General features: G+C 62.0%; 54 protein-coding genes and 1 pseudogene (1 of these 55 only partly in view). 30 read left to right on the top strand and 25 right to left on the bottom strand.

The features are described 5' to 3' along the window. From AC0L2V_RS29485 to AC0L2V_RS29430, 12 genes are all read left to right on the top strand, one after another. Positions 1-694, top strand: partial view of an ABC transporter permease gene (locus AC0L2V_RS29485; RefSeq protein ID WP_473521908.1) — the 3' portion only. Its footprint begins 257 nt before the window's first position; 694 of the gene's 951 nt are visible here — the last part of the coding sequence; the start codon falls outside the window, past its left edge; it ends in the stop codon at positions 692-694. Between the two features lie 35 nt (positions 695-729). Continuing rightward, positions 730-1,608: an ABC transporter permease gene (locus tag AC0L2V_RS29480; RefSeq protein WP_091593974.1), complete on the top strand. Its 879-nt coding sequence runs from the start codon at positions 730-732 to the stop codon at positions 1,606-1,608. A 115-nt stretch (positions 1,609-1,723) separates the two neighbouring features. Next, positions 1,724-2,974 (top strand): NAD(P)/FAD-dependent oxidoreductase, encoded by a 1,251-nt coding sequence (locus tag AC0L2V_RS29475; protein ID WP_413468416.1) that lies wholly within the window; start codon positions 1,724-1,726, stop codon positions 2,972-2,974. Next, entirely contained in the window at positions 2,956-4,461 is a 1,506-nt protein-coding gene (gene thrC / locus AC0L2V_RS29470; RefSeq protein ID WP_473521907.1) for a threonine synthase, read from the top strand. The genes AC0L2V_RS29475 and thrC overlap by 19 nt, the downstream gene beginning before the upstream one ends. 33 nt (positions 4,462-4,494) lie before the next feature. Beyond that, positions 4,495-5,439, top strand: a complete 945-nt coding sequence (locus AC0L2V_RS29465; protein WP_287122247.1) for a homoserine kinase — start codon at positions 4,495-4,497, stop codon at positions 5,437-5,439. 38 nt (positions 5,440-5,477) lie between these two features. Further along, positions 5,478-6,665 carry a glycine C-acetyltransferase gene (locus AC0L2V_RS29460; RefSeq protein WP_473521910.1) on the top strand — a complete coding sequence of 396 codons (1,188 nt, stop codon included), beginning with the start codon at positions 5,478-5,480 and terminating at the stop codon, positions 6,663-6,665. Then, complete coding sequence (tdh, locus tag AC0L2V_RS29455) at positions 6,665-7,699, top strand: L-threonine 3-dehydrogenase (protein ID WP_473521906.1); 1,035 nt, start codon at positions 6,665-6,667, stop codon at positions 7,697-7,699. The genes AC0L2V_RS29460 and tdh overlap by 1 nt, the downstream gene beginning before the upstream one ends. Positions 7,700-7,909: 210 nt before the next feature. Continuing rightward, entirely contained in the window at positions 7,910-9,214 is a 1,305-nt protein-coding gene (locus AC0L2V_RS29450; protein ID WP_473521905.1) for an NAD(P)/FAD-dependent oxidoreductase, read from the top strand. 301 nt (positions 9,215-9,515) lie between these two features. After that, positions 9,516-10,334 (top strand): GNAT family N-acetyltransferase, encoded by an 819-nt coding sequence (locus tag AC0L2V_RS29445; RefSeq protein ID WP_473521904.1) that lies wholly within the window; start codon positions 9,516-9,518, stop codon positions 10,332-10,334. 19 nt (positions 10,335-10,353) lie between these two features. Next, complete coding sequence (locus AC0L2V_RS29440) at positions 10,354-11,523, top strand: alanine racemase (protein ID WP_473521903.1); 1,170 nt, start codon at positions 10,354-10,356, stop codon at positions 11,521-11,523. 61 nt (positions 11,524-11,584) lie between these two features. Continuing rightward, positions 11,585-12,859: an NAD(P)/FAD-dependent oxidoreductase gene (locus AC0L2V_RS29435; protein WP_473521902.1), complete on the top strand. Its 1,275-nt coding sequence runs from the start codon at positions 11,585-11,587 to the stop codon at positions 12,857-12,859. Further along, a complete protein-coding gene (locus tag AC0L2V_RS29430; protein WP_473521901.1) occupies positions 12,856-14,310 on the top strand; it encodes an aldehyde dehydrogenase family protein in 1,455 nt (484 codons plus the stop codon). The genes AC0L2V_RS29435 and AC0L2V_RS29430 overlap by 4 nt, the downstream gene beginning before the upstream one ends. A gap of 507 nt (positions 14,311-14,817) precedes the next feature. On the opposite strand, the gene AC0L2V_RS29425 is transcribed toward AC0L2V_RS29430, so the two are convergent. From AC0L2V_RS29425 to AC0L2V_RS29415, 3 genes are read right to left on the bottom strand one after another with little or no spacing between them, the layout of a single operon-like run. Next, complete coding sequence (locus AC0L2V_RS29425; protein ID WP_473521900.1) at positions 14,818-15,510, bottom strand: beta/alpha barrel domain-containing protein; 693 nt, start codon at positions 15,508-15,510, stop codon at positions 14,818-14,820. Positions 15,511-15,528: 18 nt separating this feature from the next. Beyond that, positions 15,529-16,521: a 4-hydroxythreonine-4-phosphate dehydrogenase PdxA gene (pdxA, locus tag AC0L2V_RS29420; protein WP_473521899.1), complete on the bottom strand. Its 993-nt coding sequence runs from the start codon at positions 16,519-16,521 to the stop codon at positions 15,529-15,531. After that, positions 16,508-17,677 (bottom strand): four-carbon acid sugar kinase family protein, encoded by a 1,170-nt coding sequence (locus AC0L2V_RS29415; protein WP_473521898.1) that lies wholly within the window; start codon positions 17,675-17,677, stop codon positions 16,508-16,510. Before AC0L2V_RS29415 ends, pdxA begins: the two co-directional genes overlap by 14 nt. A 21-nt stretch (positions 17,678-17,698) precedes the next feature. Between AC0L2V_RS29415 and AC0L2V_RS29410 the strand changes: the two genes are divergently transcribed. The 4 genes from AC0L2V_RS29410 to AC0L2V_RS29395 all read left to right on the top strand — a co-directional run bounded on the left by AC0L2V_RS29410 (position 17,699) and on the right by AC0L2V_RS29395 (position 22,240). Then, on the top strand, positions 17,699-18,640 hold the full coding sequence (locus tag AC0L2V_RS29410; protein WP_473521897.1) for a LysR family transcriptional regulator: 942 nt from the start codon (positions 17,699-17,701) through the stop codon (positions 18,638-18,640). A gap of 199 nt (positions 18,641-18,839) precedes the next feature. Then, positions 18,840-19,508, top strand: a complete 669-nt coding sequence (locus tag AC0L2V_RS29405) for a haloacid dehalogenase type II (RefSeq protein ID WP_473521896.1) — start codon at positions 18,840-18,842, stop codon at positions 19,506-19,508. 169 nt (positions 19,509-19,677) lie between these two features. Next, a complete protein-coding gene (locus tag AC0L2V_RS29400; protein ID WP_473521895.1) occupies positions 19,678-20,826 on the top strand; it encodes a phosphotransferase enzyme family protein in 1,149 nt (382 codons plus the stop codon). A gap of 85 nt (positions 20,827-20,911) precedes the next feature. Beyond that, entirely contained in the window at positions 20,912-22,240 is a 1,329-nt protein-coding gene (locus tag AC0L2V_RS29395) for an aspartate aminotransferase family protein (protein WP_473521894.1), read from the top strand. Between the two features lie 157 nt (positions 22,241-22,397). Here the strand turns inward: AC0L2V_RS29395 and AC0L2V_RS29390 are convergent. Next, a pseudogene (locus AC0L2V_RS29390) lies at positions 22,398-22,532 on the bottom strand (FAD-dependent oxidoreductase); the annotation flags it as partial. Between the two features lie 245 nt (positions 22,533-22,777). After that, on the bottom strand, positions 22,778-23,314 hold the full coding sequence (locus AC0L2V_RS29385; RefSeq protein WP_473521893.1) for a phosphoribosyl-AMP cyclohydrolase: 537 nt from the start codon (positions 23,312-23,314) through the stop codon (positions 22,778-22,780). A 131-nt stretch (positions 23,315-23,445) separates the two neighbouring features. Here AC0L2V_RS29385 and AC0L2V_RS29380 point away from each other — a divergent pair, with 131 nt between their 5' ends. Then, positions 23,446-24,372, top strand: a complete 927-nt coding sequence (locus tag AC0L2V_RS29380) for a LysR family transcriptional regulator (protein WP_473521892.1) — start codon at positions 23,446-23,448, stop codon at positions 24,370-24,372. A gap of 765 nt (positions 24,373-25,137) precedes the next feature. Here AC0L2V_RS29380 and AC0L2V_RS29375 read toward each other — a convergent pair. The 6 genes from AC0L2V_RS29375 to AC0L2V_RS29350 form a co-directional block, all read right to left on the bottom strand. After that, positions 25,138-26,106, bottom strand: coding sequence for a quinone oxidoreductase family protein (locus AC0L2V_RS29375; RefSeq protein WP_473521891.1), 969 nt, complete (start codon positions 26,104-26,106; stop codon positions 25,138-25,140). Continuing rightward, positions 26,103-26,879, bottom strand: coding sequence for an alpha/beta fold hydrolase (locus AC0L2V_RS29370; protein WP_473521890.1), 777 nt, complete (start codon positions 26,877-26,879; stop codon positions 26,103-26,105). The genes AC0L2V_RS29375 and AC0L2V_RS29370 overlap by 4 nt, the downstream gene beginning before the upstream one ends. Positions 26,880-26,994: 115 nt before the next feature. After that, the gene (locus tag AC0L2V_RS29365) at positions 26,995-27,507 is read right to left on the bottom strand and encodes a cytochrome P460 family protein (RefSeq protein ID WP_473521889.1); all 513 of its coding nucleotides are present in this window, start codon (positions 27,505-27,507) and stop codon (positions 26,995-26,997) included. A 19-nt stretch (positions 27,508-27,526) separates the two neighbouring features. Then, positions 27,527-28,585, bottom strand: a complete 1,059-nt coding sequence (locus tag AC0L2V_RS29360; protein ID WP_473521888.1) for an alpha/beta fold hydrolase — start codon at positions 28,583-28,585, stop codon at positions 27,527-27,529. A 66-nt stretch (positions 28,586-28,651) separates the two neighbouring features. Next, on the bottom strand, positions 28,652-29,068 hold the full coding sequence (locus tag AC0L2V_RS29355) for an organic hydroperoxide resistance protein (protein WP_473521887.1): 417 nt from the start codon (positions 29,066-29,068) through the stop codon (positions 28,652-28,654). A 31-nt stretch (positions 29,069-29,099) separates the two neighbouring features. After that, positions 29,100-30,374, bottom strand: coding sequence for an epoxide hydrolase family protein (locus tag AC0L2V_RS29350; protein ID WP_473521886.1), 1,275 nt, complete (start codon positions 30,372-30,374; stop codon positions 29,100-29,102). Positions 30,375-30,574: 200 nt separating this feature from the next. Here AC0L2V_RS29350 and AC0L2V_RS29345 point away from each other — a divergent pair, with 200 nt between their 5' ends. The 3 genes from AC0L2V_RS29345 (at position 30,575) to dusA (ending at position 34,606) form a co-directional block, all read left to right on the top strand. Next, a complete protein-coding gene (locus AC0L2V_RS29345) occupies positions 30,575-31,807 on the top strand; it encodes a winged helix-turn-helix domain-containing protein (RefSeq protein ID WP_473521885.1) in 1,233 nt (410 codons plus the stop codon). Continuing rightward, complete coding sequence (locus AC0L2V_RS29340) at positions 31,753-33,417, top strand: winged helix-turn-helix domain-containing protein (protein WP_473521909.1); 1,665 nt, start codon at positions 31,753-31,755, stop codon at positions 33,415-33,417. The genes AC0L2V_RS29345 and AC0L2V_RS29340 overlap by 55 nt, the downstream gene beginning before the upstream one ends. A 193-nt stretch (positions 33,418-33,610) precedes the next feature. Continuing rightward, positions 33,611-34,606 carry a tRNA dihydrouridine(20/20a) synthase DusA gene (gene dusA / locus AC0L2V_RS29335; RefSeq protein WP_473513553.1) on the top strand — a complete coding sequence of 332 codons (996 nt, stop codon included), beginning with the start codon at positions 33,611-33,613 and terminating at the stop codon, positions 34,604-34,606. A 4-nt stretch (positions 34,607-34,610) separates the two neighbouring features. On the opposite strand, the gene AC0L2V_RS29330 is transcribed toward dusA, so the two are convergent. Both AC0L2V_RS29330 and AC0L2V_RS29325 read right to left on the bottom strand, forming a co-directional pair. Continuing rightward, entirely contained in the window at positions 34,611-35,315 is a 705-nt protein-coding gene (locus tag AC0L2V_RS29330; protein WP_473521884.1) for a TIGR02281 family clan AA aspartic protease, read from the bottom strand. A 7-nt stretch (positions 35,316-35,322) separates the two neighbouring features. Then, the gene (locus AC0L2V_RS29325; protein WP_027151770.1) at positions 35,323-35,556 is read right to left on the bottom strand and encodes a DUF1289 domain-containing protein; all 234 of its coding nucleotides are present in this window, start codon (positions 35,554-35,556) and stop codon (positions 35,323-35,325) included. Between the two features lie 182 nt (positions 35,557-35,738). Here AC0L2V_RS29325 and AC0L2V_RS29320 point away from each other — a divergent pair, with 182 nt between their 5' ends. Continuing rightward, a complete protein-coding gene (locus AC0L2V_RS29320) occupies positions 35,739-36,734 on the top strand; it encodes a nicotinate-nucleotide--dimethylbenzimidazole phosphoribosyltransferase (protein WP_473513557.1) in 996 nt (331 codons plus the stop codon). A gap of 72 nt (positions 36,735-36,806) precedes the next feature. Here the strand turns inward: AC0L2V_RS29320 and AC0L2V_RS29315 are convergent, their stop codons facing one another. Beyond that, positions 36,807-38,327, bottom strand: a complete 1,521-nt coding sequence (locus AC0L2V_RS29315; RefSeq protein WP_473513559.1) for a sensor histidine kinase — start codon at positions 38,325-38,327, stop codon at positions 36,807-36,809. Between the two features lie 75 nt (positions 38,328-38,402). On the opposite strand from AC0L2V_RS29315, the gene AC0L2V_RS29310 reads away from it, so the two are divergent. The 4 genes from AC0L2V_RS29310 (at position 38,403) to AC0L2V_RS29295 (ending at position 41,018) form a co-directional block, all read left to right on the top strand. After that, a complete protein-coding gene (locus tag AC0L2V_RS29310) occupies positions 38,403-39,026 on the top strand; it encodes a thermonuclease family protein (RefSeq protein ID WP_473513561.1) in 624 nt (207 codons plus the stop codon). A 137-nt stretch (positions 39,027-39,163) separates the two neighbouring features. Next, positions 39,164-39,775 carry a glutathione S-transferase gene (locus tag AC0L2V_RS29305; RefSeq protein WP_473493234.1) on the top strand — a complete coding sequence of 204 codons (612 nt, stop codon included), beginning with the start codon at positions 39,164-39,166 and terminating at the stop codon, positions 39,773-39,775. A gap of 14 nt (positions 39,776-39,789) precedes the next feature. Further along, a complete protein-coding gene (locus AC0L2V_RS29300) occupies positions 39,790-40,407 on the top strand; it encodes a uracil-DNA glycosylase family protein (protein WP_473513564.1) in 618 nt (205 codons plus the stop codon). A gap of 119 nt (positions 40,408-40,526) precedes the next feature. Continuing rightward, positions 40,527-41,018, top strand: a complete 492-nt coding sequence (locus AC0L2V_RS29295) for an Lrp/AsnC family transcriptional regulator (protein WP_006333679.1) — start codon at positions 40,527-40,529, stop codon at positions 41,016-41,018. 11 nt (positions 41,019-41,029) lie between these two features. Here AC0L2V_RS29295 and AC0L2V_RS29290 read toward each other — a convergent pair whose 3' ends face one another. Continuing rightward, positions 41,030-41,596 carry a DUF3299 domain-containing protein gene (locus tag AC0L2V_RS29290; protein WP_473513566.1) on the bottom strand — a complete coding sequence of 189 codons (567 nt, stop codon included), beginning with the start codon at positions 41,594-41,596 and terminating at the stop codon, positions 41,030-41,032. A 321-nt stretch (positions 41,597-41,917) separates the two neighbouring features. Here AC0L2V_RS29290 and AC0L2V_RS29285 point away from each other — a divergent pair, with 321 nt between their 5' ends. Further along, positions 41,918-43,273, top strand: coding sequence for a DUF7986 domain-containing protein (locus AC0L2V_RS29285; RefSeq protein ID WP_473513568.1), 1,356 nt, complete (start codon positions 41,918-41,920; stop codon positions 43,271-43,273). Here the strand turns inward: AC0L2V_RS29285 and AC0L2V_RS29280 are convergent. The 9 genes from AC0L2V_RS29280 to moaA all read right to left on the bottom strand — a co-directional run bounded on the left by AC0L2V_RS29280 (position 43,219) and on the right by moaA (position 50,782). Further along, on the bottom strand, positions 43,219-43,866 hold the full coding sequence (locus tag AC0L2V_RS29280) for a GNAT family N-acetyltransferase (RefSeq protein WP_473521883.1): 648 nt from the start codon (positions 43,864-43,866) through the stop codon (positions 43,219-43,221). The genes AC0L2V_RS29285 and AC0L2V_RS29280 overlap by 55 nt on opposite strands. After that, positions 43,829-44,530 (bottom strand): DNA alkylation repair protein, encoded by a 702-nt coding sequence (locus AC0L2V_RS29275; protein WP_473513572.1) that lies wholly within the window; start codon positions 44,528-44,530, stop codon positions 43,829-43,831. Before AC0L2V_RS29275 ends, AC0L2V_RS29280 begins: the two co-directional genes overlap by 38 nt. An 8-nt stretch (positions 44,531-44,538) precedes the next feature. Then, on the bottom strand, positions 44,539-45,408 hold the full coding sequence (locus tag AC0L2V_RS29270) for an NAD(P)-dependent oxidoreductase (RefSeq protein ID WP_473513588.1): 870 nt from the start codon (positions 45,406-45,408) through the stop codon (positions 44,539-44,541). 62 nt (positions 45,409-45,470) lie between these two features. Then, positions 45,471-46,304: an ABC transporter permease gene (locus AC0L2V_RS29265; protein WP_473521882.1), complete on the bottom strand. Its 834-nt coding sequence runs from the start codon at positions 46,302-46,304 to the stop codon at positions 45,471-45,473. Beyond that, positions 46,301-47,014, bottom strand: coding sequence for an ABC transporter permease (locus AC0L2V_RS29260; protein ID WP_287220749.1), 714 nt, complete (start codon positions 47,012-47,014; stop codon positions 46,301-46,303). Before AC0L2V_RS29260 ends, AC0L2V_RS29265 begins: the two co-directional genes overlap by 4 nt. Before the next feature lie 113 nt (positions 47,015-47,127). Beyond that, positions 47,128-47,910 (bottom strand): ABC transporter substrate-binding protein, encoded by a 783-nt coding sequence (locus AC0L2V_RS29255; RefSeq protein WP_473513575.1) that lies wholly within the window; start codon positions 47,908-47,910, stop codon positions 47,128-47,130. A gap of 234 nt (positions 47,911-48,144) precedes the next feature. Further along, positions 48,145-48,654, bottom strand: coding sequence for a molybdopterin-guanine dinucleotide biosynthesis protein B (gene mobB, locus AC0L2V_RS29250; protein ID WP_473513576.1), 510 nt, complete (start codon positions 48,652-48,654; stop codon positions 48,145-48,147). A 63-nt stretch (positions 48,655-48,717) separates the two neighbouring features. Next, complete coding sequence (locus tag AC0L2V_RS29245; protein WP_473513577.1) at positions 48,718-49,638, bottom strand: DMT family transporter; 921 nt, start codon at positions 49,636-49,638, stop codon at positions 48,718-48,720. Positions 49,639-49,786: 148 nt separating this feature from the next. Then, positions 49,787-50,782 (bottom strand): GTP 3',8-cyclase MoaA, encoded by a 996-nt coding sequence (moaA, locus tag AC0L2V_RS29240; RefSeq protein ID WP_027151755.1) that lies wholly within the window; start codon positions 50,780-50,782, stop codon positions 49,787-49,789. Positions 50,783-51,108: 326 nt separating this feature from the next. On the opposite strand from moaA, the gene AC0L2V_RS29235 reads away from it, so the two are divergent. Beyond that, positions 51,109-51,462: a gamma-butyrobetaine hydroxylase family protein gene (locus tag AC0L2V_RS29235; RefSeq protein WP_023801862.1), complete on the top strand. Its 354-nt coding sequence runs from the start codon at positions 51,109-51,111 to the stop codon at positions 51,460-51,462. Positions 51,463-51,527: 65 nt separating this feature from the next. Further along, positions 51,528-52,139 carry a pyridoxamine 5'-phosphate oxidase family protein gene (locus tag AC0L2V_RS29230; protein WP_473513579.1) on the top strand — a complete coding sequence of 204 codons (612 nt, stop codon included), beginning with the start codon at positions 51,528-51,530 and terminating at the stop codon, positions 52,137-52,139. 5 nt (positions 52,140-52,144) lie between these two features. On the opposite strand, the gene AC0L2V_RS29225 is transcribed toward AC0L2V_RS29230, so the two are convergent. Then, positions 52,145-52,597: a MarR family winged helix-turn-helix transcriptional regulator gene (locus AC0L2V_RS29225; protein ID WP_091590958.1), complete on the bottom strand. Its 453-nt coding sequence runs from the start codon at positions 52,595-52,597 to the stop codon at positions 52,145-52,147. A 47-nt stretch (positions 52,598-52,644) separates the two neighbouring features. Between AC0L2V_RS29225 and AC0L2V_RS29220 the strand changes: the two genes are divergently transcribed. Continuing rightward, positions 52,645-53,556, top strand: coding sequence for an alpha/beta hydrolase (locus AC0L2V_RS29220; RefSeq protein WP_473513581.1), 912 nt, complete (start codon positions 52,645-52,647; stop codon positions 53,554-53,556). Between the two features lie 344 nt (positions 53,557-53,900). Continuing rightward, positions 53,901-55,793, top strand: a complete 1,893-nt coding sequence (locus AC0L2V_RS29215) for a L,D-transpeptidase family protein (protein WP_473513583.1) — start codon at positions 53,901-53,903, stop codon at positions 55,791-55,793. The last annotated feature ends 82 nt before the right edge of the window (positions 55,794-55,875 follow it).

Below are 55,875 nucleotides of genomic sequence, written 5' to 3'. Positions count from 1 at the left end.
GCCTGTGCTGGCAGTGATTGGCCGGCACGTCCCTGCGACGCTGCTGCTGATGGGGACGTCCACCGCGATTGCGATCGCCATCGGCACCTGGATCGGCATTCGTGGCGCCACGCACCGCTATTCGCTGTTCGACCATATGGCGACGGTCGGAGCCATGGTCGCGCTGTCGATCCCGACCTTCTGGTTCGGGCTCGTCGGCATCTACATCTTCTCCTTGCAGCTGGGCTGGCTGCCTGCAGGCAACATGTACACGATCGGCGACGGTTCGGTCCTGAACTACCTGCATCACCTGATCATGCCAAGCATCGTGCTGTCGCTGGTGCATGTCGCGATCTGGAGCCGCTACATGCGATCGGCGACGCTCGACGCCATCGGCCAGGATTTTGTCAAGACCGCCCGCGCCAAGGGCCTGAGCGAGCGCCGAGTCATCATGAAGCACGTCGTCGGCAATGCGCTTTTGCCGATGATCACACTGGCCGGGGTGCAGCTTCCCAGCATCCTGACCGGCGCGCTGGTGACGGAGACAGTGTTTACCTGGCCGGGGATGGGTCGACTGTTCCTGGACAGCCTCGGCTACAGCGACTACCCGGTCGTGATGGGACTGCTGATGTTCTCGGCCATTCTCGTCATTCTGGGCAACCTGATCGCAGATATTGCCGTGGCGATCGTCGACCCGCGTATTCGTCTGGGTTGAGCGCGTAACCTCACACCCAACAGGAGGCACCCGAAATGACCGCTCTCGCCGCAAATGCAGGACCAAGCCGCTGGTGGCGCAGCCGCACCGTGCGCCGTTTCACCAGCCATCATCTGGCGTTGCTGGGAGTCACGATGATCACCCTTCTCACGCTGGCATGCGTCTTCGGCCCGCATCTCCTGCCCTATGATTCCCTATACATCGATTTGCGCGCCCGCTTTGCACCGCCGCTGACGGGCGACCACTATCTTGGGACCGATCCTTTGGGGCGGGACGTGGCGGCGCGACTGTTCATGGCGGGGAGGACCTCACTGCTGGTGGCTTTCTTTGCCATGCTGCTGTCGACGATGATCGGAACGCTCGTCGGCGTGATCGCGGGCTACCGCGGCGGCTGGATCGGCGCAGCGCTGATGCGCACGGTCGATGGCTTCCTGTCATTCCCCTCCATATTCCTGCTGCTTGCCTTGGCCGCGGCACTGAAGCCGAGCCCGGCCATGGTCACCGTGATCGTCGCTGTCACCAGCTGGATGGAGGTCGCTCGAATTGTCGAGGCCGAGGTGCGGTCATTGCGCGAGCGCGAGTTTGTGCTGGCCGGGCGCATGCTGGGGCTTAGCGGCGCGCATATCATGTTTCGCGAGATCCTGCCCAACGCCATGGGCCCGATCATCGTGGCCGCTACTTTGACGGTTGCCCACGCGATCCTCCTGGAAGCCTATATCAGCTTCCTGGGGTATGGCATTCAGCCGCCGCTGCCGAGCTGGGGCAACATGCTCGAGGGCGCCCAGCAGTATCTGGACAGTGCGCCCTGGCTGGCGATCATTCCCGGCGCCGCCATCACCATTGCCGTGACAAGCTTCAATTTCATCGGCGACGGGTTGCGCGATGCGCTCGACGTGCGGGACGACCGTGTCTGACCTCGCCGGCATGGACCGACCCAGCCTCCTGAAACCGCAACGAGAAGTCCCTCACGTGCACGAGCCCAAAGTCGCCAACAAGAGCACACCCTACTGGTGGGAGGCGGCGCCCGTCATGCCGCTGCCGCCGCAGCCCCTGGCGAGGACAGTCGATGTGGCGATCGTCGGCGCCGGTTATGCCGGGCTTTCGGCCGGGCTTGCGCTGGCGCGCGAGGGGCGCTCGGTTGCAGCTTTTGATGCGATGAATCCGGGCGAGGGGGCCTCGTCGCGCAATGGCGGAATTACCAGCGGGAGCATCCGGCTGGACTACGCCACGATCACCCGGCGCTTCGGCGAAGAAAAAGCCATGGCGATCGAGGCCGAGGGCAAGGTCGCGCGCGAATTCCTTTACGATTTCATCAAGTCGGAAAAGCTCGACTGCGACTTTCAACTGGTTGGCCTGTTCAAGGGCGCCATCGGATATGAACAGTACGAGAAGATGGCCCGCGGCGCCGAGGCGTTGGCAAGGAAACTGGGGATCGAATCCTACGCTGTTCCATATGCAAAGCAGCGCGACTATGTCGGCACCGACTTCTATCGCGGCGGCATGGTCAGGATGGACATCGGCGGGCTGCACCCGGCCAAGTTCCACGCGGAGCTCCTGCGGGTGGCGCTCGCTTCGGGACTGGCGGTGCATTCGAACACGCCCGTGACCTCGATTGAAAGGGATAGCTCGGGGTTCCGCGTCGCCACTTCGGCCGGAACGGTGCAGGCGCGGCAGGTGCTGGTCTGCACAAATGGCTATACCGACGGCGCCAATCCCTTCCTGCGCCGCCGGCTGGTGCCGGTTCGCAGCCGGATCATTGCCACCGAGGAACTCGCGCCTGAGCTGATGGCGCGCCTGATGCCGAAGCGGATGATGATGGGTGAGGGCCGCGAGCTTGGCTTCTATTATCGCCCTTCGCCGGACGGCAGACGCATTCTGCTCGGCGGGCGCGACAGCTCGCGTGCAGGCGATCCGGCAGCCCCGACGCTGCGTTTGCGCAACGGGCTCGGCGAAATTTTCCCAGAACTGGAGAACGTTCGTCTTTCGCATAGCTGGTTCGGCAATGTGGCGATGCACCGTGACATGCTGCCCAGGATCTTCGAGAAGGACGGCGTGGTCTATGCCACCGGATTCTGCGGTTCGGGCGTGGTCTGGGCGCCATGGGTCGGCACACGTGCGGCTCACAAGCTGATGGGACACGGCGAGCAGGCGCGCACCGCGTTCGACTTTCGGCCGCCCGCGGCCGTCCCGTTCTATCGCGGCAATCCGTGGTTCATCCCGGCCGTTATCAAGGGCTACGCCCTGCAGGACCGTATCGCCTGGTGGCGCGCCAGCCGCTGAAGGCCGAACGGTTGGCGGTCACTCGACCCTTGCCGAACGATAGCGGCAACAAGGAACAGCATCACATGCACTACATCTCCACGCGCGGCCATCCCGAACGCAGGAAGTTTTGCGAGATTCTGCTTGAAGGCCTTGCCCCGGATGGCGGCCTCTATGTGCCTGAGGTCTACCCTCGGCTGGATGATGCCACGCTGGATCGGTGGCGGGGCTTGTCCTACCCGGTGCTCGCCTTTGAAATCCTGTCGCTCTACATCGACGATATTCCGCCCGCTGACCTGAAGGCCATCTGTGCAAAGATCTACAGGCCCGAGGTTTTTGGGACCGCCAGGATCGCGCCCGTGCGAACGCTTGAAAGCGGTCTCCATGTGGCGGAACTGTCGAACGGTCCCACCCTGGCGTTCAAGGACATGGCGATGCAGTTGCTCGGCAATTTGCTCGAGTATGAACTGGCGCGGCGGGGTGTGGAGCTGAATATCCTCGGGGCAACCAGTGGCGACACGGGCAGCGCGGCGGAATATGCCATGCGCGGCAAGAAGGGCATCCGCGTCTTCATGATGTCGCCCCACGGACGCATGAGCGCCTTCCAGCAAGCCCAGATGTTCAGCCTGCAGGACGACAACATTCATAACATTGCCATCGAAGGGGTGTTCGACGATTGCCAGGACATCGTGAAAGCCGTGTCCGGCGATGCTGACTTCAAGAGGCGCCACCGGATCGGCGCCGTCAATTCGATCAACTGGGCCCGGCTGGTCGCTCAGGTGGTGTATTACTTCTCTGCCTATTTTCAGGTGACGGAAGAGAATTCGTCAGAGGTCGACTTCGCCGTTCCCTCGGGCAATTTCGGCAACGTCTGCGCCGGTCATGTTGCGCGCATGATGGGACTTCCCATCTCCCGTCTCGTCATTGCGACCAATGAGAACGACGTGCTCGATGAGTTCTTCCGCACCGGTGTGTATCGCGTGCGGGGCCGGGCGGATACGTATGAAACCTCGAGCCCATCCATGGACATTTCCAAGGCCTCCAATCTCGAGCGTTTCGTGTTCGACCTGCTCGGTCGCGACGCCAGCCGGACGAGATCGCTGTTCGACGATCAACTGCGCGAAAGCGGGTCGTTCGATCTCAGCGGGGATCCGGCCTTCGGGAAGGCGGCGGACCATTTTGGTTTCCGCAGCGGGAAGAGCACCCACGCCGACCGGTTGCAGACGATCCGTGACACGTGGCACCGCTTCAACGCGGTGATCGATCCACACACTGCAGACGGCGTGAAGGTCGCGCGCGAGCATTCGGTTTCGGATGTGCCGATGATCGTGCTCGAGACGGCCCTGCCGGTCAAGTTTGCGGGGACCATCAGGGAGGCTTTGGGCCGCGAGCCGGATCGTCCACAAAGGTTCGATGGCATAGAGGATTTGCCGAGACGGTTCAAACTGCTTTCCGCCGATGCACAGACCGTGAAGACCTACATCGCTGAAACGCTGCAGGCTTGCTGAAAGGCTGCTTCCACGACCGGGACCTCTTTCGCCATGGCCGTATATACCGAGTTGTCACCTAACGAAGTCGCAACTTTCTTTCAGGCTCTGGGCCTGGGACAGCCGAACTCCGTTCGCGGCAGCGCGAGCGGAATTGAGAACACGAACTACTTTGTCGACACCGAGGCAGGCGAATATGTGCTGACCCTGTTCGAGCGGCTCACATTCGAGCAATTGCCCTTCTACCTTCACCTGATGAAGCACCTTGCGGCGCGGCGAATGCCGGTCCCGGATCCGGTTGCCAACGTCAGAGGCGAAATCCTTCACACACTAAAAGGCCGGCCTGCCGTGATCGTCAACAGGCTTCCTGGCGAGAGCGTGACGGCGTCGACAGAGTCGCATTGTCGCGCTGTCGGGGAGATTCTGGCGCGAATGCACGTGACCGGGAGCGATTACCCACGGCGGCAGGCCAATCCGCGCGGCCTCGAATGGTGGAACGAGGTGGTGCCGGTGGTCGGCCGCTGCGTATCTGAGGGACAGCGCTCGCTGCTCACGAGCGAACTGGCCTTTCAGAACCAGATCGCCGTGTCCTCCACCTACGAGGAACTCCCAAGCGGGCCGGTGCACGCTGATCTCTTTCGCGACAACGTGTTGTTTGAAGGTGGTCACCTGACCGGCGTCTTCGATTTCTACTTCGCCGGATGCGACACCTTTCTTTTCGATATAGCCGTGTGCCTCAATGACTGGTGCGTCGATAGTGGCACCGGCCGCCAAGACACTAAGCAAGTTGCCGCCTTTCTCGGCGCGTATGAGTCAGTTCGCGCGCTCACTGGACCCGAACGCCTATTGCTTCCTGCGATGCAGCGCGCTGGAGCATTTCGTTTTTGGTTATCGCGTCTCTGGGATCTGTACCAGCCCCGGGAAGCTGCGCTCCTCAAAGCACACGATCCAAGCCACTTCGAGCGCATGTTGCGCGTGCTCCGGGGAGAAGTCGCATGAGCAAGACCGCGAAGATCACCAATGGAAATGGAAGCACGATGGCACCGACTCTCAAAGACCACGTTGGCGAGCTGCTTTCGCAGATCGAGTCGGAGGGCCTGTACAAGCGCGAGCGAGTCATCACCTCGCCCCAGTCGTCCGAAATCGAGGTTGGCGGTCGCAAGCTGCTCAATTTCTGCGCCAACAACTATCTCGGCCTCGCCGACAGCGAAGAGCTGCGCGATGCGGCCAAGCAGGCACTCGACCGCTATGGCTACGGTATGGCCTCGGTGCGCTTCATTTGCGGCACACAAGAGGAACACAAGCAGCTCGAGGCAAAGATATCGAGCTTCCTCGGTATGGAGGACACAATCCTCTACGGTTCCTGCTTCGACGCCAATGGCGGTCTGTTCGAGACGCTGCTTTCCGAGGAGGACGCGGTCATTTCCGACGCGCTGAACCACGCCTCGATCATCGACGGCGTCAGGCTCTCCAAAGCAAAACGCTTTCGCTATGCCAACAACGACATGGCGGCGCTCGAGGAGGAATTGAAGAAGTCCGAAGGCAGCCGCTTCAAGCTGATCGCCACCGATGGTGTATTTTCCATGGACGGCATCATCGCCAATCTGAAGGGCGTCTGCGATCTCGCCGACAAGTACAATGCCATGGTGATGGTCGACGACAGCCATGCCGTCGGCTTCGTCGGCAAGAACGGGCGCGGCTCGGCCGAGCATTGCGGCGTCGAGGGCAGGGTGGATATCATCACCGGCACGCTCGGCAAGGCATTGGGCGGCGCCTCGGGCGGCTACACGGCGGCGAGCAGGCCGGTGGTCGAATGGCTGCGCCAGCGCTCGCGTCCCTATCTGTTTTCCAACACGCTGATGCCTGCTATCGCCGGGGCCTCGCTGAAGGTGCTGGATATGATCGAGCAGGGCGGCGGCTTGCGCCGCCGGCTCTACGACAACGCCTCGCGCTTCCGCGCCAACATGGAAAAAGCGGGCTTCACGCTGGCGGGAGCCGACCACCCGATCATTCCGGTGATGATCGGCGATGCCGCGCTGGCTTCGCAAATGGCCGACATGCTGCTTGAGCGCGGCATCTACGTGATCGGCTTTTCCTTCCCCGTCGTGCCCAAGGGCCAGGCCCGCATCAGGACGCAGATGTCGGCCGCCCATTCGACCGCCGATATCGACCGGGCTGTGGCTGCGTTCGGTGAGGTAGGCCGCGAACTTGGAGTGATTGGCTGATGTCCAACATGATGCGCGCACTCGTTAAATCTTGCGCCGAGCCGGGCATCTGGATGGAAGAAGTGCCGGTGCCGGAGATTGGCCCGAACGACGTTCTGATCAAGATCAAGAAGACCGCGATCTGCGGTACCGACGTCCACATCTACAATTGGGACCAGTGGGCGCAGAAGACCGTGCCGGTGCCGATGGTGACCGGCCACGAATTCGTCGGCACCGTCGCCGACTTCGGCGCGGCGGTCACCGAATACAAGATCGGCCAGCGTGTTTCGGGCGAAGGCCACATCGTCTGCGGCCATTGCCGCAATTGCCGGGCGGGCAGGGGGCATCTGTGCCGCAACACGCTCGGCGTCGGCGTCAACCGGCCGGGCGCCTTCGGTGAATATCTGGCGATCCCGCAGCACAACGTCGTGCCGATCCCCGACGACGTGCCCGACGAGATCGCCGCAATCTTCGATCCGCTGGGCAATGCGGTCCACACCGCACTGTCCTTTGATCTGGTCGGCGAGGACGTGCTGGTCACCGGCGCCGGGCCGATCGGCATCATGGCTGCGCTGGTGGCGCAGTGCGTCGGCGCGCGAAAGGTGGTCATCACCGACATCAACCCGCTGCGGCTGGCGCTGGCGAAAAAACTCGGCGTCCAGCATGTCGTCGACGCGTCGAAGGAAAAGCTGCACGATGTCATGCCGGCGCTCGGCATGACCGAAGGTTTTGACGTCGGCCTCGAAATGTCGGGTGCGGCACCCGCCTTCCGCGACATGATCGACGCCATGAACAATGGCGGCAAGATCGCCATTCTGGGCATTGCGCCGACCGGCTTCGAGATCGACTGGAACAAGGTCATCTTCAAGATGCTGCATCTCAAGGGCATCTATGGCCGCGAGATATTCGAGACCTGGTACAAGATGATCGCGCTGGTGCAGGGTCCGCTCGATGTCAGTGGGCTGATCACCCACCGCATCGGCGTGGACGACTTCCAGACCGGGTTCGATGCGATGAAGAGCGGCAATTCCGGCAAGGTTGTCATGGATTGGTGAGGGCGGCCTTGGGGCTGGACTACAGGGCTCGCCATTCGCGGCGTGAACGCCCGGGAATAGCGCGATTTTTGAGTTCGTGAGGGCGATGATGACGCTTCTTTATCATTCAGGGCTATCGAATCCAGGACTTGATTGCCATCCGGCGCACCAGCCGTTGACAGGCGGTTGGTCATGTCGAGAAGCATTCCGCTACGGACCGGGCAAGCACGAATGAAGACCCAAATTGTCGTCGTTGGCGGTGGGGCTGGAGGTCTTGGACTCGTGCGCCGGCTCGGAGCACGTCTCGGCCGCAAGGATTTCGATATCATTCTTGTCGAGCGGAACCACACCCATGTCTGGAAGCCGCTGCTCCATGAGGTTGCGGCCGGATCACTCGACGCAAATCTTGACGAAGTGGGCTACCGCGGCCACGGGCACCGTTGGGGCTACCGCTTCTTCTACGGGTCGCTGGAGGCCATCGATCGCACCGCGCGGCAGGTCACAGTGGCGCCGATATTCGACGATGACGGGTCGGAACTGGTCGGTCGACATCGGCTCCGATACGACTACCTCGTTATCGCAATCGGGTCGGTTTCAAACGACTTCGGCACTCCCGGAGTCAAGGATCATTGCCTTTTCCTCGAAGACCGTCACCAAGCGGATCGCTTTCGATTGAAGTTGTTGAATCATTGTCTTCGAGTTTCCAGGACAATGTCAGCTGATTCAACCGACGACGCCTTTGTTGATATAGCTATCGTCGGTGGCGGCGCGACAGGCGTCGAACTCGCTGAACTCTACAATGCTGCATCATCGCTCAGACATTATGGCCTGGAAGTCTTCGACGAGACCCGGCTGAGGGTCACTTTGATAGAGGCCGGGCCGCGGATTCTTCCGGCTCTCCCAGAAGCTTTGGCAAAGGCCGCGCATCAGGAACTTGAGGCCCTCGGCGTCCGGGTGCTCGCAAACACGGCTGTATCCGAAGCAACGGAACAGGGACTGCGGTGTGCTACCGGGGAGCAGATACACGCCAATATTTGCGTCTGGGCTGCAGGAGTGCAGGGGGCAAATATTCTGGGAGAGCTCGACGGACTTGAGGTGGCGCGCAGCAGGCAACTTGTCGTCCTTCCCACCCTCCAAACGAGCCGGGACGAGCGCATCTTCGCTATCGGCGATTGCTGCTTTTTCAAGCCGGAAGGGGCAGGCGGCCCGGTGCCGCCACGCGCTCAGGCCGCCCATCAGATGGCATCGACCGCTTATCGCAACATTCTTCACTTGATTGCCGGGGAAACGCCGGAAGCATTTGTCTATCGGGACAAGGGCTCGCTCGTGTCGTTGAGCCGGTTTTCCACCGTCGGCAGCTTGATGGGAAATCTCGTCGGAGGGCGGATGGCGATCGAAGGGCGGCTCGCCAGGATGATCTACGTGTCTTTGTACCGCATGCACCTGGTGGCCATACATGGCTGGATCAAGGGCCTGGCTCTTATCCTGGTCGGCCATGTCAACCGGGTTGTCCGTCCGCGTCTCAAATTGCATTGAGGTTGGTCAGGCGAGTGGCAGGCTGCGACCGAAAGATGCCGCTGAGGTCTGCGTTGCACCTCGCCTGACGACGCCCGAGTGGTCTTGCCGCGTTCCTCGCCCGATTTGCGCCATATGGCATGCCGACGGACGGCTCAAAACGAATGATCCCGCTGAATTGAAGGGGCATAACAGCAGCGAAATCTACCCGCCGGACGCCACTCTAAGGTCCGACTACAAATGTGACTTTGGATCAAGCGACAGCGTTGCACTCATGACCGTTGAGCATGACAGAGATAGCGTCAGCGTCCCGACCGAGCTGATGAAAATCGAGACCCGCCATGTGCCGGGCGCGCTGAAGCTGTCGCAGGAGATGGGCTGGCCTTATCTCCAGGAGGACTGGGAATTTGCCGTGAAGGTCGGCAATGGCCTGGTCCTCGAGCGGGCAGGACAGGTGATCGGCACTGCCATGTCCTGGAATTACGGACAGGCCTATGCCACTGCCGGGATGATCATAGTAACCGGCTCCGCGCAAGGCGGCGGCAACGGCTCCCGGCTTTTTGACGGGTTGCTTCAGGCCACGGACGGGCGCAGCGTGCTGCTCAATTCGACGGAAGAGGGGCTCGCACTCTACAAGCGACGCGGGTTCACTGCCTGGGGTACGGTGGTTCAGCACCAGGGCCCGCTGACCGTTGCCGTGACGCAGGGTACCCGCGACGACATCCGTCAGGTGACGGTCTCCGACCTCGCGGCAATCCAGGCCTTCGACGAACGGGCCACAGGCATGCCCCGGCCGTCGATGGTGGCTGGCCTCGCTGATGCGGGCAATGTTTCGGTCATCGAACGCGCGGGGCGGATTGCAGGCTACGCCATCGCCAGGCGGTTCGGCCGCGGCTATGTCGTCGGCCCTGTTGCAGCAGAAAGCGCCCAGGACGCGCGGCTTCTGATCCTGGCCCAGCTTGCGACGCTTCACGGTCAATTCGTGCGCATCGACGTCTATGCCGAACACGGATTGGGCGACTGGCTGGAGAGCCTGAGCCTCGCGCGTGTCGGTGATGTGATCGCGATGGTCAAGGGGCGACGGCCCGTCTGCGACGGGACGGCCCGCATGTATGCCTTGGCAAATCAGTCGTTCGGTTAAGGAATGAGGTAGGGTAGCGATGGATACGAATGTAAATATCCGTGAGGCGGCACAAACGATCGATGCCCTCATCACCCCGTCGCTGCTTCTGGACCGGGGCCGGATCGAGCGCAACATCCAGCGTCTGGCCGAGCATGCCAGAGAGCTTGGTGTCGTGCTGCGCCCGCATATGAAGACGGCCAAAAGCATCGACGTCGCCCGACATGTGTTCCCCGGCGAACCCGGCCCGATCACGGTCTCGACCATCGCCGAGGCGGAGTATTTCGCCGGCCACGGCTTTCGCGACATCACCTATGCAGTCGGCATGTCGCCGGCGTCGGCCGTCCGCGCCATGGAGCTTTGTCGCCGCACCGGCGCTGATGTGAAGCTGCTGCTCGATTGCGTGGAGCAGGCCGACGCCCTGGCCGGTGTACGCGAAGCCACCGGTGTGACGCCGTCCGTCTTCATCGAACTGGACTGCGACGACCATCGCGGCGGATTGAAGCCGGACGATCCCAAGCTGCTCGATGTGGCCGACAGGATCGTCGCAGCCGGCGCCAACCTGGTCGGCGTCCTCGCCCATGCCGGCGAGTCCTATGGCTTGAGCACGCCCTATGCACTGGTCAAGGCAGCCGAGGACGAGCGTTCGGCCACCGTGCGCGCCGCCGAAACTTTGCGCGCCCACGGCCATGCCTGCCCGATCGTCAGCCTCGGCTCGACGCCGACGGCGCACTTTGCGGAGAACCTCGAAGGCGTCACGGAGCTGCGCGCCGGGGTCTACATGTTCTTCGACCTCGTCCAGCACGGAGTAGGGGTCTGTGCCATCGACGACATCGCGATTTCCGTGTTGGCCACGGTGATCGGCGCCAAGCCGGAAAAGGGATGGGTGCTAGTCGACGCGGGATGGATGGCGCTTTCGCGCGACCGCGGAACCGCAAACCAGAAGATCGACCAGGGCTACGGCGTGGTCTGCGACGAAAAGGGGCGGGTTTTCGAAGATGTGATCGTGGCGCAGGCCAGCCAGGAACACGGTATCCTCGCCATTCGTGCCGGTTCTGGAAAGTCCATGCCCGATTTGCCGCTCGGGGCTCGGGTTCGGATTCTGCCCAACCATGCCTGCGCGATGGCCGCCCAGCATCATTTCTACAGCGTCGTCAACGAGGACAGTCCCCGGATCGAAGCGCGTTGGGAGCGGATCCGCGGATGGTAGGGGCCGCAATCGCAACGCTTTGCATGGCGCCCATGCAAACTGACGCACTGGTAGTGCAATCATGAAGTTTACATCTTATTGGCTGGATACCTCTCAGCCGTTCAATGAGGGCGCGTCCAAACCACTCGAAGGCGACTACGATGTGGCGGTTGTGGGCGGCGGCCTGACCGGATCCTCCGCCGCGCTGGCCCTCGCCAAAAAGGGCGCCCGGGTTGCACTGTTGGAGGCCGAAACGATCGGCAACGCCGCTTCCGGCCGCAATGGCGGGATGTGCAACAACGGTTTTGCCCAGAACTATGCAATCATGGCCGGCAAGCACGGCAAGCCGGCCGCAAACGCCCTCTACAAGGCTTTCGACGCCGGCGTCGATATGGTCGAGCGGTTGGTGCAGGAAGAAAAGATCGACTGCAGCTTCTCCCGCGTCGGCAAGCTCAAGCTTGCCGCCAAGCCTGAGCACTACGACGTGCTGGCGCGCAGCCAGGAACTCTTGGCGGCAAATGTCGATCCCGGGACGAGGATGATCGCGCGCGCCGACCTGCGAACTGAAGTCGGCACCAGCCGCTACCATGGCGGGCTGCTGTTTCCCAAGAGCGCCAGCATGCATGTCGGCCGTTTCGTCCGGGGTCTGGCAACCGCGGCGGCGCGGCGGGGCGCAGAGGTCTATGAAAACGCCCCCGTCATGGCTCTGCGCAAGGTCGCCGACGAGCATGAGGTCGAGACCCCGCGCGGCAAGATCGTCGCGCGCCAGGTCCTGCTGGCGAGCGGCATTTCCCAGGTCGGTCCGCTCGGATGGATCCGCCGCCGCATCGTGCCGGTCGGCGCCTTCCTGGTCGTGACGGAACCGCTGTCGCCTTCGCAACTCGAGCGCCTCATGCCGACCCGACGCAATGTCGTCGACACGCGCAATCTCGTCGTCTACTGGCGGCTGACGCCGGACAATCGCATGCTGTTCGGCGGGCGGGCCCGGTTTGCAGTATCCAACCCGCAGTCCGACGAGAAGAGCGGCCGGATCCTGAAAGCGGCGATGGTCGAGGTCTATCCGGAACTGGCCGACATCCGCATCGATTACTGCTGGGGCGGCATGGTCGACATGACCCGCGACCGCCTGCCGCGCGCCGGGGAGCGCAACGGAATCTACTACTCCATGGGCTATAGCGGCCACGGCACCCATATGTCGACGCTGATGGGCAGCATCATGGCCGATGTCATGGACGGGCGTCCCGACCTGAACCCCTGGAAGGATTTCGACTGGCCGGCGATCCCTGGATACTTTGGGCGTCCCTGGTTCCTGCCGATCCTCGGCGCCTATTACCGCATGAAGGACCTTGTCACATGATTTCGCCCCTCGAACACCTGTCCCGCAACGGACGCCTGGACAAGTTCTTCATCGACGGTCAATGGGTCGAGCCGAAGGGCACCGCCGAAGGCGTCGTGGTGAACCCCGCCACCGAAGAGGTCGTGGCCCGGTTTCCGCTCGGAAACAGCTGGGATGTGGACGCGGCCGTTGCAGCGGCCCGCCGGGCGTTCGCCACCTGGAGCCGTACCAGGCCGGAATACCGCGCGGGTCTGCTTGATCGCCTGCAGGCGCTGCTCGAAGCGCGCAATGAACTGCTTGCGCAATGCTTGAGCCTCGAAATGGGCGCGGCGATCGGATATGCGCGCACCGCGCAGGTGCCGCTCGCGATCGCCCATGTGCAAGTCGCTCGCGATGTCCTGAAAACCTTCCCCTTCGTCGTGCAGCGCGGCCACACCGCCGTCACCCACGAACCGATCGGTGTTTGCGCCCTGATCACGCCCTGGAACTGGCCACTCTACCAGATCACCGCCAAGGTTGCGCCGGCGCTTGCCGCAGGCTGCACGGTCGTGCTCAAGCCAAGCGAACTCTCTCCTTTGGACGCGCTGCTGTTTGCCGAGGCGATTGAGGAAGCCGGCTTCCCTGCCGGCGTCTTCAACCTCGTCAATGGTGACGGCCCAGGCGTGGGGATGGGTCTCGCCTCCCATAGGGATGTCGACATGATCTCCATTACCGGCTCGACCCGTGCCGGCATCGCGGTGGCCCAGGCCGCCGCGCCGACGGTCAAGCGCGTCGGACAGGAGCTCGGCGGCAAGTCGCCGAACGTGATTTTGCCCGACGCCGATCTCGATCGTGCCGTTTCGCTGGGCGTCGCCGCCGCCTTCCGCAATCTCGGCCAATCATGCAGCGCGCCGACGCGTATGGTCGTGCCGCGCGAGCGGCTGTCCGAGATCGAGGCGGTCGCCAAGAGGGCCGCAGCCCAGATCATCGTCGGCGATCCGCTTTCGGAAGCCACCACTCACGGTGCAATCGCCAACCGTTCCCAGTTCGACCGCATCCAAACCATGATCGGCGTCGGCATTTCAGAGGGCGCCAGGCTCCTCACCGGCGGGTCGGGTCGCGCGGACGATCTGAGCGTCGGGTTCTATGTCAAGCCGACCATCTTTTCCGACGTGCGCACAGGCATGCGCATTGCCCAGGAAGAGGTCTTCGGGCCAGTTCTCTGCATCATCCCCTACGACACAGTCGAGGAGGCTGTCACTATCGCCAACGATACGGTCTACGGGCTGGGGGCCCATGTGCAGGGCACGGATATGGGCGTCGTCAGGGACGTCGCCTCGCGGATCCGCGCCGGTCAGGTTCATCTCAACTACCCGGCCTGGGATCCGCACGCCCCGTTTGGCGGTTTCAAGCAGTCCGGAAACGGACGCGAATATGGCATCGAAGGCATGTTGGAGTATCTCGAGGTCAAATCCATCGTCGGCTATTTCTAGGCGACATCTTCGCCAGGCGCAGAGGGCGCAGCTGGCGCCGTCTACGCCTGTAGGCTGAGCGGATCGCTAATCAGTTAGAACATGTCGATTGATGACTGAATCGGATTTGGTGACGTCTGCGTCGGTTTGACTCATCAGGTTGCGATTCTATTCGGTCGCTTTGTGGATTACCTGTCGGGCATGATCGACCGACGCGGAATCGAGCAGCGGTGGAGGCGGACCGCTCGAAGCGGACGAGCGTGGCCGCCGGGTATTCGCTGCGACTGAGGCTCGTGCTGCGGGTTGTGGGCTTGCGGGGGTGTCTGAGATCACCGGTCTGGCCCGTTCGACGAGCGGGCGTGGCATCAAGGACCTCGATGTTACGGCGGCGTGCGGGCAGGTGCGTCGACAGGGCGTTTGTCTATGCGATCGAATGGAGTGGCAGAGAACTCTGGCCTGGAGCTTCCTCGATCGTTTGAAGCGCCGCCGTGCTGAGTTCAATTTGTGATTAGATTATTTTGACCAGGACTAACCTCCCACGTGATGTCCTTCGAGGCACGCCGAGATCGCCCGCAGCTGGAATTCCAGTGCGGGGCCCTCTGCCGGGAACCGGCCGTCCAGCGCGGAGGTGCCGACGGTAAATCCCGCTGCGCCACTGTTGCGAATGGTGTTGATCTGATCGGGCCGGTCCACCGATCCCGCGACGATAACGGGCTTGGGCACGGCCCGGCACACAGCGTCGATCAGCGATGGCACATTGCCTGCCGAACGGTAGGCGAGAAGGTCGAGACCGGCGACACCGGGATGGCTGGCGAGCGCGACGGCGCTTTTGACGATCTCGGCCTGCGATCCTTCCAAAATGCTCGGGTGCCCGACGATGCGACCCGGAAACGGATAGTAGCGGATGGGCGTCCCTTCCAGCAGCGGCAGCACCTCTTCGGCATGGGTGCCACCGAGAAGAAAGTCGACGCCGAGGTCGATCGCCGCCTTGACCGAGCGGATCTCGCTGTCGCGGTCGAGCGATACAACTTCGAGATAAGTGTTGGCTCCGCCCTCGCGGATCTGGCGGGCGAGGGCGGCAAGCGCGTCGAGCGGCAGGCCGATGTCCTTGAAGCCGATGTGGCGGATTCCGGCTCCGAGCGCCGTTTCGGCGTGGACGGCGGCGTCGGTCACCGTGCGGTCGTTGCGTGTCAGCATGAAGATGAAGTCGAATTGGGTCATGGGGTGACGGCTTTCTGGTTAGGGGAGGGAGGCCTTCAGCCTAAGGGCGTAGTCGAAGGCGGTCTCCAGGCTGAAGGGGTCGGCAACGCCGGACCCCGCGATGTCGAAGGCGGTGCCGTGATCGGGGCTGGTGCGCACGAATGGCAGGCCCAGCGTGACGTTCACGCCATGGTCGAGGCCCATATATTTGACCGGGATGAGACCCTGGTCGTGATACTGGGCGACCACGATGTCGAACCGGCCCTTACGGGCCTGCATGAACACGGTGTCGCCTGGCCATGGGCCGGAGGCGTCGATACCTTCGGCACGGGCCGCCTCGATCGCCGGCCGGATGATGCGGATTTCCTCGTCTCCGAAGAGACCGCCTTCGCCGGCATGCGGATTGAGGCCGGCGACGGCGACGCGCGGATGGGAGATGCCGAGCGCCTTCGCACCGGCATCGGCCAACCGGATGGCATCCATCTGCGCCGCGAAATCGCCTTTGCGGATCGCCTCGGACAGCGAACAATGGATGGTGACGAGGACCGTGCGAATGTCCTCGTTCGCCAGCATCATGGCGACCTTGGGAGCCCCGCCATGATCGGCCAGGATTTCGGTGTGGCCGGGATAGTGCAAACCGGCTGCTGCGAGTGCTTCCTTGTGAATCGGCGCCGTTACGATGCCGCCCACCCAACCGTCCCGCGCCAGTCCGATCGCGACAACGATGGCGTCGAACGCCGCGCGTCCACTGACGGCCGAAACCTGGCTGACCGGTGGCAGGGCGGAAAGCTGCGAGGAGCAAAGCACGTTGAGGGTTCCGTCATCGAGCACGGTCTCATCGACGGAGGCGATCGGCCGAACCCGCACATTAGAGTTAAGCGCGCAAAGGGCGTGGGTCATCACCAGCGGATCACCGACGACGATCCAGTGTCGCTTGTCCGGTCGACGGAGATACATTTTTGCGATGATCTCGGGGCCGATGCCGGAGGGATCACCCATGGTCACGGCTAGTGGAGCGTCATGGGCGGTCATGGAGAAGAGCCTTTCTTGAAAGCGGTTTGGCCAGCAGGTCGCGGGCGGCATCAAGGAGTGCCGAGGTTGAGCCGAAGCCTCCCGCCTTCATGGCGATGGTGAGCGACGTTCCGTCCGCCCGTTCGGCGCGGCCAACCGGAAAGCCGGGCTCCAACTCGCGGGTGAGAAGGAACCCGTTGATGCCGAGGCGATCGAGGATCGCGGCCATCGTCTCGCCGCCGGTGGCGATCACCGCGTCATAGTCGCGCCCGGTGACCGCCGCGGCTGCTTGTCCGGCGAGGTTCGTCATCACCGCGCTGGCATTCTCCTGCCGTTGCAGCGGCGCCCGAAGACAAATCACACGGGCGTCGCCGGGAGGGTCGGCCAGGTCGCTGACGACGGGAACGCCTTGTACCTGCAAGGTCTCGCATTGGGCGCGCGTCACCGGATTGGCGCTTCCTGCGACGATCACCACCCGCCCGGCGGCTTTACCCGTTACCCGGCGTTCATCCGGCACTGCAGGGACCAGCGATGCCAGCGCGATGGCGAGACCAGGAGAGCCCACCCAAAGAACAGTCTCAGGATCGGGGATGCCGGCGACCTGCCGGTTCAGTAGGTCCTGGCTGTCGGCGTCGAGGATCAGAATGGACCCTTTCGTCGCCGCATCGCCGGAACTGTCTGGGGCGATAATGATTGGTTTCCCCAGGGATGGGTCGACCAGATCGGCAATGTCCGATGTGCCTGCGGGATGGACTGGATCGCGGCCGTAGACGCTTTGACTCACGGGAATGCCATTCACCGTCTGGATCCCGCCGACGGTGAGCCGCCCCGCTTCGGGAAAGGCTGGAGCGATGACAAGCCTGCTCCGGCCGCTGGCGCGAAAGGCGGCGGCGACTTCCACGCGGATATGGCCGCGCAGGGTCGAATCGATCGTTTTGAACAGAAGGCGGGCATGCGAGAGGGCCGACACGGCGTCGGCGATAGCCCTTGTCGCCTGCCAGATGTCGGAGGCGCGGCTGTTGGTATCGATAGAAGTGATAGCTCCATTCTCCGCGCCGTCGACCTGTCGCTTGATCACAGGTGCATAGCCTCTCGCGAGAAAGGCCGCCGCGCCGTCGGTAGCACTGGTCAGATCGTCGGCGACTATCCCGACGAGGAGAGATGTGGTCTGCTTCATGTTGGTGAGAATAGCAGAACGGTGAGAACCGAATATCGATATGATCTGACGATTTATGGTGATATGAAATCACCAATGAAACGATCTGACCTACCTTCACTCGACGATCTGCGTGCCTTCCAAACAGTGGCGCGTCTGGGGTCTGTGCGTGCTGCGGCGGCCGAACTCGCTCTGACGCATGGTGCAGTCAGCCGTCGCGTCTCCAAACTCTCCACCGATCTTGGCTTGCGCTTGCTCGAAGCGGACGGGCGCGGGGTGCGTCTGACCTCCGATGGCGCGAAGCTGGCGGAGGCGACCGGCAAGGCGTTCCATTTAATCACTGATGCCTTGGCAGAGATCAGATCCAGCTCGACGCCCATTCCGATCATCTTGTCCTGCGAGCGCTCGCTGGCGATGCGCTGGCTGATCCCGCGCCTGTCCGGGTTTCAGGATCGATACCCGGATGTCGAGGTGCATCTGTCGACCGGCGGCGGAGGGCTCGACTTCGCGCGTGACCGGGTGACGCTTGCGATCCGCCGTCTCGATTTTCCGGTGGACCCGGAATGGACCATCATCAGGCTGATGCCCGAGCGCGTCGGTCCGGTCATGCTGCCATCCCTGCGCAAGCGGTTCGAGAGTGGCGACTATGTGGCGCTCGGATCACGGACGCGACCGGATGCCTGGGAAGCGTGGCTCGACGCGCACATGGCTGCGCCGCGTCCTCGAGCGACCCGATTGCTGGATCATCATTTCCTGATGACAGAAGCGGCCCTGGGTGGTCTTGGCGTTGCTCTTGCCCCCCAGGCGATTGCAGCGGATGACGTCGCGAATGGGCGATTGGAAGCACCACTCGGCTTTGATCGCGACGGGACGGACTACGGCCTGATCCATCCGAAGTCGATCACTGTTTCAAGCGGCCTCTCCGCATTGCGCGATTGGCTGACCGCAGAGTCCGAGAGTATCGTTCAAGCGGCAGGTGCTTGAGAACAGCTAAACCAAGAAATAAGGTCGCCTTTGCGCCCGTATCGGCTCAGACAGGGAAAGAGACAGCACTGCGAAAGGGCGTGCTGGTTTTTCGGTCGACCGGAGAGCCTTCTGCCGGATGACCTCGCATTGCGGCACATTCTGCCAAACGCCTGCGATTATGCTCTGCTGATAGGGCAGATTGACAGGAACCAAGGACATGGATCGCTTCCGGCCGAAATACGTGACTTTTGATTGCCACGGCACGCTCATCAATTTCCAGATGGCGGAAGCCGCCAGGGACCTGTTCGGTCATCTTCTGGATGGGCCGGGCATGGACGAATTCATCAGAAACTTCCAGGGCTATCGCCTCGACGAGGTGATGCAGGACTGGAAGCCTTATGCGGATGTCGTTCACAACGCACTGGAACGCACCTGCCGCCGCAACAGCGTCGCATTCCGTGCCGAAGACGCCGAAACGATCTACAACCGCATCCCGACCTGGGGGCCGCATCCCGACGTCCCCGAGGGATTGGCCAAGCTGGCCAAGGAAATTCCGTTGGTCACCCTGACGAACTCCATGGTGGCCCAGATTCCGTCGAACGTGGCAAAGCTCGGTGCGCCCTTTCATGCCGTCTTGACCGCTGAAGAGGCGGGTGCCTACAAGCCGCACTTCAAGGCGTTCGAATACATGTTCGACATGCTGGGCTGCGGCCCGGAGGATATCACGCATGTGTCCTCGTCTTTCCGCCACGACCTGATGTCCGCCTATGATCTGGGGATCAAGAGCAAGGTCTGGGTCAATCGCGGCCACGAGCCGGCCAATCCCTTTTACGAATACACCGAAATCCGCGATGTGACGCAGCTGCCCGGCGTTTTCGGACTCTGAGGGGCGAGGAGGCCGGAGCCCCGCAGAGCACTGCGCCAATTTTCGAGGGCGGCCAGCGGCGCCGTCTCAAACACCGCGAGAAATGGAACTGCAGGGCGTCATCGCTGGAGCGCTCCCTCTGTCGAAGCATGAAGGACAACGGTTCCCCAACAGGCGAGGATCTTTCGAATTGGGTGCTTATGGTGATCTGGTCCCCGATGAAGAAGCTGGTCAGCTCAATGGCTCCATGACGGCAGGACGCGACCATCTGGCTTACGCGGCAGCTTCAACCGAAGCTTATTTTCGCGCTGCCGCCGCAAGCCTGGCGATGCGGCCGGGCGCTTCCGAACCGGACATGTCGGCGGCACTGCTGAAGCGCCACTACGGATTGACCGGATCGATCGCGACATTGTCCTCCGAGGTTGAGCGCACCGTTGACGTCAACCTGCTGGACGGCCGCCGGTTGATCCTGAAGACGTCGGCAACAGCGGAGGCGGTCGACAGCTTTCGTTTTCAAGCCGCCGCTATGGCCGGATTGCAAGGGTTCACCGGCTTCGTCGCACCCGAAGTGCTCCGCACGACCAGCGGCGCGTTGATGTTCGAGCAAGAGGGGATGTTCGAGCAAGAGGGGACATGCGGGTACCTGCAGACCCGGATCGAGGGCATTCCGCTGCACCAGGCGACGCGAACTCCCGACCTGCTTTTTCGAACCGGCAGTGCTCTCGCCCGGCTGGACCTGGCTCTTGAGCTGGTCAGTGTGCCCGCGGCTCACCGTCCCGTTCTTTGGCACATCGGTTGCTGGCCGAGGTTGATGGAACTGGAGCAATACCTGCCATCCCTGAGCATTGCCGAGAGCGTACGCGTCGCGATGTCGGAGTATGCGGAGCTCGTTGAGCCACAAATCGCTGATGTGGCGTGGCAGGTAACGCATAATGATCCCAGCCCGTTCAACATGATGGTGACAGACCAGGGAATGGGTTTCATCGATTTCGGCGATGGCTGCTGGAGCCCCAGGATCCAGGACCTGGCGATCGCAGCAAGTCACGTCGTAGCGGATTCGACACTTCCTTTGGGTGGAGCCGAGCATCTTATTGCCGGCTACGCCTCCGTCATTGCACTTTCGGCGCTGGAAGCAAAACTGCTCGTCGGACTGATGCGGGCGCGACAAAGCGCGTTGATCCTGGTCAACTACTGGCGGTCCCACCTTTTTCCGGCCGATGCCCAGTACATCAAAAAGAATGTCGCGCGTGCCGAGCACGGACTGTCCATCCTGGCGCCTCTTGGTGTCGCATCGGGCGAGGCAGCCGTCCTGGCGGCAATGTCGTCGTTTCAGCCGTAACGCATCTCGGTTCGCTCGACCGGCACGGTAGCCAAAAGACGAACCGCGAATTGATCAAAGCACTCTTTCAGATAGGCAGCAGCACATGTCCACAGATCTCATGCCTAATCGCTACAGGCCCGGCGAATCCGATCTTCCGAGGCGCGAGTCCGAGCTCATTGCTCGCCGTGACGAAGTACTTGGGGCCTCCTATCGGCTTCAGTACCGCCGGCCCGTCCACTTCGTTCGCGGCGAAGGCATGTGGCTCTACGACCCTGACGGGCGTGCCTATCTTGATTTCTACAACAACGTGCCGTCGCTCGGCCATTGCCACCCAGAAGTAAACGCCGCAATGGCTGAACAGGCGGGCCGGATAAGCGCCAACACGCGCTATCTCGAGCCAAAACTTATCGACTATGCCGAGCGACTGGTCGACACTTTCCCAAGCGAGCTCGACCGGGTGGTTTTTACCTGCACGGGGAGTGAATCCAACGATCTGGCCCTGCGTATCGCGCGATTTGCGAGCGGCAATGAAGGCGTGATCGTCTCGACCTACGCCTATCACGGCACCAGCGCGGCTGTCGCCGCGGTTTCCCCGAACCTGGGCGACGCCGTCAAGCTCAGCCCATTCGTGCGCATGGTCTCCCTGCCGGGGCCGGAGGGTGTGCCGGAAGCCCAGGCTGCGGACTTTTTCGAGGCGCAAGTACGTGCGGCCATCGTAGATCTGAACCGTCGTGGCATCGGCGTTGCGGCCCTGCTCATCGACAGTATTTTTTCCAGCGATGGCGTATGGGTCGATCCCCCCGGCTTCATCGCCGGTGGAGTTGCGGCAGTGCGAGAGGCAGGTGGTCTCGTCATCGCCGACGAAGTTCAGCCGGGTTTTGGGCGAACCGGCGCTCATATGTGGGGCTTTGAACGGCACCGGATCGTTCCCGATCTCGCTACCCTCGGCAAGCCGATGGGCAACGGATTTCCAATTGGCGCGGTCGTCGGTCGCAAAGCACCGATGGAGCAATTTGGCGCAACCGCTCGCTACTCCAACACGTTCGCCGGAAATACGGTTGGCATAGCGACCGCCGACGCCGTGCTGGCGATCCTGCAGCGCGACCAGATCCCCCAGAAAGCGCTTGCCATGAGCCAGCGCCTCCGGGCCGGGCTGGAGAAAATCGCACAGCAGCCATATGGAGTTCGCGCTATCCGAAACGCCGGTCTGTTCTTTGGCATCGACATCGGGCGTGAGGGTGCCCCGGCCGCAAGCCGGCGGGCAATGGCGCTGGATGTGGTGAACGCACTGCGCGACGACGGCGTCCTTGTCAGCACGACAGGGGCCAACGAGGATTCGCTCAAAGTGCGCCCGCCGCTCGTTTGCCAGGCCGAGCATGTCGACCTCTTCCTTGCAGCCATCGAGCGGGCGCTCATCAAGGTCGCAGGCTAGACCGCATGCCCGCGCGCAGGTGGCCAGGTCCTGGTTCCCAGGTCCTGGTCAATGCATGCCGAGATTGGCGGTGTCGGGTCGGCCGCTTTGGGGCCTGTCGGCTGGATCAGGCAAGCATATCCTTCAGCCGATAATAGGTGCCCACCATTGGCAGGAATCACGGCTTGCCGGTATGCAGCGGGACGGCATTCCAGTCCATGCCGCCGATTGGATTGGTATCCGTGCGGCCCATTGCAATGTCCGCCAGGACATTTCCGATCAGCGTCGAGAGCTGCGCGCCATGTCCTGAATAGCGTCGATAGCATAGTGACGGGCTTTATCCTGCCTGACGACGCCATTCATGCCCCTAACGAGCGGTACGATGTCGAACGACTCCGCAAGGGGATACGCAGTTGGGTGAGGATCCTGGCGGAACTAACGGTCGGCCCAGGCCGCGCCGGGCAAGGTGCGGGCACCCTAAAAGCGAAACGGGGCCGGTCGATCCGGCCCCGCTCGTCTACTGCCGCAACCTGAAGAGGTTCTCGTCTTACACCCAGATCAGTTTGGCGAATAAGGCAGCGACGAGTGATGCAGGACGATCTTCAGCTGACCGTCACCCATTCGCTCAATTCCAAAAGAGTATTCGACCTTGGTCTCGGAGCCGTCCGTCTTCGTGAAATAGTAGTTGCCCATCGACATGGCACTATCGCTGTCGACGATCGTGCCTTCGTTTTCCCAGCGCACCTCGGTGTAGGGCGCAGTCGCGAATCCCTTGTCTTCGCTCACAACTCCCGTGACGAAATATGACAAGGCTTCCTCGAAAGTGCCGCGGAACTGGTCTTCGTTTGCAAGGGTGGGCTTGAACAGAACTTCTTCCTTTCCGTAGGCATAGAATTTCTTGAGATGCTCCTCGGCAGCAGCTCTGTAGTCGCCGCCATCAGTGAAGACCTGCCCGATGTCGACAATACCCTCGCCCCAGGCTTTCTGAAGCGCGACGACTTCGTCCGCCGTAACCGGGGTCATTCCCTTGGCTTGCGCGGATCCCACGGCCATCAGGGCAATTACGCTGGCTGACATCGCTATCTTGTTGAGCATTCTGTTTTCTCCGTTTGCTACACGGGCGTCGCCGCCCACGGGGATCAATTGGTGACCGGAGATCGATGAAACCAATGGTAATTTTCTGTTGAATCGATAGCTTCCAGCTATCAATCAAAGGAACATTCATCATGCGCCCCACGTTCCGCCAGCTTCAGTATTTTGTGGCGGTCGCCGATCAGTCCGCATTTGGCGCAGCCGCTCAGGAGCTGGCCGTCAGCCAGCCCAGCTTGTCCAAACAGCTCGCGACCATGGAGGCGGAACTTGGCATCGCCCTGTTCGAGCGCACCTCCCGGCGTGTGCAGCTCACGCCACTGGGTGAAATCCTTTTGCCCAGAGCGCGCGCGATCTTGCGGGATCTGGAAGAGTTCCGGGGCTTGGCCAGACACGCCGATGGCAAGCTGAACCTGCGCCTCAACATCGGCGTGCTGCCATCGGTCGGAGCCTACTACATGCCATTGGCGACCCGCCGACTGCACGCCTCTTTCCCCGATCTCAGGCTAGCCGTTCAGGAGGGTGCAACGCGCGATTTGCTGAACCATTTGCGTGAGGGGCGGTTGGATGCGGTTATCGGTTCCCCGACGGAAAACCCCGAGTTTCGCACCCGCCCGTTGTTCACTGAAACTCTGTGGATCTGCGCCGCGGCCGATGATCCCCTCTCATCGTCAGACGGCCCCGTTACGCTTGCGGATCTTGCCGCGAAGCCGCTTCTGTCCCTGAGCCCGGGATACCGGCTCACCGAGATCGTCGAGCGACTTGCCGCACTGGCGGGAACGCAGGTTAGCCGGGACTATCAGGGCGCGAGCCTTGACGCCGTTCGCCAAATGGCTGTCATGGGCGCTGGTGTCGCGGTGTTGCCATCGCTTTATGCTTTGGGAGAGGCGATCCGGGACCCGGAATTCATCCTTCGCCGTCTTGATCATCCAGAAGCGCGACATGAGATCGCCCTTCATTGGCGTCGTAGCTCACCCATGAATTCGGCTTTCGAGAAGCTGACCGCCGCTCTTGTGGCGGTCAAGGAGGAAATCCGAGCAGCCCGCGGAGAGCAGTTTCCCTAGTGCGCGTTTGCCTTGAGTGATTGCCTCCTGTACCTGCTGGTGGGCGCCGGGACCGGCCGTCCCTCCGAAAACCTCAGCAGCCGTGCTATCGGGCAACAGGAAAAATCCCCTCAAGCAGAAAAGCGGTGTTGAGTGACATTGATGGTTACGCTTTGAAAATAGAATGAAATGGGTCACATATCATAGTGGTCGGCAATGTCAGTCTGCCCAATCTCAGTGCCGTTTAAAAAATGTGTATAAATGATTGAAAGACATATGAGATTCGCCATCGCGCCGATGATGGATTGGACGGACATCGCGAAAAGCAACGCATATCCAATAACTTAGGTGGTTCCGTTTCTCTGAGTTGTACTGTTGTTGTACTCGTCCAGAGTGCTTGGGCACAAAATGGGCCGCGTTTTGCCGTTGCGTGACTAGTGCAGGATTTGAACCTGTGAACTTCAGGTTTGAGTTTTCGAGCCGGAATGCTGGTGCAGTGGCGCCTAAGTATCTCCCGTTTCCGCTTACGCCCACAGGGTCTTCCTTGCCTACGTGCGCGGAGAACCTGGGGGACGGGTTGATCGCCGTCTTCGAGCTCACCAATCATCCCAACATCGACCCAGTCGAGACCATAGAGGCGGGCCTGACGGGCTATGACGCGCTGATTGCTGGTCAGCCACGACGAGACCTTCCTTGCGATTGTCGGCGCGCCAACCGGCGGAGTGATCTCGGAAACTTCGGCTCTTGGGCCTCGCGAGCACCGTATCGCGAGGCAGGCCGGATGGCTCAGGGAATGAGCAGAAGCTTGCCCGTCGTGGCGCGGCTTTCCATGTCGGCATGGGCGCGTGCTGCTTCGGCGAGCGGGTAAACGCCGCCGATCCGGATCTTCAGGTTCCCCTTCACGATCCAGTCGAAGAGTTGGCTGGTGTGGGCGCGAAGCAGTGCCGGGGTGTAAATATGATCGAAGAACCTAGCGTAGCCGATCTTGATGCTTTTCGGCAGGCTCATGATGTCGAGCGGTCCGGGACCGCCCAGCACCGGGCCGTACCAGCAGAAGGTGCCGGAGCGGCGCAGGGAGTCGAGCGAAGCCTGAAAGGTCTTCGGGCCGGAACCGTCATAGACGACATGGACGCCTTCACCGCCGGACAGGCGAACGACTTCCTCGGCGAATCGCCCCTCGGTGTCCACGATCACATGGTCTGCTCCGGCCTCTCTTGCGACGGCGATCTTGTCTGCGGACGAGACGCGGCCGATCACGTGCCCCCCTCTCAGCTTTATGATCTGGGTGAGCAGCAATCCGACGCCGCCCGCCGCCGCATGGACCAGCGCCACGTCGCCGGGCTGGACGGGATAGAAGTCGGTGGCGAAGTGGCTGGCGGTCAGCCCCTGCATCATCACGGAAGCGGCCGTACGATCATCGATCCCGTCCGGAAGCGGCACGAGCGCGTCCGCAGAAATGGTGATACGCTCGGCATAGCTTCCCGGCGCGTATACCCAGGCAACCCGTTGCCCTGGCCGGAAATGCTCTACTCCATCGCCCACGGCGAGCACCCGTCCGACACCCTCTACGCCCAGAATCTTGGGATCAGGCATCTCCGTCCAGGCCATGCCCTTTCGGACGCCGATGTCCATGAAGTTCACGCCCGCCGCGGTGACCTCGACCAGAACTTGGCCGCTCGCGGGAGCAGTTTCGGAGCGCTCGACGAATTCGAGCGCATCCGGTCCCCCGGTGCGGTTCATGACGACGGCTTTCATCGCGATATCTCCCTGGCAGCATTCTCGATCAACCGCGCTACCGGTTCAGGGTTCGACACCATCACTACGTGCGAAGCGCCCTTGATCGCAATCGTTTCGCGGGCGTGAGCCCGTTCAGCCATGTAGGCGGATGCTCGCGGCGGGATGTTCTTGTCCGCGTCGCCGTAGATGAACCAGCTTGGGATATTCTTCCAGCCAGTCTTGGTCTGGGCTTCGTTGAGGGCCGCTTCCGTGATCGGCCGCTGCGTTGCGGCCATCAGCCTCCCCTCGGCATCGGAGACGTCTGCCGCGAACTGATCGTGGAACTTGTCCTGCTGGATGTAGAGGTCCTTTCCGCCGCCTGACAGCGCGACAGGAGGAGCGAGTGTCGGACCAAGCGTGCTGCCTGGAAACTTTCCTGCAAGTTGCGCCGCGGTTTCACCCACCTCCGGCGCAAATGCGGCGACATAGACCAGAGCCTTCACGTTAGAATGACCATCGGCGGCATCGCTGATCACCGACCCGCCATAGGAATGGCCGACTAGAACGACCGGCGTTTCTATCGAGGAAAGCACATCGGCGACATAGTCTCCGTCACTTCTGACGCCTCGCAGCGGATTGGCTGCCGCCACTACGGGGAAGCCATCTTTCTCAAGAATCTCAACGACACCGTTCCAACTCGAAGAGTCGGCGAAGGCGCCATGAACCAAGACGACGGTAGGTTTGCCGGACTGCGCGTGGGCGTTGCCCAACGAGGCCGCGATAATGGCTAGGCCTGCGAGCAAGATTTTCATCTGAACATCCTTTCGTTGTGGGGTGCGGTCTTCACTGTGCCGAGCGCAGGGTGAGGAGGAGCGGAGTGCCGCAGACCCGACCTGTGTCCGCCCGGCGTTTCCTGCGTGGACCGAGTTACGGCGCGTAGCGAGTGAAGACGAAGTCGTGTTGCTGGACACGCGCCTCGTGGCACGCGAAACATGTTTCGTGCTGCGCTACGTCGGCCGGCTTGCCATTAATGAACCGGCCAAAACCCCAGCCGCCGCTCGACGCGTATTTCTTCGAATCCTTGACCATGACCTGCACCGTCGTGGCCGCGCCGGGAACCGAGGCGGGTCCGAACTCGGTCGACTGCGTTTGCTTCCATGCAAGCTTGACGAGGACGGTGCCGTCCGGGAACGGCAGCGTGCTTTTTCGATAGGCATCCATCGCAACTGTATTTCCGACCACTGCGCGAAGCTCGTTCAGCGGATCGCCTTCCAAGGCCGGTCCGATGAGCTCCCAGCTGCGGTAACCGACCGGGATCGTCACGCCATAGATCGGCGAGGCTTCCGCGTTCTGAGCTCGAACGCTGTCGATCTCAACGCAGCCGATAGCGAGAGCGATCGACACGGCGATGACGGCTGCAATTGCAAGCTTGCGTCTCATGCGCTCGCTCCGTCCGCGCTCAGAACTTGTCGACATCGATGATGGCCGTGGCGAAGGCATCAGGCGCCTCCTGCGGCAGGTCATGCCCGATGCCGCCGGTGATCAGCCGATGCTCGTACTTGCCGGAGAATTTCTTCGCATAGGCGTCGGGATCGGGATGTGGCGCACCATTCGCGTCGCCCTCCAGCGTGATCGTTGGCACGTCGATCTCCGGGCGCTTGGCAAGCTTTTCCTCCAGTTCGTCATAGCGGCGCTCGCCTTCAGCAAGGCCGAGCCGCCAACGGTAGTTGTGGAGGACGATGTCGACGTGGTCGGGGTTTTTGAACGCAGCGGCGCTTCTGGCGAAGGTCGCGTCGTCGAAGTTCCAGTGCGGCGAGGCCAGTTTCCATATCAGTTTGGCGAAGTCGTCCGTGTATTGCGCGTAGCCGGCACGGCCACGATCGGTCGCGAAATAGAACTGATACCACCATAGAAGTTCGGCCTGTGGTGGCAGCGGCGCCTTGTTGGCCGCCTGGCTTCCGATCAGATAGCCGCTGACCGACACCATGGCCTGGCAGCGCTCCGGCCAGAGCGCGGCAAGGATATTTGCCGTCCTCGCGCCCCAGTCATAGCCGGCGACGATCGCCTTTTCGACGCCCAGGGCATCCATCAGATCGATGATATCGACCGCCAGCGCGGCCTGCTGGCCGTTGCGAAGAGTGGCATCCGACAGGAACCGCGTCGTGCCGTAGCCGCGCAGATAAGGGATGATGACCCGATAGCCGGCTCCTGCAAGCAGCGGCGCGACATCGACATAGCTGTAGATGTCGTAGGGCCAGCCGTGCAGCAGTATGACGGGAGGTCCATCTGCTGGGCCATCCTCGGCATATCCGACGGTAAGCAGCCCCGCCTCGATCTGCTTGAGCGATGCGAATGAGTTTCGCGATCCTGTCCCGCCGGCTACTGTCGTCTGCGTCCCGCCCTGAGCAGTGGAGGTTCGGACCGCTCCTAACTGAGCCAACGCCACGGTCGCGGCCGCGATGCCGAACAGGCGTCGGCGATGATGGTCGACGACTTCCGGAATTTTGATTGCGTTCATGGGAGTACTACCTTTGTTCATGTTTCCAGGGCAGTCGCGGCAGGCGCGATTGCCGAAACCGAGGGACTAGATCAGGTTGATTTCGACTTCGATGTTGCCGCGCGTGGCCTTCGAGTAGGGACAGGTCTGATGAGCGGCATCGACAACGGCCCGGGCGTCGTTGCGATCCATCCCTGGCAGGCTCACATTGAGTCGGGCGCTGAGAAAGAAGGCGCCGTCGCCGCTGTTGAGATCAACCTCCGCATCGATCGCAAGGTCCGGTGGCAGCACGACGTTCATCTTGCGCGCGGCGATCGCCATCGCGCCCTCGAAACATGCCGACCAACCGGCAGCAAAAAGCTGTTCGGGATTGGTGCCGCTGCCCGCGCCGCCGGGCGTCGAGAGCCTGATGTCCAGCCTGCCGTCGGAACTGCGTGAGCCACCCTCCCGGCCGCCTGTTGTGTGCACCTTCGCTGTGTAGAGTCGTTTTGCTTGGGTAGTCATGGCATGCATCCTGATGAAATCGGATCTTCGATCAGCGCAGCGATCTGAAAGCTGCACGGACCTCCTGGGTGAAGATTTCCGGCTGTTCCCAGGCCGCGAAATGCCCGCCGGTCTTGGCCTCATGGAAATAGATGAGGTTGTGGTAGCAGCGCTCGGCCCAGCTTCGCGGCGCGCAGTAGATTTCGCCGGGGAATACCGTCACGGCGACCGGAAGATCGGCAATGTCCACGGCATTGAAATTGTTGGAATGGTCTTCCCAGTAGATCTGCGCCGCGGAGGTTCCGGATTCAGTGAGCCAGTAGAGCGAGATGTCGTCGAGCATCTCGTCCTTGGTCAGAACCCGCTCGGGGTCGCCACCGCTATAGGTCCAGTGCGCGAACTTCTCGTAGATCCACGCCGCCAGGCCGACCGGCGAATCCACCAGGGAGTAGCCGATGGTCTGCGGCCGCGTCACCATCATGGCAGCATAGCCGGAACTGTCCTTGTAGAAGGTGTCGAGCGCGTCGAATGCCGCACTTTCCTTCTCGGTCAGATCACTTGGGGCTGGTCCACCGGCAGTGAGGATTGCCGCGATCTCCGTCGGAACGGTTCCGGGCATGTTGACGTGTATGCCAATGAGCCCAGGCACCTTCTGCAGCGCCATGCGCTGAGAGATGACCGAGCCGCAGTCGCCACCCTGCGAGACGTAGCGGTCGTACCCCAACCGGTGCATGAGAACCGCCCAGGCGCGACCGATATGGTCTGAGCCCCAGCCAGCCTCCGTCGGTTTCCCGGAAAAGCCGAAGCCAGGTATCGACGGCACGACGAGATGGAATGCGTCTTCCTCCGCGCCGCCATGGGCCGTGGGATCCGTCAGCGGACCGACGACCTTCATGAATTCTAGGATCGAGCCGGGCCAACCATGCGTCATGATCATCGGCATAGCATTCTCATGGCGGGACCGGACGTGGATGAAGTGGATAGCGAGGCCGTCGATTTCGGTGACGAACATAGGCAGAGCGTTGAGCTTCGCCTCGACCTTCCGCCAGTTGTAATCGGTCATCCAGTATCGAAGGAGATCCTGGAGCTTTGCGAGCTGCACGCCTTGGGACTGATCCGTAACTGTTTCCCGCAGGGGCCAGCGCGTCGTTGCCAGACGTCGACGAAGATCGACGATTGCCTCTTCCGTAATGTCGACGCGAAAGGGATGGACGGCTTCGATGTCGACGCTCGCGCGCGCCCTCGCGGGAAGCAGGCTCAAGGCGCCTGCCGCCACTGATGCGGCGAGCAGGCTTCGCCGCGTGAGCGATGGCGATGATGCGGGCATGGTCGTTCTCCTTGGGTCCGTCGGCAGAGAGGTTCTTGCTGCTTTCGACACATAGAAGGAGATCGCCCGAAGCGCCCGTTATGCATTATGATGCAACGTTAGCGCTCGTCGGCGAATGCAGGCTTGCAGCGAAGCCCCCACTTTTGTTCTTCTCATAGCTGAGTGGTCGCCTGCATGGAGCAGGCCGCGAAGGGAGTGTCATGGCAGGGCCTGCAAGCGACACGATATCATTTGGTCCCTTTACGCTTGCCGTCCGCGAACGGCTGCTCTTGCGGCAAGGCACCACCGTCGATCTGGGCGGGCGGGCTTTCGATATCCTGGCTACTTTGGCTGCCCGCTCCAACGAGGTGATCAGCAAGAAGGATTTGTTGGCGAACGTCTGGCCCGACGTCACCGTCGAGGAGGGTAGTCTGCGGTTTCACATGGCCAATCTCAGAAAGGCGTTGGGCGACGGCAAGGACGGCGCGCGCTACATCGCTACCTTGAAGGGCCGGGGCTATTGCTTCGTGGCGCCGGTCTCGCGATCGGGTGGTCGCAACGATGCGCGAAGCGAGGCTGCCGCCAGCTACCCGCAGGCCAACCTCCCGAGCCGACTAGCTCGCATGGTTGGGCGAACCGACGACACGGCCGCGCTTTCCGCGGAGCTGGCGGCCGCGCGCTTCGTCACGATCGTCGGCACGGGTGGGGTCGGCAAGACCACCGTTGCAGTGGCGGCCGGGCATCACGTCGTCGATGCGTTTGCCGGCGCTGTGCATTTCGTCGATCTTGGCGCGCTGAATGATCCCAACCTGGTTGGGCCGACTGTAGCCTCGATGCTGGGCCTGTCGCTTCAGTCTGACGACGCCACGTCCGCTCTCATCACATACCTGGCTGACAAGAGAATCCTCCTGATCCTGGATACCTGCGAGCATGTAATAGACGCGGCGGCAGACCTGGCCGCCGTATCTTCGCTTCCGCGCCGCAGGCCCACATCCTGGCGACGAGCCGGGAGGCTCTCCAGGTCGAAGGCGAGCACGTCTATAAGCTCGCGCTTGCTTACCCGCCGGACGATCTGGAACCCACCGCGGCAGTCGCGCAGGCGTTCCCTGCGACCGAGCTGTTCTTGGAGCGCGCAGCAGCGAGCGGTGCTCGTCTTGACCTCGACGATTCGGATGCGGGGGTCGTGGCGCACATCTGCCGGAAGCTTGATGGCGTACCACTTGCCATCGAACTGGCAGCAGGACGGGTTGCGAGCTACGGCCTGCAGAAGACCGCGATGCTTCTCGACGAACGCCTGGCCCTCATGTGGCCGGGGCAGCGCAGCGCACCGCCGCGCCAGAAGACACTTCAGGCTACTCTGGACTGGAGCTTCGGGCTTCTGTCCGAATTCGAGCGCCTGGTGCTTCGCCGGCTTGCCGTTTTCGTCGGTCATTTTTCGATCGATGCCGCGCTGACAATAGTAACGAGCCCGACCGTGGACGATGCGCTCGTATTCAGCGCCATCGATAGCCTCGTGGCGAAGTCGATGGTCGCGGCGAGGCCAGCCGGTGCAACGATGCGCTATCGACTGCTCGATACGACGCGGGCTTATGCCCTTCAGTTCGAGGTCCAGGATTCGGAACTCACGGAACTGGCCGCCCGGCACGCGACCTACTGTCTGCGATGGCTGGAGGATACGGGGAATGAGTGGCCTACGTTGTCGAGCGCGTCGCAACGATCACTGCACCTCGCGGGCCTTGCCAATGTGCGTGGGGCTCTGGATTGGTGTTTCGGATCCAACGGGGATGCCAGGCTCGGCATTCGTCTTGCCGCCGCCGCTGCTCCGCTTTTCCTGTCGATGTCCTTGCTCACTGAGTGCCATCGCTGGACCTCCCGGGCAATTTTCGCTCTCGACGACTCCATGCGCCGCGGACGCGAGGAGATGCACCTTCAGGCGGCCCTTGGAGTTTCCCTGATGTTCACGCACGGGGGAAGGGACGCAGCGCGCGTGGCGCTGAACAGAAGCTTCTCCATTGCCGAGCAGTGCGGCGATGCGCTCGACCAGATTCAGGTTCTCGGGCCGCTGCAGATGTTCCATTTGCGAACGGGAGATTTCAGGGCGGCTCTCACCTATGCGAAACGCTGTTCCGCCGTTGCCGACGCGCTGGAGGACTCCGTCTCCACGACATTGGCACATTCGTTGATGGGAATCTCGCTTCACCTCAATGGCGAACTAGGGCGCGCCCAGACCTCGCTTGCGGCAGCATTGCGATACGGGCCGCGTTCCGGTCGGACCACGACCAACTATCTCGGCTTCGACGGGAGAATCCTGGCCGGCGCGATCCTAGCAAGAACGCTTTGGCTGCAAGGCCATCCGGATCGGGCGGTGGAACGCGCGCTGCTGACGATCAAGGACGCCGAGATCCTGAACCATCCGCTGACGCTTTCGATCGCTCTTGTCTGGGCCGTTTCCGTGTTCCTTTGGGTCGGCGATCTCGACCGCGCGGACGAGCATATAGACCGTCTCTGCTTGCGTGCGGAACCCCACTCGCTCGGGCCGTATCTGGCGCTAGGACGAGGCTTCAAGGGAGAACTGGCCATTCGTCGAGGCGATGCGGAAAAGGGAATCGAGAGCCTGCAAGGCAGTCTCGCGGAGCTCCACGCAGCACCCTACGAACTGCTCACCACTCCGCTCAACGTCGCGCTCGTTCAAGGCCTTGCCGCCACGGGCCGGCTCGCGGAGGCCCTCGCACTGCTCGACGACACGATCCTGTCGGTCGAGGCGAACGGAGATCTCTGCTATATGCCGGAGTTGCTGCGCGTGAAGGGCTGCCTTGTTTTGGCGTCAGTGCAGTCTGGCGACGAGGCTGAAACCTACTTCAGGCGGTCACTCGAAATGAGCCAGGGTTGGGGCGCGTGGGGGTGGGAGCTGCGCGCCGCGGTCGACCTGGCTACCCTTCTGATCGATCGCAGACAACACGAAACCGCCCGGGCGCATCTCCAGCCGCGGTTCGAGCGCTTCGTTGAGGGTTTGGATACTGCTGATCTGAAGTCAGCTGCACGTCTGCTCGCGACGCACAGTTAGTCTTGGCTCGGCAATCGCGACGGACCTCATCGAGCGGAATGGTGACCCTACCATTATATTGTGCCATGAGCAGAAAAGCGGTGTGAAGTGACATTGATGGTTACGCTTTGAAAAAAAGAATGAAATGAGTCACATATCATATGCGCCGGCAGTGTCAGTCCGTCCAATCTCGTGGTTTAAAATCTGTGTATAAATGATTGAAAAATATAGAAAATTCGCCATAGCTCCCATGATGGACTGGACGGACCGGCATTGCCGGTTCCTCCATCGCCAGTTGACACGCCGGGCCTTGCTCTACACCGAGATGGTGGTGGCCGACGCGGTCATCCACGGCGAGCGCGAGCGCTTGCTTGGCTTCGATGATACGGAACATCCGGTCGCGTTGCAGGTCGGCGGCTCCGATCCGCAGAAGCTTGCCGAGGCGGCGCGCATCGGCGAAGCGTTCGGCTATGACGAGATCAACCTCAATGTCGGCTGCCCGTCCGACCGCGTCCAGTCGGGTACGTTCGGCGCCTGCCTGATGAAAGCACCGGACCTGGTCGCCGATTGCGTCGCGGCGATGAAGGCCTCTGTCGGCATTCCGGTCACCGTCAAATGCCGCATCGGCGTCGACGAGCAGGATCCTGAGCCGGCGCTCGATACGTTGGCGGACGGGGTTTTCGCGGCCGGCGCCGACGCGCTGTGGGTGCATGCCCGCAAGGCGTGGCTCGAAGGGCTGAGCCCGAAGGAAAACCGCGACATCCCGCCGCTCGACTACAACAGAGTGTATCGACTGAAGGCAAAAAAGCCGAACAAATTCATCGGCATCAACGGCGGAATTAAATCTCTTGAAGAGGCGCTTGACCACATTGATCATGTCGACGGCGCCATGCTCGGCCGCGCCGCCTATCATACGCCGGGCATTCTGGCAGGCGTCGACGCGGCGTTTTACGGCGAGAAGCCCAAAACATTCGATTTTGCCGCGCTGATCGATGCGATGGCGGATTATGCGGCACGCCACATCGAGCGGGGCGGGCGGCTTGGCCATGTCACCCGTCACATGGTCGGCCTGTTCCACGGTCTGCCCGGTGCGCGCCGTTACCGGCAGATCCTTTCGACCGATGCGACAAGGCCGGGCGCCGGGCCCGATGTGCTGAAGGCAGCCTTCGCCGCAGTCGATTTTAGCGGGACAGACGCGGAAGCCGCCTGACTGTTCAATCGCGCAAGATCATTCGGTCGCCGCGCACGTCGAAACCGGACAGTGAGCCGATGAAATTCATGCCGAGCAGGCTCTGGCCGAGCATGCCGGGCGCGGCGATCATGACCGGCATGTCCTTGCGCACGATCCCGCCGATCGCCAATTCGTCGGTTCTCACGACTGCGGCGCGCGCCATGCCGTTGGCGGTGGAAACCGGTATGGTGAAATTGAGAGCGGCTGGGTTGAAGCCGGCCGCTTGCGCGTCCTGCGCGGTCAAGACGGTGCTGGTTGCGCCGGTATCGACCACAGCCCGGACCGGCGTGCCGTTGACCAGGATGCGCGCTTCGAAATGGCCATTGCCGGCCTTGTCCAGGGTCACCGTGGCATGGCCGTCGTCGAGGCCCAACGCCAGTGGACTGCCGGAAACAAGGCCGGCCGTCACCCGGCTGGCGAAATCCTGCAATTCATAACGGTACTGGTAGCCGGCGATCAGTGCGAGCACGATGACGGCCCAGGTGCCCAGGCTGCGGGCCATCGTGCCCAAGGGCCTGCCTGATCTGAGCAGGCCGGCGCCGATGAGCGCGACCAGTGCGGCAAGCCAGATCAGCCGGCTGAAATCGTCATTCTCGACGCCGAATGTGCTGCCCGCGGAATCGTTAAGCATGAGCAGGACAACGCCTACCCCGATCAGGATCATCAAAACCCAGAAAACCCGGCTCATATGTGGTTCACGAGAGAGCGTCGCGTTCGCGTGCGAGGCGGGTGCGGCGGGTTTCGCGGCGCGGTCTGCGCTCAACCGTTTCCAGCCGGGCCGGCAGCTCGGCCATGACGCTGCGGCGGATTTCAGGGGTCATCTCGATCCAGGCGCCGATTTCCTCGCGCGTGCGGCCGCAACCGAAGCAGAAGCCGGTTTTCATATCGATCGAACAGACCAGGACGCATGGGGATTCGATGGCCGTCATGTTTATTCTCTCAGGATTCCCAAGGAATCCCTCGTCTCGCCTCCACATGGTATAACGGCAACGCCAATGCAAGCCCTCCGGAATGCGCCGCCGGCAGCCGCTTTCGCGTCAATGCAGGCAGTTGTGCCGGCCGAGCAAGGCGGCTATGCCGCTCACCAACTCCGGGAACGATCATCAACGACATGACCAGCGCGCTGCCCTTCGACGATTTTCGCAATCTTCTGGCGACCCTGCCACGGGCCGACACGGCAGCCGAAGCCCGCGTCCGTGCGCTGTTTGCCAAGGCCGACAAACCCAAAGGTTCGCTCGGCCTCATCGAGGACATCGCGGCTTGGCTGGCCGCCTGGAGCGGCCGCGCGCCGCCGGCAGTGAACCGGCCCCTGGTGGCGATCTTCGCCGGCAATCACGGCGTCGCTCGCCACGGCATTTCGCCACGGCCTGTCGCTGCCACGGCGAACGCCGTCGAGCTTTGCGCGGCCGGCGGTGCGGCGATCAACCAGATCTGCATCGCCAATAATCTCGGGCTGAAAGTGTTCGATCTTGCGCTGCACATTCCAACCGCCGACATCACCGAGGAGGCGGCACTTGACGAACGCGGCTGTGCCGCCACCATGGCCTTCGGCATGGAGGCGATCGCCGGCGGCGCCGATCTGCTTTGCCTTGGCGACCTCGGCGTCGGCAATTCCACCGTCGCCGCGGCCTTGCTTGCCGCACTGTTCGGCGGCAGTGGCGCAGATTGGGTCGGCTCCGGATCGGGCGCCGATGCATCGATGCGGGTGCGCAAGGCGGAAGTGGTCGATGCCGTGCTAGCCTTCCACGGCACAGGTCTCAGGGACCCGCTGGAAGCGTTGCGCCGGGTTGGCGGCCGTGAGTTCGCAGCGATTGCCGGCGCCATCCTCGCCGCCCGGACGCAGAAGATCCCCGTCCTGCTCGATGGGTTGGTGGCGACAGCCGCTGCGGCGGCGCTGCATGCCGCCGACGCCACTGCGCTCGATCATTGCCTGCTTGCCAGCCTGTCGCCAGAGCCTGCGCACGCTCGGGCCGCCGAGCGGCTCGGCTTGCGCCCGCTGCTTGATCTCGGCGTCAGCCACGGCGAGGGGGCAGGGGCGGCACTTGCGGCCGGCCTGGTCAAAGCCGCTGCGCTCACCGCCTCGGGCATGGCAGCGGCGCTGCATTAAAGCGCGTCGCGTTCGACCCGCCTCATGCGACACGCTTCAGGTTGTTGTTTTGCGGCGACATGCATTAAGCGTCTATCGCCGGCGCGCAGCAACGGCCCTGGTCGGCAGCGCCGGCAATTCCTCCATCACCCGGCTCAACGGAAAGATGGCGATCGCCTCGGTGCCTTCGCGCAGTTTGGAATGGAGTTCGAACTCTCCGCCATGCATGGCGAGCAGGCTTTGGACGATCGGCAGGCCAAGCCCGGTGCCTTGCTCGGCGCTCTTGATGGCGATGGAGCCCTGGCCGAAGGCGGACAGCACGACCGGAATCTCGTCTTCCGGAATGCCGGGCCCATTGTCTTTGACGGAGAGGTATTGGCCGCCGCCCGCTGTCCAGCCGACGCGCACGCGGATCTCGCCGCCAGTTCCGGTGAACTTAATGGCGTTCGACAAAAGATTGAGCGCGATCTGGCGCACCGCGCGTTCGTCAGCGAACAGGCGCGGCAAGGCGTTTTCGAAATCCTGGACGATGCGGATGTCCTTGTTGCGCGCCTTCAGCTCCATCATGTGACAGCAATCCTCGACGACGGAAAGCAGCATCATCGGCTCTTCGTTGAGTTGGTAGCGGCCCGCTTCGATGCGCGACAGGTCGAGGATTTCGTTGATCAGGTCGAGCAGGTGCTGACCAGAGTCATGGACGTCGCGAGCATAGTCGCGATAGGTCGGATTGCTCATCGGTCCGAGCACCTCGTTCGCCATCACCTCGGAGAAACCGAGAATGGCGTTGAGCGGCGTCCGCAACTCATGACTCATCGAGGCCAAAAACCGCGACTTTGCCAGGTTGGCGTCCTCCGCCCGTCGGCGCGCTTCGTCCGACATCGATTTCGCCGTATCCAATTCGGCAATCAGCGCGTCCTTTTCGGAGCGGAACGAGAGCAGCATCAAGGACGAGCGATTGAGGCGGCGCGCCACATAGGCGAAGAAGGGCAGCGCGACAATCAGCAACCCGGCCATGATCAACTCGACCGGCATCCACTGCCTGGCGCCGGCATAGGCATAGGCGGCCACCGGAACGGCGAAAGTCGCCAGCAACGCACCGCGCAACGATGACGCTGTGATCGCCGTCGCCGCCATGGCAAGCAGCAGCACCACACCCTCGATCAACTGGAACTGGTCGACCTGGCAGGTGTCGCAACCGAGCAAGGCAAGCCAGGCCCAACCCAGGCCGCAAAGGAAATGGCCTATCAGGAAATCACGGTGCGTTTGCAGCGGGTTGAGTTCGGCAGCTTCCGTTCGGTCGACGCGCCTCGCCATGAACACGACGATGGCGTAGCAGATGAGTATAAGAAGCGCCCAGACGCCAATTGCCTTTCCGACGCCAGCAAACAGACCGGTCGCGGCGGTCGCCAGGACGAGAAGCGGAACTATGATCGCGCCGCCTATCATCGCACGGGCGTGGAGTTTCAAAAGCTCCCGGTCGAAATCAGGATTTCCGGCCTGCTGCGAAAGACGGTCGCGCGTCTTGCGCACCGCGCGCGCCACATCGCTGTTGCGATGGGGTTTCCGGCGGTCCACAATAAACTTGTCCGCTGTGGTCGAACGTTGCGAGGGCATGGAGACTTCAATTTATGCGGGCAGCGGTTTCAAATTGTTAAGCTACGTTCGAATGATTAACCAACGGTTTGCCATATGAGCCGTTCGTGGTCGCGGCGGCCGGGACTGCGATACGTCCCGCCGCGGCCGCGAAGCCTTTGGCGCCGGCTGGTGGACTACGCACTGGCCATGCTTGTCCTCGGTCTGCTGATCCTTCTGGCGGCGCGCCTTGATCGGATCGAGACGCGCAAGGCTGAGGGTGCCGCCGTCGTCAATGACGGCGATACGATCACGCTCGGTACCGAGCGTATCCGCATGCGCGGCATTGATGCGCCAGAATATTCGCAGATCTGCCGCAAGGACGGCGCCGGCTATCCCTGCGGCAAGCTGGCGCGGCAGTCGCTGGTACGTCTGATAGCAGGCAAACCCGTCTCCTGCACCGGCTGGCAGCGCGACCGATACCGCCGGCTGCTCGGCGATTGCAACGCCGGCGGCAGGGATCTCAACCGCGCCCAGGTCGAGGCCGGCTGGGCAGTTGCCTATGGCGATTTTGAAACCGAGGAGGCCGCTGCCCGATCAGGCAAGGCCGGCATCTGGGCCGGCACTTTCGACGAGCCGCACGACTGGCGCGAGAGCCGCGATCACGAAGTGGTCGAAAGAAAGCACGGTCGCTTGGCTTCGATCGGCGATGGCTTGCGAGAAATTTTTCGCTTCTGGTGATGGTCAACCCTATAGTGTTGCAACAGAGCGAGGTGCGTCCAGTCGGACGATACAAGCCATGCGCTGAGATTTTTTTAATCTTCGCGTCGTGCTTTCCGGCAATCGATTCCGGTCGGGCCGGTGCGAAAGGAGGATGGATGAAACTCTTCGACGGCGGCAGGGCGCCCAATCCACGGCGGGTTCGCGTCTTCCTCGCTGAAAAGGGGCTTGAGGTTCCGCTGGTGCCCGTCGACATGGGAGCGCTGGAGCACAAAGAGCAGCCGGTCAGTTTGCGCAACCCGCTGCAGCGCCTGCCGGTGCTCGAACTCGACGACGGCACCGTCATCACCGAATCCGTCGCCATCTGCCGCTATTTCGAGGAACTGCACCCGGAACCGGCGTTGTTCGGCCGCGGCGCGCTCGGCAAGGCGCTGGTCGAGATGTGGCAGAGACGGATGGAGCTCAACTTGCTCAATTGCGTCAGCGCCGCGTTCCGACACGTCCATCCGGCGATGAAGGAATGGGAGATCCCGCAAATTCCCGAATGGGGCGAGGCCAACAAGCCGAAAGCCGTTGCATTCCTGAAACTGCTCGACGACGAACTGGCGAACCGCGAATTCGTTGCCGGCGACGCCTATTCGATCGCCGACATCACCGGGCTGATCGCCATCGACTTCATGAAGCCGGCGCGTATCAAGGTGCCGGAAGACTGTGCCAACGTGCTGCGCTGGCATCAGGCGATCTCCAGCCGGCCGAGCGCCGCCGCCTGAGAATGGCCACAGGCATGAGTGAAGAGCTGGAAAACTTCGCGGCGAGGGTACGCGCCTGCCGAATCTGCGTCGAAAACCCGGTCGGCCGGCCGCTGCCGCATGAGCCGCGCCCTGTGCTCAGGCCGTCGTCGAGCGCCCGCATCCTGATTGCCAGCCAGGCACCGGGCACCAAGGTGCATATGTCAGGCATGCCGTTCACCGACGCCTCCGGCGATCGGTTGCGGGACTGGCTGGGCGTCAGCAGCGAAGAATTCTACGACACGACAAAATTCGCCATCGTGCCGATGGGCTTTTGCTTTCCCGGCCAGGATGCCAAGGGCGGCGACCTGCCGCCGCGCCGCGAATGTGCAGCGGCCTGGCGTGCGCCGCTGATGGCGCTGATGCCGCATATCGACCTGGTGCTGACGATCGGCCTCTATGCGCAATCCTGGCACATGGGCGCTGCGCGCCGGCCCTCGCTGACCGAGACGGTGATGGATTGGCGCACCATCTGGGATGCGCCCACCATCCCGAAAGTGCTGCCGCTACCGCATCCGTCGTGGCGCAACACCGGCTGGCTGAAGCGCAATCCGTGGTTTGAAATGGATTTGCTGCCGTTTCTGAGATCGGAAATCCGCTATCGCCTCGGCTGACGCGTAAGCAAGAAATCACTCGCTTTTGCGCCATCTGACAGAATTTCTTTCTTGTGAATAGCCCAAATAAGAAGGACTATAGCCAATCTATTCCTGATCTATCCCGTGGGAGCGCCCAAATGGACCGCCTTGACAGAAAAATCCTCCGCCTCTTGCAGGAGGACGCGACGCTCGCGGTCGCCGATGTCGCCAAGAAAGTCGGACTGTCGACCACGCCCTGCTGGCGGCGCATCCAGAAGCTCGAGGAGGAAGGCGTCATCAAGCGGCGCGTCGCCATCCTCGATCATGAAAAGGTCAATGTGCGTGTCACCGTGTTCGTGTCGATCCGCACCAATTCGCACAGCCATGAGTGGCTGCGGCGCTTTTCGGAGGTCATCCAGGAATTTCCGGAAGTGGTCGAGTTCTACCGGATGAGCGGCGACGTCGACTATCTCCTGCGCGTGGTGGTGCCCGACATCGCCGCTTACGACGCCTTCTACAAGCGACTGATCGCCAAGATCGAGATCCGCGACGTCTCGTCGTCGTTTGCCATGGAACAGATCAAATACACGACAGAAATGCCGCTCGACTACATGGTTCTGGACAAGGAATCGGGCGCCAACGCGGCCTAAGGAGTTTTCGCTTAGTTCTTCTTTTTGTTGAGGAAACTCCACGGCGAGTTTGCCGGTAGCGTGATCGTGTCCGGCACGAGATCGACATCCGTCACCTCCGCCTTGCGTACGGTGTAACCCGACTGGATCACGCTGACACCGTCGAGGATGAAGAGCTGACTTTTCTCCATGCCCGGCTCCAGCGCGCCGGTCACGGCAATCGGCTGATAGGCTTGCGACATTCTGTAGGGGCGGGCGGGCGTGACGAGGACGATCTGATTGGGCGGCGGCGTCGGCATGTGGCTGCACGCCCCTGTCCACGGCACCAGCAGGAACTGATAGACGAGATCGCCGTCCCGATCGAGCGGCAGCGCGTAGCCCGCCAGTTGGATGGCCTTGTCTCGCAAATTGAGAGACAGCGTCTCGCCACGGTCAGGCATTTTTGCCGCGACCATCGGCAATCCGACACTTTCGGCAGCGGGCTGGGTCGCCGGGCGCAGGTCCCTCCAGAATATGCGCACCGTTTCGGCGGAAGTGGTGGCACTGGAGAGGCCGAGTGCGACAGCCAAGGCCGCGCCTGATTTGAGACAATTGTTCATTGGCTTCATGCTTCGCCAGTCCGTGGCTGGATCGGGTAAACCCGTCGTGAAGTATCGGCAACGGGGTGATCCACTTGTTATCGCAGAATGCAACATCGAGTGCCATGCCCGTGGGGCTAACCGGGGCAAACCGTCGTTGGGGCTGCCGCCCACACCGAAAGGCAGAGCGGCGCCGGCGCGGGGAGTTCGATCCGAAGAAAGGCAAGGAAATCGCCGAAAGCGTCTTGCCCAGTCGGCTCAGCGGCGCAGAATAACCCGACCAAACGACGCAAGACGACAGAGACCCTATCTTCGAATATCGCCTGAACCTGGAGAAATTAAATGCCGACCAGCCATGATCTCAGCGGGCTGATGAAATTCCTCAGCCGTGACGAATGGAGCGAATGTTTCGCGGAAGTGTTCGACGATCATTTCGGCCCGATCCTCGGCGACGCGGACATGGAATTCGAAGAACTCGCCGAGATCCTGGGTGAAGACAGAGTTATGAACCTTTGGGGCTGCGCCTTCGAGGATTTCCTGACCCAGGACTTCGAGGGCGAACCCAGCAACATCGTCGATGAGTATCTCAAGCGCAGAGGCTGGAAGGAAAATGCGCAAACGAGAGCGTATATCGGCGCGCTACGCACCTCCATCATGACCTTGTATGAGGTGAGCGACGTCGTTCCGGGACAATCGTTCATGGCGCGCGATCTTCTCCGCGGTGGCGAGCCGATCCTCGTCAAAGAGGGCACCGCCACCAAGACATTGAAGCAGTGGGACAAGATCGCGGCGAGAATCGTGCCCGTCCTCGGAAAGAATATCCTTGCCGGCGGTGTTCTTCCCTTCACCCGAGAGGCCACCCAATCCTTGTTCGATGGCCTGTTGGACACGTTCGGCAAAAAGAACGCAAGAAAGCTGCCGGCCATGAGGGATGAAGACCTGCGGGCGGTGGCGTCCATGTTCACGCTCGTATGGGTGTTCGACGCCCTCGACAAGGTGATGAACATGCCGAGGGTCCAAAATGCCGAAGGCGACGAATTCATGTTTCATGATGTCCGCTTTCCCTTGGCCGCCGGCGCGTCGCAGGAGGACATCACCGCCCGGCTGAACGGCATAGCGGGCATGTCGCAGGAAAATGCGCAGTTCTGGAACTGGCTGGAATACTCGCCGCAAGGCGAGGACAGACCCAAGCAGGCGGGCACGCTTTCCCTGGACACCACAATGGACAACGGTCGGCGCGTGTTGGGCAATGTCGAGTTGAAAGGCGGTTTCCTGTGTCTATCCGCCAATTCCGCCGAGCGGGCGGAAAAAGGGACGGCCCTGATCCAGCGAGCCCTCGGCGATCTGGTCCGAACACCTCTTACCGAAATCCGTACCGTAAAGCAGATGATGGCTGAACGGCCAGCCAAGGAGGGCAGGACGCCCTCATCGAAGATTCCTCCGGAAGTCACTGAACAGGTCATTCACGAATACTTGGATCAACACTATCGGGATACCCTCGATCAGCCGGTCCAAGTTCTTGATGGCAAGACACCGCGTCAGGCCGTCAAGACCCAAACAGGCCGGCAAAAGGTGGCCGAATGGCTCAAACATCTGGAAAACCAGACCGCCAAGCAGCCTGACCGCTCCCATCCTATGGCCGTTTACAGTTTTGATTGGATGTGGACGGAACTCGGCGTTCGCGACCTGCGCCGATAGCGTCTGGCGTCCTCAACGCGCTCCAGGCGCATCACATGCCGGCGCGAGCCGGCCATGCCGATCTCGTGGAATCCGCGGGCCACGAACATCTCTCGAAAGCCCATGAAACGGTAGCTCGGCGATGCCTGGTCGACCGGATAGGCCTCGATGGTCCTGGCGCCTTTGGCGAAGGCGTGATCGATGGCCGCGTCAAGCAGGGCGCTTGCCAGTCCACGGCCGCGCGACGCCCTCGGCACATAGAAGCAAACGATCGACCAGACGCCCGCCTCGCTGTCGTCCTGCTCCTGCGACAGCTTGCGATAGGTCTCGCGTGGCGCCACGGAGCACCAGCCGACGGTCTTGCCTTCGGCATGGGCGACGATACCGACCGGCGTGCCGGCTTCGATGAGCGCCATCATGGCCCGTCTCCTCTCATCGTTGGACGCGTGCTCGCGGTTTTCGAGGTGGCGCCAGGCCATGCACCAGCAATATTTCGGGCCGCCAGGCTGCTCGAACAGGTTCTCGAAATCGGCGCGCGTCAATCGCGTCACCTCGGTAAAACGGATCTGGCTCCGGTCAGCCTTTCCTGGCGAGCCGCTCGAGCGTCTTGGCATCGGAAAGCTCCCGTACAGCGTCCTTGCCGATCCAGCGCGCCGTCTTGTCGGTCGAACCGGCAAGCTTCTGTGCCAAGGCAAGGGCAGCGCCGTGCAAATTCACCGATCGCTTGCCGATAGAGCGAAGCGCCCAGTTCACCGCCTTCTTCACAAAATTACGGCCATCGGCGGCGTGCGCTTCGATGATCGGCAGGAAGTCGAGGAAGGTCGCCTCTGGCTCCTTCTTCCGGTGGACGACCGACCAGGCCATCATGGCAAAAGCCGTGCGTCGAACGAACTCGTGTTCGTCGGCCGCAAACTCTTCTATCAGCTCCTTCCAGCAATCCGAATCGACAAAGAGGTCGGAGACGCCGTCGACGATATCCCACGAGTCGAAAGTCGCCGCCCATCGTCTTGCATCCGCAGCAGAAAACCGCTTCGGATCGGCTGTGACGGAAGCGATGAACTGCGCTTCCATGATGCCCGACTCCCATAGTTCGAATGCACGCTCATGGTTGCACTTGATTTTCTTGGCAATCTGCCTCTGCACGCCATGCGAGATTCCGAGCGCACGTTCGATCTTGATGCCGTAGCGCAGCATGCCAAGGCGGTTCTCCTGCGAGCCGATCGAGCGCAGATGGGCGACAATCTCCTCGGCGCTGGAGTGAGGCGAAAGCTCGGCCACGACAAAACCTACTTCTCCAATCGCGCCAGCAGCGAAGACGTGTCCCAGCGTTTGCCGCCCATCCCCTGCACATCCTTGTAGAACTGGTCGACAAGTGCCGTCACCGGCAGCTTGGCGCCGTTGCGGTCGGCCTCCGCCAGGCAGATGCCGAGATCCTTGCGCATCCAGTCGACGGCGAAGCCGAAATCATATTTGCCGGCATTCATCGTCTTGTGGCGGTTCTCCATCTGCCATGAGCCGGCCGCGCCCTTGGAGATCACCTCGATGACCTTTTCGATGTCGAGCCCGGCCTTCTTGCCGAAATGAATGCCTTCGGCCAGCCCTTGGACAAGGCCGGCGATGCAGATCTGGTTGATCATCTTGGTGAGTTGGCCGGAGCCGGCCGGGCCCATCAGCCCGACCATGCGGGCATAGGCATCGATGACAGGCTTCGCCTGCTCGAAGGCTTTCTGCTCGCCGCCGACCATGACGGTCAGGATGCCGTTTTCGGCGCCGGCCTGACCGCCGGAGACCGGTGCGTCGAGGAACGAAAAACCGCGAACTTGCGCCTTCTCCGCCAGTTCGCGCGCGACTTCAGCCGAGGCCGTGGTGTTGTCGATGAAGATGGCTCCCTTCTTCATCGACTGGAACGCACCCTCGGCTCCGATCGTCACCGCGCGCAAATCGTCGTCATTGCCAACGCAGCAAAAGACAAAATCCTTGCCGTCGGCGGCCTCAGCGGGCGTGTCGGCAACACTGCCGCCATGCTGGGCAACCCATTGCTCGGCCTTTGCCTTGGTGCGGTTGTAGACGGTGACGTCGTGGCCGCCCTTGTTCCGGAGATGTCCGGCCATTGGATAGCCCATGACGCCAAGACCGAGAAATGCCACCGATGCCATGTTTTCGAATCCCTTCAATCCTGTTTCCGGCCTTCTTAGCGGATCAGGCAAAGCTATGGGAGTCAGCGGTGCAGATGTATGGTAATGTGCCGTTCTATCCACTCGACCGCGTGGCGGAGTATCTCGACAATGATCAGATAGATGATCGCCGCCCAGACATAGGACTGGAAGTCGAAAGTGCGCGAATAGGTGAGCTTCGTGATGCCCATCAGATCATAGACGGTGATGATGGCTACGATCGCCGAGCCCTTGATCATCAGGATGATCTCGTTGCCGTAGGGACGCAGCGCCACGATCAGTGCCTGCGGCAGGATGATCTTCCACATCGTCTGCAATTTGTGCAGGCCGAGCGAGGCGGCGCCCTCCCACTGGCCTCTGGGCACGCTCTCGATCGCGCCGCGCAGGATTTCAGCCTGATAGGCGGCAGTATTGAGCGAGAAAGCGAAGATTGCGCAGTTGAACGCCTCGCGGAAAAAACCCCAGAGGCCAATCATATCGAGCTGCGGCCGGAACGAGCCTACGCCGTAATAGACAAGGAAGGTCTGGGCCAGCAGCGGCGTGCCGCGGAAGAAATAGACATAGGCGTAGGCAAGACCTGAAAGAAACCGGTTTTTCGACATGCGGGCATAGGCGATCGGCACCGACAGGACGGCGCCAAGCACGATCGAGATGGCGACCAGCAAAAGCGTCACACCTAGCCCTGTCACATAGGATGGCGCATATTTCGCGAAAAGCTCGCCGTTCCAGGCGACAATGAGGTAGGCAGCAATCCCGGCGAGAAAAGCTATCCACATACAGACCAGCGCGTAGCCGAGAATACGTTGGCGCGGCCAGCCGTGCGGGATTGCTGGCGGTTTTTCGACCTTCCTCGCCACGTCGGCTGCTGCCGCACTCATCGCTGCACCTGCTGGCGGCCGACCGCACGTTCGATCGCATTGATGCCGAAGGACGATATGATGGCGAGGAGCAGATAAATAAGCGCGGCAACACCGAAAAACAGGAAGGCGTGCTTGGTGACGCGGGCGGCGACGCCCGCTTGCCGCAATATGTCGGTAAGACCGATGGCGGAAACCAAGGCGGTATCCTTGAGAAGGATGAGCCACAGATTGGCAAGACCCGGCAGTGCGATACGGATAAGCTGCGGCAGCACCACAAGGCGCATCGTGTGCCAGCCAGACAGGCCAACCGAATAGCCGCCCTCATACTGTCCCTTCGGGATGGCGCGGAATGCCGAGAGGAAGACCTCGCTGGCGTAGGACGAGAAGACGACGCCGAGCGCGATCATGCCGGAAACAAAAGCATTCACTTCGACCGCGGCGGTCGGGTCATACAGGCGCATCAATTGCTGAATGCCGATTTGCGCGCCGTAAAAGATGATGAACAGGGTCAGCAACTCAGGCAATCCACGAAAGATCGTGGTGTAGATATTGCCGGCCAGCCGCAGTGACGGCTCGTTGGATTGCTTGGCCAGCGCAACCAGAAAGCCGATCACCAGACCGAGAGGCAGGGTCGCGGCTGCAAGCGAAACGGTGATGAAAACACCATAGGCGATGTCGTCGAGCCAGCCTTCGGGTCCCCAACTGAGCAGCGTCCAAACGCTTTGCATCCGCCTGCCTGTTCTCCTCTATGCTTTTTTTGAGAGCGCGGCGTCAGCCCTGGCGCGCCGCGCCTTGTGCAAACGGCGGGGATGTCCCGCCGTTCGCCGTCAACCCGGAAGGATCAGGACTCGCCGCCGTAGACGTCGTACTTGAAGTACTTGTCGTTGATTTCCTTGTACTTTCCGTTGGCGCGGATGGCGTCGATCGCCTTATTGAACTGATTGACCAACGCGGTATCGCCCTTGCGTACCGCGATGCCGGCGCCCGGACCATGGATCTCGATGTCGGGTGTGATCGCGCCGATCAGCTTGCAGCAGGCGCCGTCCGGCGTGGCAAGCCAGCCTTCGATGACGGTGATGTCGTCGTTGACCGCATCAACGCGGCCATTGGCGAGATCGAGCTGGTATTCCTGCGCGGTCGGGTACGGCTTGATTGTGCTGTCGGCATAAGTTTTGGTTGAATAATTGAAGTGGGTGGTGGACGCCTGCACGCCGATCGTCTTGCCGGCCAGGTCCTCTTTGGTCACGCCTTTGATATCGCTGTCCTTGGGCGCGGCGATCGCCGGCGGCGTGTTGTAGTATTTGTTGGTGAAGTCGACCTTCTCGGCACGCTCCGGCGTAATCGACATCGAGGCAACGATGGCGTCGAACTTGCCGGCCTGAAGCGCCGGGATGATGCCATCCCAATCCTGCGCGACGAAAGTGCACGTCACCTTCATCTCGTCGCAAAGCGCCTTGGCGATATCGATGTCGAAGCCCTCGAGCTGGCCATCAGCGGTCAGGTTGTTGAACGGCGGATAGGCTCCCTCCGTGCCGATCCTCAAGGTTTTTTCCTGAGCCTGGGCAACGCCCAAGGTCAGCAGCGCCGCCGATGCGGCGAGCGCTATACGCAGTGCAATACGCATGATAGTCCTCTCTGTATGTTCCCGGCCGTCGTTCCAAACGGCTCTGTAGGCGGTTCTGTTGACCGCCCGCTGGCGCGATACTCCCATTCTTTCCCAAGAAAAAGCAACTGTAAAACCGTTGCTTGCGGGTTTCGCATTGCCGGACAATGCTGACGTTGCGGCAGGCAAACAACCGAGGAAAACAGGGGGGCAACGAGGAAACAGGGGGCGGCCGATGCTTCTTCGGCAGTACCCTCAGCGCGTCAAACCTGTCGCGCGCTCGATGAAGTCGGCTATCGATCTGGTGTCGTCGAGATCGAAGACAGGCAGGCTTTCGTCGGCTATGGCGAAGTCGGCGGCGATAGCGACGGTGTGCGGATCATTTGCCGAAAGCGGTGCCCAGTCCTTGGCCTCCATCCGCCGCGTCTCGATCTTGCTGTGCGCCTCGCGCTTGTAGCCTTCGACCAGCACGATGTCGGCGGTGCCGAGCCGCGACAGGATCGCATCCAGCGTCGGCTCGTCCTCGCCGCGCAATTCGTGCATCAGTGCCCAGCGCCTGTCCGACACGATGGCGACTTCAGTGGCCCCGGCCTGCCTATGGCGAAAACTGTCCGCCCCCGGTTTGTCAATGTCGAAGGCATGATGGGCGTGTTTTACCGTCGAGACTTTCCAGCCACGCCGGACGAGTTCGGCGACCAGCTTTTCGGTCAGTGTCGTCTTGCCGGAATTCTTCCAGCCGGTGATACCGAAGACGCGTCTCATCATGGCTTCATGCTCTGCAACTGACCCTCGACACGGACAAGGTTACTCGTGGCGAACGGCAAGCGCCTATATGCCGTCCGGCGCCATATCAGGTCCAGCGCTTTCGGCGGCTGTCTTGCGCCGGCCGACGATCCGTTCGCGGTAAAGTGCGTAGAGGCCGGAGCAGACGATGATGCTGGCGCCGAGGATCATCGGCAGGTCGGGAACGTCGCCGAAGATGAACAGGCCAAGCAGGATCGACCAGAGCAGGGCCGTGTAGCGGAACGGCGCGATGAACGAGATGTCGCCCACCCGCATCGCCATGATGATGAACTGGTAGCCGATGACCACGAGCACTGCCGCCAATGCCAGGAACGCCGTGCTTTCCCCCGTCATCGGTGTCCACCCGCCCATCGGCAAAAGCAGCGCCGCGCCGAGCACGGTCATGGCGACTGCCGTGGTGGTCGACACCAGCAATGTCGGAATGGCTTGCGGTATCCGCTTGGTGGCGAGGTCACGCACCGCACAACAGGCGACACAGGCCAGCGCCAGCAGCGAATAGATGCTGAACCCCTCGAAGCCGGGCCGCACGATGATCAGCACGCCGGCAAAGCCGATGGCGATAGCCAGCCAGCGCCGCCAGCCGACGCCTTCCTTGAACACAAGTGCTGCGCCCATCGTCACCGCCAGCGGCAGCGCCTGCAGCACGGCCGAGACATTGGCAATCGGCAGATGGGCAAGGGCGATGAGAAACGACGCGGTAGCGCCGGCTTCGCCGATCACGCGTATCGCCACCATCGGCTGCAGCATCGAGCCGGGCACGGCAAGCGCACCGCGTTGCCAGGCAAGCAGGCCTACGAAAAGCGAAGCGAAGGCGCCGCGGATCAGCATGACCTGCGCCATGTTCATGGATTCCGACGCGACTTTGGTGATCGCGTCGTTGAGGGTGAAACCACTCATCGCCACCACCATGAACAGTGCACCGCGAAGATTTGGGGAAAAAAGCAAAGGCGTTACCACTGTGGTCCTGCTTCAAGCCTCTACCAGCCGGCGGCAAGACAGCAACGTCAAAGGGCTGGTCCACGGCCTTCGGCGGCTCGTTACAACCTCCTCGCAAGAGCGGCTGGATCTATTGCGGCGGTGCGACCAAAAAGGATCAGCCGCCGGTGACGCTCATGTGCCGCGATACCGATGGACGGTTGGTGCGGCGGTCGATGATGAAATCGTGGCCCTTCGGCTTGCGGCCAATGGCTTCGTCGATGGCGTCGGCGACCAGTTCGTTGCCTTCGGATGCACGCAACGGTGCGCGCAGGTCGGCGGCATCTTCCTGGCCGAGGCACATATAGAGCGTGCCGGTGCAGGTCAGCCGGACGCGGTTGCAGCTTTCGCAAAAATTATGCGTCATCGGCGTGATGAAGCCGAGCCTGCCACCGGTCTCGGCGACGTGGACGTAGCGGGCCGGGCCACCGGTCTTGTAGGGGATGTCGGTCAGCGTGAACTGCCGCTCGAGTGCTGCGCGCAGCAGCGACAGCGGCAGATACTGGTCGGTGCGGTCGGCGTCGATCTCGCCCATCGGCATGGTTTCGATGACAGTCAACTCCATGCCGCGGCCGTGCGCCCAGCGCAGCATCTCGGGCAGTTCGGCGTCATTGAAATCCTTCAGCGCCACCGCATTGAGCTTCACCTTCAGTCCCGCTGCCTGCGCGGCGTCGATGCCATCCATGACCTTGTCGAGATTGCCCCAGCGGGTAATCTGACGGAATTTTTCCGGGTCCAGCGTGTCCAGCGAAACGTTGATGCGCTTGACCCCGCAATCGGCGAGTTCAGCGGCAAAGCGCGAAAGCTGCGAGCCGTTGGTGGTCAGCGTCAATTCTTCCAGAGCGCCGCTTTCGAGATGACGCGAAATCTGACGCACAAGATGCATGATGTTCTTGCGCACCAGCGGCTCGCCGCCGGTAAGACGCAGTTTCCTGACGCCCTTTTCGATGAAAACCGTGCATAGCCGGTCGAGTTCTTCCAGCGACAGCAAATCCTTCTTGGGAAGGAACGCCATGTCTTCGGCCATGCAATAGGTGCAGCGAAAGTCGCAGCGGTCGGTGACCGAAACGCGCAGATAGCTGATCGTGCGACCAAAAGGATCGATCATGTCCATGCTGGTGCGTTTCCCGTGGTTGCGAACGGCATCGTTATATATGGCTATGTGATACGATCCAACCTGCCATTCAAGACAAGAAGTTTCGATCCCTAAAGCGCGTCGCGTTCGACCGGTCTCATGCGACGCGCTTTAGGTTGTTGTTTTATGCATGTCGTTATCGCAAAACCGCTGCACACCCTCGGGTCAGGCCAGAGGGCATGCTTTTGCGCGACATGCATTAGGCAACATCGCGCCACCACGGATCGTGTCGGAAGTTTCGAAGCGGCCTTTTCCCGCTGCGCGAAGCGGCGTAGGGAAGGACAGATGATGCGGAACCTATCACCATGACGGCGCCGAAGGAACTCAGGGTCTCGAAGGACCGCAGGCTGCTAACCGTGACGTTCCCTGGCCATCAGCCGTTCGAGCTGCCGGCGGAGCTGCTGCGGGTGGCCTCGCCATCCGCCGAAGTTCAGGGCCATTCGCCCGAACAGCGCGTGACCGTTCCCGGCAAGCGCAACGTTGCGATCCTGAAGATCGAACCGGTCGGCAACTATGCCGTCCGCATCACCTTCGACGATTTCCACGATACCGGCATCTTCACCTGGAACTACCTGCATACGCTGGGTCATGAGAAGGACGCACGCTGGGCCGCCTATCTCGCCGAGCTGGAAGAGAAGGGGCTAAGCCGCGATCGATAGCTCCGGCCCGTGGTCAAAGCGTCACCGATTTGGAGTAGCGGCTGCGGATGCTCGGAGGCGAAAACATGTCCGTCATCACCACGGTCGAACAGCTCGAAGCGCTCTATGGGCTGCCCGGCGAGACGTCGCTGGTCAAGGAGCTCGACCATGTCATTCCCGAATACGCCGCCTTCATCGAGGCCTCGCCTTTTGCCGCGCTCGCGACCAGCGGGCCGGAAGGGCTGGATTGCTCGCCGCGCGGCGATCTCGCCGGCTTCGTCCGCATCCATGATCCGAAAACCCTGATGATGCCGGACCGGCGCGGCAACAACCGTGCCGATTCGCTAAAAAACATCATTCGCGATCCGCGCGTCGGCCTGTTGTTCCTGGTCCCAGGCTGCGGCACCACGCTGCGCGTCAACGGCCGCGCCCACATCACCACGGATGCCGCGCTGTGTGCCTCGTTCAGCGTCGACGGCAGACCGGCGCGTTCGGTCACGGTCATCGATGTCGATTCGGTCTATTTCCAGTGCGCTCGCGCCGTCCATCGGTCGGAACTGTGGAACCCGGCGAGGCATGTCGACCCGAAGTCGCTGCCGACACCCGGAAAGATCCTGGAAATCACCAGCCGGAAAGGCATCGACGGCGAGGCTTACGACAGGGAATGGCCGGAGCGCGCGAAAAAGTCGATCTGGTGAGCGGGTCACGCTTCCTTGAGCACGTCGGCAATTTTGCGCATCTGCTCGCCGATCATGTCGCATTGCTCCGGCGTCGACTGGCTCATCGCTTTCTCGATCAGCGCCATATGAACCTTCAGCGCCTGCATCAGCAGTTCCGTGCCGGCTTCGGTCAGGGTCAGGCGCAGCACGCGCTTGTCCTTCTGATCGCCTTCGCGGCGCAGCAGGCCGCGTGTCTCGAGTTGCGGCAAAAGCATGGTGATGTTGGAACGGCCGACCAGGAGCCGGCGGGCGAGATCGTGCTGCGACATGCCGGGATGGCGGTAAAGGTTCATCAGCACGTCGAGCTGCGCCGGCTTCAGGTCCAGCGGCGCAAGCTTCACTGCCAGCGTGCGTTCCAGGACATGGCAGGCGCGCGCCACCGCGACCCAGTTGCGAAAACGCGGGTTGTCCCAGGGCAGCTCTTGTTTAATGTTCATGTTTGAACTATTATGTTCATGCTTGAACGAATGGATGGATCGCCACTATGGCATCATTTGGATTGAAGGTCATCCGGGGCGTGTTTGCCGCCGCCGAACATGTGGCTCCCCGCCTTACCGGGCGCGCGGCATTCGAACTGTTCTGCCGCACGCCGAACGCCAAAATTCTCAGCGACGGCGAGCGACGCGCCGTCGACCGCGCCGCCGGCTTCATGGCCGAGGCGCGCCATCATCGGCTGAAGACCAAAAACGGCTGCGTCATGGTGCATGAATTCAGGCCAGAGCCGGGCAGGCGGGCCGCCGGAACGGTGCTCGTCATCCATGGCTGGCGTTCGCGCACCGAATATATGCGCACGCTGATCGAAGCCTATCGAGGCGCCGGCTACAAGGTTGTCTCGCTCGACCTGCCGGGCCACGGCCAATCGCAGGGACGCCGGCTCACATTGGTCAGCGCTGTCGAGGCCGCTCGGCTGACCGGCGAGTGGTTCGGCCCGTTCGTGGCGGTCGTCGGCCATTCCTTCGGCGGCGCCGTCGCCGCCAATGCCGTCGCCGGTTCGGTCAAGGCCATTCCGCCGCTGCCGGCCGGGCGGCTGGTGCTGATCGCGGCACCGAGTTCGCTGCCGGCGATCTTCAACGATTTCAGCCGCATGCTCAGTGTCGGCCCACGCTCGCAGGCCGCCATGGCCGACCGGGTCGAACGCATCGCCGGCCGGCCGCTGCACGAATTCACCGGCGACCGCCAGCTTGCCGGCACGCCGGTGCCAACGCTGGTCATCCATGCGCCGGACGACCGCGAGGTGTCCGCCGACCATGCAAGGCTCTATGCCGGGGCCGGCGACCATGTGCGGCTGTACTGGGCCGACGGGCTCGGCCACCGCCGCATCCTCGCCGACAAGGGCGTGGTCGAGCGTGCGGTCGGCTTCGTTGCCGAACACCGGCAGCCGGTATCGCTGCATTAAACACCGGCGGCTTCGACCTGCGTGTCAAAAGTCGACCGCTTCAAGGAAGAGCGATTCGAGGAAGAGCGCTTCCTTGCAACCGAATGCGGCTGGTCGAGTTGATTCCCATCGCCGGCGGCGTCATCGCCCGGCCTCAGTGCTATTCGCTGGAGCCGGAGCGGAGCCGATTCGCTTCGGCTGCCACCGTTGTGAAACCGTTCTGCAACAGAGACGTTCTGAAATTTATGAAAGCTTAACGAAATCAGTATGAATCGGTGTAGTCGCGCCCTACATCCATGATGCGGTGGGCGAGACCGTCAAGCGATGCGGAACGGGAGCCGGCTGCAGCCGGAGCGGGTGATTCCATGAAATTCCTCGGAAACAAGGCAACCGTGATGCCGCTTGCGGCGGTCGCGGCAATGCTGGCCTTCGGCGTGCCGCAGGCAGACGCGCAAGGGTTTTTCGAGAGGCTCTTCGGCGGTGGTGTCAGGCATTCGCCGCGAGGTGATTTCCCCCTGCCGCCGTCGAGGCAGAGGCTGAAATACAAGCCATATGCCACGGCGCCCGCTGCCTCTCGTATCCGCAGCCCGTCCTATTACACCTACAAGAGCGACCCGCTCGTGCGCGTCGACTTCTCGACGCTGACGGCAGCGCCGGAGCCGGCAATGCCGCAGGACGCCGCATTCCAGCCGTCGTCCGCCACCGGCGCTGCCTTCCGCGAAGCGATTGCCGGACTCCACGATTACGAGCTCTACGCCGAGAAGGACATCGCCAAGGCACTCGTCGCCTATTACGCGGCCAATCCGGATTTCGTCTGGGTGACGGGAGCCAATGCCAACAGTCGCGCGCAAGATGCGGTGCGGGTGCTTGGCGAGGCAACCAGCTATGGCCTCATGCCGGCCGACTATACGGTTGAAGTGCCTGCCGCCGGCGCATCGACCGGCAGCGCCGATGCGCGGCTCAAGCAGCTCGTCCGCTTCGAGATGGCGCTGTCAGCGCGCGTCTTGCGCTATGTCCGCGACGCGCACAGTGGCCGCGTCGATCCCAATCGCATCACCGGCTACTATGATTTCCCGGCCAAGCCGCTCGACATGGAAGGCGTGCTGAAAACGCTGACGCGCACCCGGCAAGTGCGCACCTATCTCGAATCACGGCATCCGCAGAACGCCGAATACCAGGCACTGCGCGTCGAACTGGAATCACTTCAGGCCAGCGCCGACGACGACATCGTCGTCGATCCCAAGCTGTTGCTGAAGCCGGAAGAGACCAGCCCCGAACTGCCGAAGCTTCTGGCGAAGATCGCGCGCAATCTCGACGACGAGATGGGCGGCGCCTATGGCGAGATATTGGCCAGGCTCGCCACCAGCGAGGTCTATGATCCGGAACTGGTGCCGGTCATCAAGGCGGTGCAGAAAAAGGCTGGCATGAAGGGCGACGGCGTCATCGGTCCGCGCACCGTCGCGGCGCTGGTCGGGACGTCCAAAGCCGACAAGATTCAAAAGGTGCAGGTCGCGCTGGAAGAGTTGCGCTGGCTGCCATCCGATCTCGGCAGCCCGCGTGTCTTCATCAACCAGCCGGCGTTTACCGCGAGCTACATCGAAAATGGCGAGGAGAAGCTGAAGACCCGCGTCGTCATCGGCAAGACCACCAACCAGACTTCCTTCTTCTACGACCAGCTCGAGCAGGTCGACTTCCATCCCTATTGGGGCGTGCCGCAGTCGATCCTCGTCAACGAGATGCTGCCCCGGCTGCGCAGGGATCCCGGCTATCTCGACCGCGCCGGCTACGAAGTGGTCAATGCGCGCGGCAAACGCATTCCGTCCTCCTCGGTCAATTGGGGCGCCTATGGCGCAAAAATACCTTATGGCGTGCGCCAGCTGCCGAGCGAGGCCAATGCGCTGGGCGAACTGAAGATCCTGTTCCCCAACAAGCACGCCATCTACATGCACGACACGCCGCAAAAGACGTTTTTCCAGCGTGACATGCGCGCGCTCAGCCATGGCTGCGTTCGCCTGCAGGATCCGCGCGGCATGGCAGCGGCCGTGCTCGGCACCTCGGTCGATGACATCGCGGAGAAGCTGAAGCACGGACATGCGACGGAGAAGGTAGCGCGCAGGATCCCGGTCTATGTCGCCTATTTCACCGCCTGGCCTGATATGTCCGGCAAGGTCGAATATTTCAGCGACGTCTACGACCGCGACGCGCGGCTGCAGCAGGCGCTCGACAGCACGCAAGCAGTGCGCTCGCCGGCGATCTGAGGATGCTAGAGCGGGATGAAGAGAGGCTGAATCGAAGGGGGATTCCCAAATCAGCGGGGATTTGATTCAACATGCTGGCTGG

It is taken from the genome of Mesorhizobium sp. WSM4814, from assembly GCF_055811595.1.
This window is presented reverse-complemented; position numbering and strand designations above follow the sequence as displayed.

What these genes read in the sequence shown, in the direction of transcription:
- AC0L2V_RS29380 (WP_473521892.1), top strand. Translation starts at nt 23,446, where the DNA reads ATGCGCCCCACGTTCCGCCAGCTTCAGTATTTTGTGGCGGTCGCCGAT.
- AC0L2V_RS29295 (WP_006333679.1), top strand. Translation starts at nt 40,527, where the DNA reads ATGGACCGCCTTGACAGAAAAATCCTCCGCCTCTTGCAGGAGGACGCG.
- AC0L2V_RS29370 (WP_473521890.1), bottom strand. Translation starts at nt 26,879, where the DNA reads ATGAAAATCTTGCTCGCAGGCCTAGCCATTATCGCGGCCTCGTTGGGC.
- AC0L2V_RS29290 (WP_473513566.1), bottom strand. Translation starts at nt 41,596, where the DNA reads ATGAACAATTGTCTCAAATCAGGCGCGGCCTTGGCTGTCGCACTCGGC.
- pdxA (WP_473521899.1), bottom strand. Translation starts at nt 16,521, where the DNA reads ATGACCGCCCATGACGCTCCACTAGCCGTGACCATGGGTGATCCCTCC.
- AC0L2V_RS29480 (WP_091593974.1), top strand. Translation starts at nt 730, where the DNA reads ATGACCGCTCTCGCCGCAAATGCAGGACCAAGCCGCTGGTGGCGCAGC.
- AC0L2V_RS29235 (WP_023801862.1), top strand. Translation starts at nt 51,109, where the DNA reads ATGACGGCGCCGAAGGAACTCAGGGTCTCGAAGGACCGCAGGCTGCTA.
- AC0L2V_RS29345 (WP_473521885.1), top strand. Translation starts at nt 30,575, where the DNA reads ATGGCAGGGCCTGCAAGCGACACGATATCATTTGGTCCCTTTACGCTT.
- AC0L2V_RS29415 (WP_473521898.1), bottom strand. Translation starts at nt 17,677, where the DNA reads ATGAAGCAGACCACATCTCTCCTCGTCGGGATAGTCGCCGACGATCTG.
- AC0L2V_RS29315 (WP_473513559.1), bottom strand. Translation starts at nt 38,327, where the DNA reads ATGCCCTCGCAACGTTCGACCACAGCGGACAAGTTTATTGTGGACCGC.
- AC0L2V_RS29265 (WP_473521882.1), bottom strand. Translation starts at nt 46,304, where the DNA reads ATGAGTGCGGCAGCAGCCGACGTGGCGAGGAAGGTCGAAAAACCGCCA.
- AC0L2V_RS29305 (WP_473493234.1), top strand. Translation starts at nt 39,164, where the DNA reads ATGAAACTCTTCGACGGCGGCAGGGCGCCCAATCCACGGCGGGTTCGC.
- AC0L2V_RS29375 (WP_473521891.1), bottom strand. Translation starts at nt 26,106, where the DNA reads ATGAAAGCCGTCGTCATGAACCGCACCGGGGGACCGGATGCGCTCGAA.
- AC0L2V_RS29365 (WP_473521889.1), bottom strand. Translation starts at nt 27,507, where the DNA reads ATGAGACGCAAGCTTGCAATTGCAGCCGTCATCGCCGTGTCGATCGCT.
- AC0L2V_RS29450 (WP_473521905.1), top strand. Translation starts at nt 7,910, where the DNA reads ATGAAGACCCAAATTGTCGTCGTTGGCGGTGGGGCTGGAGGTCTTGGA.
- AC0L2V_RS29405 (WP_473521896.1), top strand. Translation starts at nt 18,840, where the DNA reads ATGGATCGCTTCCGGCCGAAATACGTGACTTTTGATTGCCACGGCACG.
- AC0L2V_RS29215 (WP_473513583.1), top strand. Translation starts at nt 53,901, where the DNA reads ATGAAATTCCTCGGAAACAAGGCAACCGTGATGCCGCTTGCGGCGGTC.
- AC0L2V_RS29285 (WP_473513568.1), top strand. Translation starts at nt 41,918, where the DNA reads ATGCCGACCAGCCATGATCTCAGCGGGCTGATGAAATTCCTCAGCCGT.
- moaA (WP_027151755.1), bottom strand. Translation starts at nt 50,782, where the DNA reads ATGGACATGATCGATCCTTTTGGTCGCACGATCAGCTATCTGCGCGTT.
- AC0L2V_RS29230 (WP_473513579.1), top strand. Translation starts at nt 51,528, where the DNA reads ATGTCCGTCATCACCACGGTCGAACAGCTCGAAGCGCTCTATGGGCTG.
- AC0L2V_RS29320 (WP_473513557.1), top strand. Translation starts at nt 35,739, where the DNA reads ATGACCAGCGCGCTGCCCTTCGACGATTTTCGCAATCTTCTGGCGACC.
- AC0L2V_RS29445 (WP_473521904.1), top strand. Translation starts at nt 9,516, where the DNA reads ATGAAAATCGAGACCCGCCATGTGCCGGGCGCGCTGAAGCTGTCGCAG.
- mobB (WP_473513576.1), bottom strand. Translation starts at nt 48,654, where the DNA reads ATGATGAGACGCGTCTTCGGTATCACCGGCTGGAAGAATTCCGGCAAG.
- AC0L2V_RS29475 (WP_413468416.1), top strand. Translation starts at nt 1,724, where the DNA reads ATGCCGCTGCCGCCGCAGCCCCTGGCGAGGACAGTCGATGTGGCGATC.
- AC0L2V_RS29330 (WP_473521884.1), bottom strand. Translation starts at nt 35,315, where the DNA reads ATGAGCCGGGTTTTCTGGGTTTTGATGATCCTGATCGGGGTAGGCGTT.
- tdh (WP_473521906.1), top strand. Translation starts at nt 6,665, where the DNA reads ATGTCCAACATGATGCGCGCACTCGTTAAATCTTGCGCCGAGCCGGGC.
- dusA (WP_473513553.1), top strand. Translation starts at nt 33,611, where the DNA reads ATGATTGAAAAATATAGAAAATTCGCCATAGCTCCCATGATGGACTGG.
- AC0L2V_RS29385 (WP_473521893.1), bottom strand. Translation starts at nt 23,314, where the DNA reads ATGCTCAACAAGATAGCGATGTCAGCCAGCGTAATTGCCCTGATGGCC.
- AC0L2V_RS29465 (WP_287122247.1), top strand. Translation starts at nt 4,495, where the DNA reads ATGGCCGTATATACCGAGTTGTCACCTAACGAAGTCGCAACTTTCTTT.
- AC0L2V_RS29440 (WP_473521903.1), top strand. Translation starts at nt 10,354, where the DNA reads ATGGATACGAATGTAAATATCCGTGAGGCGGCACAAACGATCGATGCC.
- AC0L2V_RS29460 (WP_473521910.1), top strand. Translation starts at nt 5,478, where the DNA reads ATGGCACCGACTCTCAAAGACCACGTTGGCGAGCTGCTTTCGCAGATC.
- AC0L2V_RS29425 (WP_473521900.1), bottom strand. Translation starts at nt 15,510, where the DNA reads ATGACCCAATTCGACTTCATCTTCATGCTGACACGCAACGACCGCACG.
- AC0L2V_RS29225 (WP_091590958.1), bottom strand. Translation starts at nt 52,597, where the DNA reads ATGAACATTAAACAAGAGCTGCCCTGGGACAACCCGCGTTTTCGCAAC.
- AC0L2V_RS29220 (WP_473513581.1), top strand. Translation starts at nt 52,645, where the DNA reads ATGGCATCATTTGGATTGAAGGTCATCCGGGGCGTGTTTGCCGCCGCC.
- AC0L2V_RS29280 (WP_473521883.1), bottom strand. Translation starts at nt 43,866, where the DNA reads ATGCCAAGACGCTCGAGCGGCTCGCCAGGAAAGGCTGACCGGAGCCAG.
- AC0L2V_RS29350 (WP_473521886.1), bottom strand. Translation starts at nt 30,374, where the DNA reads ATGCCCGCATCATCGCCATCGCTCACGCGGCGAAGCCTGCTCGCCGCA.
- AC0L2V_RS29360 (WP_473521888.1), bottom strand. Translation starts at nt 28,585, where the DNA reads ATGAACGCAATCAAAATTCCGGAAGTCGTCGACCATCATCGCCGACGC.
- AC0L2V_RS29270 (WP_473513588.1), bottom strand. Translation starts at nt 45,408, where the DNA reads ATGGCATCGGTGGCATTTCTCGGTCTTGGCGTCATGGGCTATCCAATG.
- AC0L2V_RS29300 (WP_473513564.1), top strand. Translation starts at nt 39,790, where the DNA reads ATGAGTGAAGAGCTGGAAAACTTCGCGGCGAGGGTACGCGCCTGCCGA.
- AC0L2V_RS29355 (WP_473521887.1), bottom strand. Translation starts at nt 29,068, where the DNA reads ATGACTACCCAAGCAAAACGACTCTACACAGCGAAGGTGCACACAACA.
- AC0L2V_RS29260 (WP_287220749.1), bottom strand. Translation starts at nt 47,014, where the DNA reads ATGCAAAGCGTTTGGACGCTGCTCAGTTGGGGACCCGAAGGCTGGCTC.
- AC0L2V_RS29430 (WP_473521901.1), top strand. Translation starts at nt 12,856, where the DNA reads ATGATTTCGCCCCTCGAACACCTGTCCCGCAACGGACGCCTGGACAAG.
- AC0L2V_RS29395 (WP_473521894.1), top strand. Translation starts at nt 20,912, where the DNA reads ATGTCCACAGATCTCATGCCTAATCGCTACAGGCCCGGCGAATCCGAT.
- AC0L2V_RS29310 (WP_473513561.1), top strand. Translation starts at nt 38,403, where the DNA reads ATGAGCCGTTCGTGGTCGCGGCGGCCGGGACTGCGATACGTCCCGCCG.
- AC0L2V_RS29255 (WP_473513575.1), bottom strand. Translation starts at nt 47,910, where the DNA reads ATGCGTATTGCACTGCGTATAGCGCTCGCCGCATCGGCGGCGCTGCTG.
- AC0L2V_RS29325 (WP_027151770.1), bottom strand. Translation starts at nt 35,556, where the DNA reads ATGACGGCCATCGAATCCCCATGCGTCCTGGTCTGTTCGATCGATATG.
- AC0L2V_RS29435 (WP_473521902.1), top strand. Translation starts at nt 11,585, where the DNA reads ATGAAGTTTACATCTTATTGGCTGGATACCTCTCAGCCGTTCAATGAG.